46 protein-coding genes and 1 tRNA gene (1 of these 47 running past the window's edge) are annotated in these 57,671 nt (G+C 71.9%); 21 read left to right on the top strand and 26 right to left on the bottom strand.

Going from position 1 to position 57,671, the window contains the following annotated elements; genetic code table 11:
- Positions 1-895: the end of a BTAD domain-containing putative transcriptional regulator gene (locus tag I6A81_RS45630; RefSeq protein ID WP_307874741.1), read on the top strand. Its footprint begins 2,615 nt before the window's first position; only the last 895 of its 3,510 coding nucleotides appear in the window; its start codon lies beyond the left edge, outside the window; it ends in the stop codon at positions 893-895.
- Between the two features lie 60 nt (positions 896-955).
- On the opposite strand, the gene I6A81_RS18360 is transcribed toward I6A81_RS45630, so the two are convergent.
- The gene (locus tag I6A81_RS18360) at positions 956-2,377 is read right to left on the bottom strand and encodes an MFS transporter (RefSeq protein WP_307874740.1); all 1,422 of its coding nucleotides are present in this window, start codon (positions 2,375-2,377) and stop codon (positions 956-958) included.
- Between the two features lie 321 nt (positions 2,378-2,698).
- Here I6A81_RS18360 and I6A81_RS18355 point away from each other — a divergent pair, with 321 nt between their 5' ends.
- The 4 genes from I6A81_RS18355 (at position 2,699) to I6A81_RS18340 (ending at position 5,675) form a co-directional block, all read left to right on the top strand.
- Positions 2,699-4,390, top strand: a complete 1,692-nt coding sequence (locus tag I6A81_RS18355) for an acyl-CoA synthetase (protein WP_407661325.1) — start codon at positions 2,699-2,701, stop codon at positions 4,388-4,390.
- Positions 4,391-4,424: 34 nt separating this feature from the next.
- A complete protein-coding gene (locus I6A81_RS18350) occupies positions 4,425-4,703 on the top strand; it encodes a hypothetical protein (protein WP_203000222.1) in 279 nt (92 codons plus the stop codon).
- A 107-nt stretch (positions 4,704-4,810) separates the two neighbouring features.
- Positions 4,811-5,461: a metallophosphoesterase family protein gene (locus I6A81_RS18345; RefSeq protein WP_203000224.1), complete on the top strand. Its 651-nt coding sequence runs from the start codon at positions 4,811-4,813 to the stop codon at positions 5,459-5,461.
- A 141-nt stretch (positions 5,462-5,602) separates the two neighbouring features.
- A tRNA-Arg gene (locus I6A81_RS18340) sits at positions 5,603-5,675 on the top strand.
- A gap of 238 nt (positions 5,676-5,913) precedes the next feature.
- Here the strand turns inward: I6A81_RS18340 and I6A81_RS18335 are convergent.
- From I6A81_RS18335 to I6A81_RS18325, 3 genes are all read right to left on the bottom strand, one after another.
- Complete coding sequence (locus tag I6A81_RS18335; RefSeq protein WP_307874738.1) at positions 5,914-7,194, bottom strand: tyrosine-type recombinase/integrase; 1,281 nt, start codon at positions 7,192-7,194, stop codon at positions 5,914-5,916.
- Positions 7,195-7,235: 41 nt separating this feature from the next.
- Complete coding sequence (locus I6A81_RS18330; protein ID WP_203000228.1) at positions 7,236-7,499, bottom strand: hypothetical protein; 264 nt, start codon at positions 7,497-7,499, stop codon at positions 7,236-7,238.
- Between the two features lie 256 nt (positions 7,500-7,755).
- Entirely contained in the window at positions 7,756-8,058 is a 303-nt protein-coding gene (locus I6A81_RS18325) for a hypothetical protein (protein ID WP_203000230.1), read from the bottom strand.
- A 173-nt stretch (positions 8,059-8,231) separates the two neighbouring features.
- On the opposite strand from I6A81_RS18325, the gene I6A81_RS18320 reads away from it, so the two are divergent.
- Positions 8,232-8,420, top strand: coding sequence for a helix-turn-helix transcriptional regulator (locus tag I6A81_RS18320; protein ID WP_203000296.1), 189 nt, complete (start codon positions 8,232-8,234; stop codon positions 8,418-8,420).
- A gap of 45 nt (positions 8,421-8,465) precedes the next feature.
- Here I6A81_RS18320 and I6A81_RS18315 read toward each other — a convergent pair whose 3' ends face one another.
- From I6A81_RS18315 to I6A81_RS18295, 5 genes are all read right to left on the bottom strand, one after another.
- Positions 8,466-8,657: a helix-turn-helix domain-containing protein gene (locus I6A81_RS18315; protein WP_203000232.1), complete on the bottom strand. Its 192-nt coding sequence runs from the start codon at positions 8,655-8,657 to the stop codon at positions 8,466-8,468.
- Between the two features lie 39 nt (positions 8,658-8,696).
- Positions 8,697-10,430, bottom strand: a complete 1,734-nt coding sequence (locus tag I6A81_RS18310) for a replication initiator (protein WP_407661324.1) — start codon at positions 10,428-10,430, stop codon at positions 8,697-8,699.
- Entirely contained in the window at positions 10,427-12,070 is a 1,644-nt protein-coding gene (locus tag I6A81_RS18305) for an FtsK/SpoIIIE domain-containing protein (protein ID WP_203000235.1), read from the bottom strand. The genes I6A81_RS18310 and I6A81_RS18305 overlap by 4 nt, the downstream gene beginning before the upstream one ends.
- Positions 12,071-12,196: 126 nt before the next feature.
- Entirely contained in the window at positions 12,197-12,532 is a 336-nt protein-coding gene (locus tag I6A81_RS18300; RefSeq protein ID WP_203000237.1) for a hypothetical protein, read from the bottom strand.
- Between the two features lie 20 nt (positions 12,533-12,552).
- On the bottom strand, positions 12,553-12,963 hold the full coding sequence (locus I6A81_RS18295) for a plasmid replication, integration and excision activator (protein ID WP_203000239.1): 411 nt from the start codon (positions 12,961-12,963) through the stop codon (positions 12,553-12,555).
- Between the two features lie 169 nt (positions 12,964-13,132).
- Between I6A81_RS18295 and I6A81_RS18290 the strand changes: the two genes are divergently transcribed.
- Entirely contained in the window at positions 13,133-13,522 is a 390-nt protein-coding gene (locus tag I6A81_RS18290; protein ID WP_203000241.1) for a helix-turn-helix domain-containing protein, read from the top strand.
- An 80-nt stretch (positions 13,523-13,602) separates the two neighbouring features.
- On the opposite strand, the gene I6A81_RS18285 is transcribed toward I6A81_RS18290, so the two are convergent.
- Positions 13,603-14,103 (bottom strand): hypothetical protein, encoded by a 501-nt coding sequence (locus tag I6A81_RS18285; RefSeq protein ID WP_203000243.1) that lies wholly within the window; start codon positions 14,101-14,103, stop codon positions 13,603-13,605.
- Between the two features lie 201 nt (positions 14,104-14,304).
- Here I6A81_RS18285 and I6A81_RS18280 point away from each other — a divergent pair, with 201 nt between their 5' ends.
- Both I6A81_RS18280 and I6A81_RS18275 read left to right on the top strand, forming a co-directional pair.
- Positions 14,305-15,648: a helix-turn-helix domain-containing protein gene (locus I6A81_RS18280; RefSeq protein WP_203000245.1), complete on the top strand. Its 1,344-nt coding sequence runs from the start codon at positions 14,305-14,307 to the stop codon at positions 15,646-15,648.
- A gap of 25 nt (positions 15,649-15,673) precedes the next feature.
- Positions 15,674-16,351 carry a 2'-5' RNA ligase family protein gene (locus tag I6A81_RS18275; RefSeq protein ID WP_203000247.1) on the top strand — a complete coding sequence of 226 codons (678 nt, stop codon included), beginning with the start codon at positions 15,674-15,676 and terminating at the stop codon, positions 16,349-16,351.
- A 139-nt stretch (positions 16,352-16,490) separates the two neighbouring features.
- Here I6A81_RS18275 and fxsT (I6A81_RS18270) read toward each other — a convergent pair whose 3' ends face one another.
- Both fxsT (I6A81_RS18270) and I6A81_RS18265 read right to left on the bottom strand, forming a co-directional pair.
- A complete protein-coding gene (gene fxsT / locus I6A81_RS18270; protein WP_203000249.1) occupies positions 16,491-19,277 on the bottom strand; it encodes an FxSxx-COOH system tetratricopeptide repeat protein in 2,787 nt (928 codons plus the stop codon).
- Between the two features lie 1,602 nt (positions 19,278-20,879).
- Complete coding sequence (locus I6A81_RS18265; protein ID WP_203000251.1) at positions 20,880-21,548, bottom strand: DUF4365 domain-containing protein; 669 nt, start codon at positions 21,546-21,548, stop codon at positions 20,880-20,882.
- A gap of 745 nt (positions 21,549-22,293) precedes the next feature.
- On the opposite strand from I6A81_RS18265, the gene I6A81_RS18260 reads away from it, so the two are divergent.
- On the top strand, positions 22,294-22,851 hold the full coding sequence (locus I6A81_RS18260; protein WP_203000253.1) for a protein-tyrosine phosphatase family protein: 558 nt from the start codon (positions 22,294-22,296) through the stop codon (positions 22,849-22,851).
- Here the strand turns inward: I6A81_RS18260 and I6A81_RS18255 are convergent.
- On the bottom strand, positions 22,835-23,140 hold the full coding sequence (locus I6A81_RS18255; RefSeq protein WP_238428322.1) for a tyrosine-type recombinase/integrase: 306 nt from the start codon (positions 23,138-23,140) through the stop codon (positions 22,835-22,837). The two genes, I6A81_RS18260 and I6A81_RS18255, sit on opposite strands and share 17 nt — an antisense overlap.
- A gap of 185 nt (positions 23,141-23,325) precedes the next feature.
- Positions 23,326-23,916 (bottom strand): barstar family protein, encoded by a 591-nt coding sequence (locus I6A81_RS18250; protein ID WP_203000255.1) that lies wholly within the window; start codon positions 23,914-23,916, stop codon positions 23,326-23,328.
- Between the two features lie 390 nt (positions 23,917-24,306).
- On the opposite strand from I6A81_RS18250, the gene I6A81_RS18245 reads away from it, so the two are divergent.
- Positions 24,307-24,552, top strand: coding sequence for an Imm51 family immunity protein (locus tag I6A81_RS18245; protein WP_203000257.1), 246 nt, complete (start codon positions 24,307-24,309; stop codon positions 24,550-24,552).
- A gap of 271 nt (positions 24,553-24,823) precedes the next feature.
- Here the strand turns inward: I6A81_RS18245 and I6A81_RS18240 are convergent, their stop codons facing one another.
- On the bottom strand, positions 24,824-25,672 hold the full coding sequence (locus I6A81_RS18240) for a hypothetical protein (protein WP_203000259.1): 849 nt from the start codon (positions 25,670-25,672) through the stop codon (positions 24,824-24,826).
- A 245-nt stretch (positions 25,673-25,917) separates the two neighbouring features.
- Between I6A81_RS18240 and I6A81_RS18235 the strand changes: the two genes are divergently transcribed.
- The 3 genes from I6A81_RS18235 to I6A81_RS18225 all read left to right on the top strand — a co-directional run bounded on the left by I6A81_RS18235 (position 25,918) and on the right by I6A81_RS18225 (position 30,031).
- A complete protein-coding gene (locus I6A81_RS18235; protein ID WP_203000261.1) occupies positions 25,918-26,394 on the top strand; it encodes a DUF4362 domain-containing protein in 477 nt (158 codons plus the stop codon).
- Between the two features lie 963 nt (positions 26,395-27,357).
- A complete protein-coding gene (locus tag I6A81_RS18230; protein WP_203000263.1) occupies positions 27,358-28,788 on the top strand; it encodes a DEAD/DEAH box helicase in 1,431 nt (476 codons plus the stop codon).
- A 376-nt stretch (positions 28,789-29,164) separates the two neighbouring features.
- Positions 29,165-30,031 carry a nucleotidyl transferase AbiEii/AbiGii toxin family protein gene (locus tag I6A81_RS18225; protein ID WP_203000266.1) on the top strand — a complete coding sequence of 289 codons (867 nt, stop codon included), beginning with the start codon at positions 29,165-29,167 and terminating at the stop codon, positions 30,029-30,031.
- Between the two features lie 112 nt (positions 30,032-30,143).
- Here I6A81_RS18225 and I6A81_RS18220 read toward each other — a convergent pair whose 3' ends face one another.
- Positions 30,144-30,785 carry a hypothetical protein gene (locus I6A81_RS18220; protein ID WP_203000268.1) on the bottom strand — a complete coding sequence of 214 codons (642 nt, stop codon included), beginning with the start codon at positions 30,783-30,785 and terminating at the stop codon, positions 30,144-30,146.
- 425 nt (positions 30,786-31,210) lie between these two features.
- On the opposite strand from I6A81_RS18220, the gene tuf reads away from it, so the two are divergent.
- The 4 genes from tuf to I6A81_RS18200 all read left to right on the top strand — a co-directional run bounded on the left by tuf (position 31,211) and on the right by I6A81_RS18200 (position 35,500).
- Positions 31,211-32,389, top strand: coding sequence for an elongation factor Tu (tuf, locus tag I6A81_RS18215; RefSeq protein WP_203000270.1), 1,179 nt, complete (start codon positions 31,211-31,213; stop codon positions 32,387-32,389).
- A 267-nt stretch (positions 32,390-32,656) separates the two neighbouring features.
- Complete coding sequence (locus tag I6A81_RS18210) at positions 32,657-33,301, top strand: hypothetical protein (protein WP_203000272.1); 645 nt, start codon at positions 32,657-32,659, stop codon at positions 33,299-33,301.
- A 404-nt stretch (positions 33,302-33,705) separates the two neighbouring features.
- On the top strand, positions 33,706-34,320 hold the full coding sequence (locus I6A81_RS18205) for a class I SAM-dependent methyltransferase (protein WP_203000274.1): 615 nt from the start codon (positions 33,706-33,708) through the stop codon (positions 34,318-34,320).
- A gap of 145 nt (positions 34,321-34,465) precedes the next feature.
- Positions 34,466-35,500 carry an asparaginase gene (locus I6A81_RS18200; protein ID WP_203000276.1) on the top strand — a complete coding sequence of 345 codons (1,035 nt, stop codon included), beginning with the start codon at positions 34,466-34,468 and terminating at the stop codon, positions 35,498-35,500.
- 112 nt (positions 35,501-35,612) lie between these two features.
- On the opposite strand, the gene I6A81_RS18195 is transcribed toward I6A81_RS18200, so the two are convergent.
- Positions 35,613-35,990 carry a nuclear transport factor 2 family protein gene (locus I6A81_RS18195; RefSeq protein ID WP_203000278.1) on the bottom strand — a complete coding sequence of 126 codons (378 nt, stop codon included), beginning with the start codon at positions 35,988-35,990 and terminating at the stop codon, positions 35,613-35,615.
- Positions 35,991-36,359: 369 nt separating this feature from the next.
- Here I6A81_RS18195 and I6A81_RS18190 point away from each other — a divergent pair, with 369 nt between their 5' ends.
- Positions 36,360-40,517, top strand: coding sequence for an NB-ARC domain-containing protein (locus I6A81_RS18190; RefSeq protein ID WP_203000280.1), 4,158 nt, complete (start codon positions 36,360-36,362; stop codon positions 40,515-40,517).
- Between the two features lie 129 nt (positions 40,518-40,646).
- Here I6A81_RS18190 and I6A81_RS18185 read toward each other — a convergent pair whose 3' ends face one another.
- Both I6A81_RS18185 and I6A81_RS18180 read right to left on the bottom strand, forming a co-directional pair.
- A complete protein-coding gene (locus tag I6A81_RS18185; protein WP_203000281.1) occupies positions 40,647-42,473 on the bottom strand; it encodes an nSTAND1 domain-containing NTPase in 1,827 nt (608 codons plus the stop codon).
- On the bottom strand, positions 42,473-43,390 hold the full coding sequence (locus tag I6A81_RS18180; protein WP_203000282.1) for an SIR2 family NAD-dependent protein deacylase: 918 nt from the start codon (positions 43,388-43,390) through the stop codon (positions 42,473-42,475). Before I6A81_RS18180 ends, I6A81_RS18185 begins: the two co-directional genes overlap by 1 nt.
- 445 nt (positions 43,391-43,835) lie before the next feature.
- Here I6A81_RS18180 and fxsT (I6A81_RS18175) point away from each other — a divergent pair, with 445 nt between their 5' ends.
- Positions 43,836-46,388, top strand: coding sequence for an FxSxx-COOH system tetratricopeptide repeat protein (gene fxsT / locus I6A81_RS18175; RefSeq protein WP_203000283.1), 2,553 nt, complete (start codon positions 43,836-43,838; stop codon positions 46,386-46,388).
- Here fxsT (I6A81_RS18175) and I6A81_RS18170 read toward each other — a convergent pair.
- From I6A81_RS18170 to I6A81_RS18140, 7 genes are all read right to left on the bottom strand, one after another.
- Entirely contained in the window at positions 46,295-48,796 is a 2,502-nt protein-coding gene (locus I6A81_RS18170) for an HEXXH motif domain-containing protein (protein ID WP_203000284.1), read from the bottom strand. The genes fxsT (I6A81_RS18175) and I6A81_RS18170 overlap by 94 nt on opposite strands.
- Positions 48,790-49,965: an FxsB family cyclophane-forming radical SAM/SPASM peptide maturase gene (locus I6A81_RS18165; protein ID WP_307874737.1), complete on the bottom strand. Its 1,176-nt coding sequence runs from the start codon at positions 49,963-49,965 to the stop codon at positions 48,790-48,792. Before I6A81_RS18165 ends, I6A81_RS18170 begins: the two co-directional genes overlap by 7 nt.
- Before the next feature lie 136 nt (positions 49,966-50,101).
- Positions 50,102-50,290, bottom strand: a complete 189-nt coding sequence (gene fxsA / locus I6A81_RS18160; protein WP_203000286.1) for an FxSxx-COOH cyclophane-containing RiPP peptide — start codon at positions 50,288-50,290, stop codon at positions 50,102-50,104.
- Between the two features lie 738 nt (positions 50,291-51,028).
- Complete coding sequence (locus I6A81_RS18155; RefSeq protein ID WP_203000287.1) at positions 51,029-52,675, bottom strand: outer membrane protein assembly factor BamB family protein; 1,647 nt, start codon at positions 52,673-52,675, stop codon at positions 51,029-51,031.
- A 254-nt stretch (positions 52,676-52,929) separates the two neighbouring features.
- The gene (locus I6A81_RS18150; protein WP_203000289.1) at positions 52,930-54,411 is read right to left on the bottom strand and encodes an MFS transporter; all 1,482 of its coding nucleotides are present in this window, start codon (positions 54,409-54,411) and stop codon (positions 52,930-52,932) included.
- 248 nt (positions 54,412-54,659) lie between these two features.
- Positions 54,660-55,520 (bottom strand): response regulator, encoded by an 861-nt coding sequence (locus I6A81_RS44940; RefSeq protein WP_203000291.1) that lies wholly within the window; start codon positions 55,518-55,520, stop codon positions 54,660-54,662.
- A complete protein-coding gene (locus tag I6A81_RS18140) occupies positions 55,517-56,674 on the bottom strand; it encodes a sensor histidine kinase (RefSeq protein WP_203000292.1) in 1,158 nt (385 codons plus the stop codon). The genes I6A81_RS44940 and I6A81_RS18140 overlap by 4 nt, the downstream gene beginning before the upstream one ends.
- A gap of 143 nt (positions 56,675-56,817) precedes the next feature.
- On the opposite strand from I6A81_RS18140, the gene I6A81_RS18135 reads away from it, so the two are divergent.
- Complete coding sequence (locus I6A81_RS18135) at positions 56,818-57,534, top strand: hypothetical protein (protein WP_203000293.1); 717 nt, start codon at positions 56,818-56,820, stop codon at positions 57,532-57,534.
- The last annotated feature ends 137 nt before the right edge of the window (positions 57,535-57,671 follow it).

Genomic DNA, 57,671 nt, shown 5'->3' with positions numbered 1-57,671 from the left:
ACGCCCCACGGGTGGGGCCGGAGACCGGGTGGACGGCGCGGCCGGCCCCGCGGGACCGCCGGACGAGGCCGACCCAGGCGCCGTGGAGGCACGGATACTGGGCAGGCCCACGGTGAGTGCCCCCGGCCCGGTGGCCGTCGACCAGATCGAGGCCCTGACGGAGCTCGTCGTCTATCTGGCGCTGCACCCGGATGGCGTCTCGACGCGGGCGCTGGCCGCGGCCCTGTGGCCTCAGGGGATGTCCGAGCAGGGCGTCGCCGACGCGATCGGCCACGCACGCGGATGGCTCGGCGCCGACCCGACCGGCCGTCCCCGGCTGTCGGCCGACGCCGACGGGCGGCTGCGGCTCGGCCCCGATGTCGGGTGCGACTGGACGCGGTTTCACGCCCACGCCTGCCAGGCCCAGGCGGCGACGACGGGCGACGGCGACAGGCCGCCCGCCCGGGCCGCCGAGGAGCTGGCGGCGGCGCTGCGCCTGGTCACCGGCCCTGTCGCCGAGGACCTGCCGGCCGGCCGGTACGGCTGGCTGCATTCCATCGGGATCGCGACCCACGTGCGCTCAGCGGTCGTCGACGTCGCGCACCGGCTGGCCACGCTCAGCCTGCGGTCGGGCGACACGGTGACGGCCATGGCCGCGTGCCGGACCGGGTTGCGCGCTGTGCCGGCCGCCGAGGTGCTGTGGCGGGACCTGCTGCGCACCGTCGCCACCCGTGGTGACCGCAACACCCTCACCGCCGTCGCGACCGAGATGTACCGCGCGCTTCCACCCGCGACGGTGCCTCGCCCCGGTGCCCGTCCGTCCGGCCGACGTCACTCGGGTCCGGCGGCGGAGCCGGAGACGACCGCGCTCGTCCAGGCCCTCCTGCCCGGCTACCGCCACCGCGACCGCCGCTGACGAGGGCGGGGCGGCGACCCGGCCCTCGCCGGTCCCCGCCGCCCCCGGCTTCGCCCGTCCTCACCCTTCCCCAGCACGAGGCGCGTCGACGGCCGAGCCGACGCCAGACGGTTCGACGCCAGACGGCTTGACGCCAGGCGGCTTGGCGCCATGAAGCTCCGCGCCAAGAGGCTCGACAACGGGCAGCTCAGCCGGCACGGGTGCCGCCCGCTGGTCGTCTCCCGCGGCCAGGGCAGGCGCCAGCAGCACGATCACGGCCAGCAGCCCGATCACGACGATCATCGCGCCGCGCAGCCCGACCAGCTCGGACAGGCCGCCGATCAGCGCCGGCCCGCTCAGCCAGCCGACGTAGCCGAGAGTGGCGAACGCGGCGACGGACGCGCCCGTGCGCGTCCCGACCCGGACAGCGGCCGAGACGCCGACCGGGAAGACGCAGGCCGTGCCGGCCCCGAGAGCCGCGAAGCCGACGACGCCGGTGAGAGTTCCGGCCGCGGTGGCGCCGGTCGCCAGCGCCAGCGCGAACAGGCAGGCCGCCGCGCCAGCCAGGGCGCGGACCAGACGGTCCGGCCCGAAGCGCAGCGTCGCCCGGTCGCCGACGATCCGGGTCAGCAGCATGCAGCCGTTGAAGACGGCATACCCGACGCCGGAGACGCCGGCGGCGGCGCCGGTCACGTCCTCCAGGTAGAGGGCGCTCCAGTCGGCGGCGACGCCCTCGCACAGCATGGTGGCGAACGCCATCGCGCACAGCGCCACCAGCGCCCGAGGCATCCGGCCGCGCCGCGGCCGGAACCGACGAACGCGACGGCGCGCCTCCGGCAGACCCACCCGGCCCGGCCGCCGCGGCGCCGCGGGCTCGGCGGTCGCCCGTCCCCGCTGTGGGGCGACGCCACGGGCGGCCGGCTCGGGCGGAAGCATGGCCCCCGTCGCCGGGAACATCGCCACCAGGCAGAACGCGCCGACGACGCCGAACTGGGCGGCAAGCGGCACGTCGAGCCCGGCGCCGGCCGACCCGACGCCGGCCCCGGCGAGCGCCCCGGCCGCCCAGGCGGCATGGGCAGTGGTCATGATCGGCCGGCCGTACCGGCGCTCGACCGTGGCGATCTGGGCGTTCAGCCCCACGTCCAGGGCGCTGCCAGCCGCGCCCCACAGCGCGAGCACGGCGAACAGCTCCGCGACGTCACCCGCGAACGCGACCAGCACACCGACCGAGCAGGTGAGCACGAGCATGACCCGGACGACGGCCCGGCTGCCGAACCGGTCGAGAAGCATCCCGGTGAGCCACATCGTCGCGACAGCGCCGAGCGGCGCGCCCAGCAGCGCCACCCCGAGCTCGCCGTCGCTGACGCCCAGCTCCTGCTTGACCCCCGGGATCCGCGGCGCCCACGAGCCGACCAGCAGCCCGAGCAGCACCATCGAGATCATGCACGCCACCCGCGCGCGCCGCGGCGGCCCGCCCAGGTGGTCAGGCCCGGCACCGGTCACCGAGGATCCCCCTACCGTCGATCGGGCCAGTCCCACGGCGACTCCCCGCCCCCGACGGCCGCTCGGCCGTGGGCGGCGACCTTCAGCATCCGTCAACCGGCGCGGCGCCGACGGCTCGTCTCGTGGACGGATCCTGATTACCGGAGGCGGGCGTCGACCGGCGGTCGAACGGCCTGAGAAAGATCCGCGAGAAGGACCAGGTCGGTCGTCGGCGGGCCGAAAGCGGATTCCGGCACGATGGGAGCCGTGCATCCCACGACGGCATCTCACGCGGGCGGCTACCCGTCCGGTGACCCAGCTGGACTGATCGGCACCGCGGACCTGCTCGCCAGCGGTTCGAACGCCGGCGACGGCCGTCCCGCCGCGCGGGTCGGCGAGGTGGCGCTGACCAGGGGCGAGCTGTGGGCCGCCGCCGGCGCGGTCGCCGACGAGGTCGCCGGCGCCCGGGCCGTCGCCGTCCACGGCGAAGCGACCATCCAGACCGTGGTGGCCGTCGTCGGCTGCCTGCTCGCCGGCGTCCCGGTGGTGCCGATGCCGGCGGACGCCGGCCCGCGGGAGCGCGCGCACATCCTCACCGACTCGAAGGCCGAGCTGTGGCTGGGCGACCTGCCCGCGGCCCCGGCCGGAAACACGGCCCCGTCCGGAAACACGGCCCCGTCCGGAAACACGGCCCCGTCCGGAGACATTGCCCCGTCCGGAAACGCGGCGCGGGTCGGACAGCCTCCGACCGGCCACGGCGGCCACGGCGCGGCCAGGCTGAGGTTGGAGCTGGGGCTGCCCGGTGGGCCCAGGCTGCCGGTGGTGCCGGTCGATCTCGCCCGCGCGTCGTCACGGTCGCATCCCGAGCCGGACCCGACTTCCACCGCAATGATCATGTACACGTCCGGGACAACCGGTGCGCCAAAGGGCGTCGTGCTCTCACGCCGCGCCATCGCCGCCTGCCTGGACGCGCTCGCCGATGCCTGGGCATGGACCCCGGACGACGTGCTCGTCCACGGGCTGCCGCTCTTCCATGTGCATGGCCTCGTGCTCGGGGTGCTCGGCGCGCTGCGGGTCGGCAGCCCACTCGTGCACACCGGCCGGCCCCGTCCCGATGCCTACGCGGCTGCCGCCGAGCGGCACGGCGGAAGCCTGTTCTTCGGAGTGCCGACGGTCTGGTCGCGGGTGTGTGACGATCCGTCGGCCGCGGCGGCGCTCGGCGGGGCCCGGCTGCTGGTCTCCGGCAGCGCGCCGCTCCCGGTCCCGGTCGCGCGGCGCTTGGAGGGCCTCACCGGCCTCGTGCCCGTCGAACGGTACGGGATGACGGAAAGCCTGATCACCGTCGCCGTGCGGGCGGACGGCGAGCGCAGGCCCGGCTGGGTCGGTCTGGCGCTGCCCACCGTCGAGACCCGGCTGCGCCCGATCAGCGACTCCGACGACGCCGAGGCTGGAGCCAGTGCCGGGGCTGGGGCCGGCGCCGGGACCGATGCCGGCGCTGGGGCGAATGCCGGCGCCGGCGCCGGGCACCCCGAGGGCGGCCAGGACGGCGTCCACGTGCCCCGTGACGGCGAGTCGATCGGCGAGTTGCAGGTCCGCGGCGCGACCCTGTTCGACGGCTACCTGGGCCTGGCGGAGGCGACGGCGGCCAGTTGGACACCCGACGGCTGGTTCCGGACCGGTGACGCGGCGGTCATCGACGCGCACGGCTGGCACCGGATCGTCGGCCGTACCTCGGTCGACCTGATCAAGAGCGGGGGTTACCGGATCGGCGCCGGCGAGGTCGAGGCCGCGCTGCTCGCTCATCCGGCGATCGCCGAGGCCGCCGTCGTCGGGGTGGCCGACGCGGACCTGGGGCAGCGCATCGTCGCCTATGTGGTCGGTGACGGCACGGCGCCGGTCGATCCGGGTGCCGTGTCCGCGTTCGTCGCCGAACAGTTGTCCGTGCACAAGCGACCGCGTGAGGTCCGCGTCGTCGAGACACTCCCCCGCAATGCGATGGGAAAGGTTCAGAAGAAGCTGCTCGCCGGTTCCTGACCCGACGACGTCTCCGTGGGTCTACGGTAAAAATGTGATCAAGGACACCGCCGCGGCGATCCAGGTCGCGATCGAGGCGCTGGTCGCCGAGTATCGGATGGCCGAGCAGCGGTACGCAAAGGCGGAGCAGGCGGTCAGCGACGCCGCCTGGGACCGGGCCAGGATCGCCGCGTCCATGCACCGCCTCGTCGGCCGTGGCCCGGCCGCCGCGGCGCTGAGGATCAACCCGAACCGCCTCGCCAACCTCGTGACCGACGCGCGCAGGGGCGCCGCCAAGCGCGGCCTGACCGAGCCGTCGCCGCGCGTCGACTGATCGCGAGCAACGGGCCCGCGTCGCAATGGGCTCGTGCCGCAGCGGGCTCGCGCCGCATCGGGCCGGCGCCGCTGCTGGGCCGGGTAAGCGGCGCACACACTGGAGGCGTGCGTCTGCTGCTGCTCGCCGACACCCATGTGCCCGCGCGGGCCCGTGACCTGCCCCATGAGGTATGGGACGCGGTGGACGACGCCGACGTGGTGATTCACGCGGGCGACTGGATCAGTCTCGACCTGGTCGACCGTTTGTCCGCCCGAGCCGCCCGGCTGGTGGCCTGCTGGGGCAACAACGACGGCGCGCCGATCCGAGCGGCGCTCCCCGAGATCGCCCGGACGACGCTCGCCGGTCTGCGTTTCGTGGTCGTCCACGAGACCGGCCCCTCAGCGGGCCGGGACCGCCGCATGGCCGCCGCCCACCCCGACGCGGACGTCCTCGTCTTCGGCCACTCCCACATCCCCTGGGACTCGACCGTCCTCAGATCATCAACCCGCCAGGCCGCCGGTGGCGGTCGCCAGATCAGCGGCGGTCGCCAGATCAATGGCCATCGCGAGGCAGACTCCGTCCCGGCCAGCGGCGCCTTCGGACCGGACGACACTCCAACCCGTCCGCTGCGGCTGCTGAACCCCGGCTCACCCACCGACCGCCGCCGCCAGCCGACCTGCACCTACCTCACCGCGACCATCGCCGACGGGTCCCTGACCGGCGTCGAACTCCACCACCTGATGCCCCGGGCGGTACTGGGACGAATCCGGCGTTGACGGCCCGCTCAGCCGCCGATCGCGATCTCGGACGGCCGCCGGCCTGGAGCAAACACCCCGCAGATCCCGGTTCGATCGCACCCCTGTCCGTGCTGTAGGCTGCAACCTGTCAGCCGCGAGAGCGGATGACGCCAGCCAGATGCGCTCGTAGCTCAACGGATAGAGCATTTGACTACGGATCAAAAGGTTGGGGGTTCGAGTCCCTCCGAGCGCGCGCGAGGCGGATCACCTTGGTCGCTTCCCTTCGGGAAGCTCCCCCAGGCCCGCGAGTATTGCCCCGGGGCCGAGCCCCGGACCCCACGACCTGGGGTTTCGCACCACCTGGCAGTCACCTGAGGTCGCGGGTGACGCCCCACAGATGTCTGGTTGAGACAGGTTCAGGGCCCCGCAGCCGCCGACGGGTGGCGCGGGGCTCTGGGCTTTTGACAGGCAAGTTGACAGGCTAGCGGCTGTCAGCCCTCCTCCGCGCTGATGTCCGGAGCGTCCGGATCGTCATCCTGGCCGTCACTGTCGCCATCGTCCGCCGTGTCGAACCAGGCATCGAGCTTGGCTGCGGCATCACGGCTGACGTCCTCGACCATGTCCACGTAGATGTCCATCGTGGTCGAGAGCATCGTGTGGCCGAGCATGGCCTGAATCTGCTTCCAGTCCACGCCGAGCGCGTAGGCCATCGTCGCCGCGGTGTGCCGGAGCGCATGCGGGCCGAGGTGACGCAGGCCCGCCGACTTGCTCAGCTCCGTCAGGTGCGTGTTCAACGCGCGCGGTTCCTGGTGACGGCCGACGGTGTTCGGGAAAATTAGGCCGTTCTCCTTCCAGCGCTTACCGGCCGCCTGCCGTTCGGCCGCGAGATGGCGTCGGTGCGCGTTCAGGACCTCGATGCACTTCCCGGGTAGCGCGATCGTGCGTTGTCCGGCGCGGCTCTTCGTCGGGCCGACAATCAGCCCTTGGACGCCACGGACGCGAGTTACCTGGAGTTCGACGCGTAGCGTTCCGGCCGCCTGGTCGAAGTCGCGCCAGCGCAGCGCGAGGACCTCACCGCGCCGGAGGCCAACCATCGCGAGCAGGACATACACGGCGTAGAAGCGGGTCGGCTTGGCCGCCGCGAGCAGTCGGAGCCCGTCGTCGCGGTTGAGCGCCGCGACCTGACGCCGCGGTGTGCGCGCCTTGGGGACCCGGACCGTCTTCGCGACGTTGCGCGACGCCTTTTCCGTGATGACCGCTTCGTCGAGCGCCTGCGAGATGACCGTACGCAGCGTGCGCATGGTCGACGTGCTGTAGCCGGCCGCCGCCTTCGCGTTCAGGAAGCGCTGAACGTCTTCGTGCTTGAGGTCGACGACGCGGATCTTCCCGAGGCCGGGCCGGACGTGATTCTTGACCATGTCCTGGTAGTTCGACTTCGTCGATGCCGCCCGCTCGGACGGCGTGACCACCTCATCGAGCCAGTACGTCAGGAAGTCGCCGAACCGGGCGCGCCGGTCGAGGTTCGCGATCCCGTCGGCGTGAGCCTGCCGCGCCTCCCGCTGGGCTTCGATCGCTTCCTCTTGCGTCTTGAAGTAGCGCGGCACCTTCTTGCGCCGGCCGTTCACGATGCCGTAGTCGATCTCGACCACCCAGCGCTTCCGGTCCTCGCGCCAGTACACCGAGCCCTCGCCGTGCGCACGCCGGTTCCGCCGCGCCCGCCCGCTCGAGGTCTGATCAGCGCCAGTGCTGGCCGCCGCGTCCTGATCGGTCACGTCGTCGTCTCCGTCGCCGGGGCGTGCCTTCCGCGCGGCCATCACGCCACGCCCGGCAGGTTGCCGGTGGGTTCGTGCGCGACTTCGGCCAGCGCGAGCCCGCGGCGGGCGGTTGCACGGGTGTATTGGTCGACTCTGTCGCCGGCGACGGCCTCCGCGACGGCGGCCAGGACCCCGATGGCATATGCCTCGCGATAGGTGACGCGGTAGCACGCCAGTTCCGCGCGCGCCGCGTCGAGTTCGGCCGCGGTGAGGCCAGCATCGGTCTCACTGAAATAGGACGAAGTAGGGCTGTGCCCGGGCATGGTCCGGTCAACTCCTTGCCAGATGAGAACGGAACGGGGCCGCTGGGCGTGGGTGTCGTCGCCGGGCAGCGGTGGGGTTCCTGTTCTCTGGCGCGGAGAGGGTCCGTCGGGGGTCCGGCCGCCTCCAGGGCGCGCTTCGCGCGTCGCTACGCGATCGACCTTCGGCCGACCCTGGACCCGTCCGAACCCCCGACGGCGTAAGGCGCCACCAGAGAACAGGGAAAAGAAATGGGGGGGCGGGGAGTACCGCCGTGGTCTAGTTGGCCGCCGCGCCAGCCGGGACCAGCGGGGAATCCGGCGCGGGCAGGACGCCGTCGAACTCCGGCGGCCCTGCCGGGTTGTGCCGGAAGACGAGAACCACGTCGAGGTCACCGAAGTGCTCGGTAAAGATCGCGCCGGGCGGCAACGCCGCGAGGGCCGCCACCAGGTCGATGGCGTCCGCGCCAGGCCGGATCGTCAGCTCCCGGTCACCGTCGCGGCGAGTGTGGATCGTGACCAGCGCCGGGCCGGTTTCGGGGGTGCGCCACGGGGTGGCGTCGTCGAACGAGAAGATGCCCACAGGGCTTCACTCCTTGTTGCTGCAAGGGTGGGGTCTCAGGTCCCGGCTGGGTGTTGGCGCACCCGCCGGGACCGCCTATCGCTCAGGCACTTGACGGTTGCCTAGTGCCTTGGTGTCGAGTGTGGATGACGGACTAGGCAACCGTCAAGTACGGTGTCGCCGTGCATCACCTCATGGGAGCCGCCGAGATCGGGAAACGGCTCGGCGTGAGCCGGCAACGCGTCAGCCAGATCGCCAGCGGTGACCCGACGTTCCCGAAGCCGGTCGCCGACCTCGCCGCCGGCCGGATCTGGCACACGGAGGATGTAGAGCGCTGGATTGCCGAGCACCGTCCCGACCTCGGACCAGCCGACGCCGAGTAGCCACCGGCACCGGAGGCCCACGCGCCTGCTCGCACATCGCCGGATTCATGCCACCGCGCCGTTCTGCTCGCCGCGGAGCCGTTCGATGTAGGCGACGAGCGCCGCGTGTGGGATGCGCCGCGCCCGCCCGATCAGCACCGACTCCAGGTCACCAACCGCGAGAAGTTCGTAGACGGTGGAGCGGCCCAGGCCGAGCAGTTCGGCCGCCTCAGCCGGAGTGAGAAGGAGCTTGGTCACGGTCCCCTCCTTGGCGCGGGATCACGTCGGGTAGGCGGTTCAGGCGACGGACGGCAGGTCTCCAGACGGCGGTCCGACGGCGGTAGGGGCCGCGAGCTGTGCGCGCCAGCGCTGCCGATTCGCGATCGCATGCAAGATCAGGTACTCGCGGCGAGGCGCGTCCGGGTCGCCGGGCCGCACCAACTCCCAAGCCACACGCGCCGCGCCGGCCGAGTCCGGATCAGCGCCGGACGCCTGAGCCGCCGGGCTGTTCGAGTCCGGTCGCTGGCCGAGGGCTTCGAGCTGGGCGCGGACGAAGTCGACCCGGTCCGCCTTGTGGTCCCCAAGCGTCTTGCCGGACCACTTGCGGGAGACCAGGACCCGGCGCCCGCCGAAGCCAAGCGTCTCGCGTCGATGCGCCTTGCCCTTGCACCGGCCAGGCACGAGGCCAGGCCGGGGGTTCTTCGGGGTGATCCCGTGTAGAAGCCAGTTCGCGCAGGTAGGCGAGCACGGTTCGTAGCGCAGCGCCGCCGCCAACCGGTCCACGTGCGCCCGCTGGCGGTCTGTCTCGACCCCGTGGCAGCCGTCTAGGGACTTCGTGAGGTACTTGGTGAGGTAGCCGATCAGCTTGCCGACGGTCGCGTTGTTCGCGGTGACGCCGTCCGCGCGGATCTGCGGCCCGAACCGCACGACATGCGCCGGTTCGTCGTCCGGTCCGATCGCGTCGAGCGCCTCATCCCACGAGACCAGCTCCGCCCCGGTCGTCGGATCGACGTAGCCGCCGGCCTGCTCGTCCCACCCCGGCAGACCCGGACCGTCGGACGGGTAGACCGGCTGGTCGGTCGCCGGCCACCAGACCTGGTGGTAGGTCGCGGCCGCGACCTGGCGCAGGACGATGCGGGGGACGGTTCCGCGGAACGCGGCATGCAGGTGCGGCGCGAGTCGTCGCTGTGGCTCCAGGGCGGCGAAGTACTGGACCTCCCAGCCCACGGCGCGGCGCAGGTTCTGCCAGAAGCGGTCGATGAGCTTGGGGAAGTGGATCGCGTCGCGGGCCGCCCGCCGGTAGTCGTAGGCGTCCGGGTCGACCGGCGTGCCGTCGGTCAGGACCCGTCCGTACGAGTCGCAGGTGAGCGTGAGGAACATCGAGGGCCGCCAGGCCGTGCCGTCCGCCGCCACGTACGTCCGGCCAACCGTGCGCTTGTCGACCGGCAGCCGGGGCAGGTCGGGCGCATCCTGACGCCGCCGCGTCGAGCGGGTCCGTCGAGGCCGTTCCCGGTTGTCCGGCGCGGCCTTGCCTCGCACGCCGAGTTCAGCGAGGGCTTCGTCGACCTGCCCGATCAGCCCGTCTGCCTCGGCGACCCCGTCGGCGTCGCCGGCCTGTTCCGATTCGGTGCGGGCTTGTTCGAGGTCGGCGCGTAGCCGGCCGAGTTCCTTGGCTTCGTCCGAGGGCGGGTCGGGTTCGGGCAGCGGTTCGTCGTCGAGGTGCCAGCCGGCTTTGCACTGTGCCATTCGCAGTCGCCGCGCCCGCTCCGCGCACGGTGGGCACTTGCTGGCGAGCGTCGCGCCGCACGGCGCTGGAACGATGGTCGTCTCGCCGGTGGCCAGGTCGACGCGGCGCAGCGCGACCGGCCGCACGCACACGCCTTCCTCGACCGCGACCGCCTCCACGACCTGCCGGGCCAGCGGCATCCGCATCCGATCCAGCCGGGAACCGGGCCGCAGTTCCTGCTCACCGGCCACAGGTTCGACCGGGCCGAGGTCGGCGCCGCCCTGGCCCTGGTCCATGTCGGTCATCGGTGGTCCCAGGGGTTGCCGTACTCGGTGAGGTCGGGCACCCAGCCGCCCGGACGAGAACCGCGCCGCCAGGCCCACCGAGCCCGGGGCCGCGTGGTGCGCCGCCGGCGCCGAGCCGGGACAGGGAGTGCGTCGATGTGGTCGAAGCCGCGCAGCCGCAAGAGTTCGACGAGTTCCTGCGTAACGGTCGGCGCGGGCAGCGCGGGCGGGTCGCCGACCGGTTCGGCGGTGGGGATGCCGTAGCGGTCGACGGTGCGGCGGATCTCGTCGTCGTCGGGCCAGCAGGCCCGGACCCGGAGCGGTTCCGCGGCGCCGTCCTCGGTGACGTAGCCGGTTCCCTGCTGGCCGGTGGGGATGTCCTCGCAGCGGGCGCCCTTGTCGTGGGCGCCGTCGCCGAGGACGAGGTCGACCTGTTCGGCTTCCACCAGGCGCAGCGCGACCCGGACCGGGAACAGGTCCCGAAACGGGAGCGTCTCCTTGCGCGGGTCCTGCACCGCCGCGACCACGACCACCCCGGGCGCGCGGCCCTGGGAAAGCAGCAGCGGCAGCGACGCGGACAGCCGCCGCTTGAGATCCCTGTCAGTCACGTACGCGGTAAGTGCGGCGATCTCGTCGACGACCACGACAATCAGCGGTTCATCGCGGGTGGGCCGGTGTAGCCGGGCCACCCCGCGCAGCGCGTCTGCCCGTGCCCGCATCCGGCTGACGGCGTCGTCGAGCAGGTCCGCGATGGCCGGCAGGTCATAGGCGAACCGGGCAAACAGCGGCGATCCCGCGGCCAGTTCCATCCCGCCCTTGGGGTCGCACACCCACAGCTCGACGAGGCCATCCCGGACGGCCGGGCCGAGTTCACGGATCAGCGACCACAGCACCGACCCCTTACCCGACCCGGTGGCACCGGCGACCAGGACATGCGAGCCCCGCAGCGGCAGCAGCCACGGACGGCCGTCCTCGCGTCGACCGACGGCCAGGTTCTCGAGACCGCCGCCGGGGACATCCGGCCCGTCGACCGGGTATGGCGCCACCGGCTGGGCCAGCGGGTCGCGGCGGTAGAAGTCCACCCACACGAACCCGACCCGGCCCGAGCGAACCCGGCACGCCCGTGCCCGGTAGACGTGGCGCAGTGCCTCGGCCTGCTCCGCCCAGGTCTCCGGGGTGTGGCCGGGCAGGAGTTCGACCCACAGCGAGTCGAGCGTCCGCGAGGCCCGGATGGTGCGGATGCGCGGGAAGTACTCGTCGAACGTCACCTGCTCGGCGTTCGACGCCGGGATGCGGATCGCCAGGCCACAATGCACCGTCGCCGCCCGCCACCGCCGCCGATAGACGAAGGCGAGCCGGACCCGGCCCCACGCCCACCAGGCCGCCCGGTCAAACGAGCACCGATGCACCAGCCGCCACACGACCGCGACCAGCACGACCACGCCCGCCAGCAGGCCGAAGCCGAGCAGACCCGTGGACCGGTAGAACGCCGTCCCGATGACCAGCGTCGCGACAGCGAACGGGTGGCGGACGGCCAGGCGTACGAGCCGGCCGAGCAGCCGGGCCACCAGGCCCACGACCAGCACCCACAAAGGGACCTGGATCTTGTCGTACCGCGCCGGCAGCGACGGAAGACGACGATCCCCGTTGATTCTCGGCATGACAGACCACCCGTTTCACGGCACGGCAAAGCCAAGGGACAGAAAGGCTGGAAGAAAGAGCGGGCAGGTCCCGGAGCGCCAACCGCTATCCGGGCGACGCCCCGGGAAACCCGCGAGAAAACGCGCTCAGGCCGCGCGCAAGGCCCGGGAACGGCCCGCCGAACGCGGAGCCGAATCCGATGTGGACGCCGAGCCATCCGCCGTGGCGTAATCCGACGCCGAGCCGGCCGGGCCGTCCGTGGTGGTGGTGAACCTCTGGCAGTCCTCGGCGAACCGAGTGACCGCGTCCGCGAGTTCCCGCGCGAACCGCATCGCCGACGTGTCGAGGTCGGTCTTGGACATCACGATCGTGACGGTGACGTCCCCGGTGGTCAGGGTCAGGATCGGGGAACGGTCCGGGTAGGTGTAGAGGTGGACCGACGCCCCACCGCACACCGCCAGATGAGCTGACAGCCGCGTCATCTCCGTTACTGGCCGCCTGCTCACGCCGCCGCCTGGCCGCGTCGCGTGGGCAGCGCCGAGACCGGCCGCAGGCCCGAGGCCCGCAGCGCGAACATCTGCTTCGGCCGTGCCCCGTTCGAGTCCACCCACGGAATCACCTGCAAGCCGACCAGCTCCACCGGCCGAAACGGCGTGCCCGGGATCGGGTCCGGCGGGACCGGCGCGGTCTGAGCCGCGATCTTGACCTTCAGTTCCGCGGTCCGCGCGGTCGGGTCCGCGTCCATCACCCGTACCGCCCAGATCCGAAGGCCGGTCTCCTTGTCGAGCTCCTGCGGGTCCGGCGCGCCCGACCGCATCTTCTCGAAGTCGTTCGACGGCTCCACACCCAGCACGTAGGCACCGTTCGGGAACACATCCACGAACGCCACCGGAATCCTACGAGGAATCGCCATCGTTGCACCTCCACTACCCGCATCCGGGCCATCCGGACACTTCGGGGATGGGTCAACAATGCGCCGCTCGCCGAGCGCTCGCCAACCTGTTATACGCCTGTGTATGACGTCAATGTATAAACCGCGATGTTGTTTGCTTCCACGCCAAACATCGATTTTGCTTAGCAGCATGGGGACGACGGACAGCACACCAGCCCGGCCACACACCGCCCACGGACCAGCCGACGGCGAGGAGTGGCCCGCGGTCGCCGACGCGCTCAACCGGCGCATGGCCGCCCGCCGCATCGGACAGCAGGAGCTCGCCGACGTCTCTGGGGTGTCCGTATCCACCGTGCGCGCCATCCAGCGGGGCGCGACCCATCGCCGCGTCCAGAACGCCACCCTGACCGCGCTCTGCCGCGCCCTCGACTGGCCCGACGACCACCTGTTGCGCGTCTTGCTCGCCGAGCCGCCCGCCGACGCCCCCACGACGGCCGAGCTGACCGCGCAGATCCTCGCCGCCGTCCTGCGCATCGAGAGTCACGTCGAGGCCATCGCCCGCCACTTCACCCCGGCGTAGGCGACCAGAAACGCCGAAAGGCCGGACCCGCGGACGTGTGCCCGCCAGGTCCGGCCCGTCAGCCGTTCGGAGTCGGTGCCCTACGACGCCACCGGCGCGCCCTGCCAGCCGGGCCGTAGGACAGGCATCCCGGTCAGCGCGCGGCGCATCGCGGCGAGAGCGTCCGCCTGCCCGGCCGCGAACGCTGTCCGTTCCGCCGAGGTCATGAACCGCTCTCCAGGGGACAGCCCGTCAGGACCGGTCGGGCCGACGAGCATTCCGCCGTGTTCGACGACCTGGTCCACCAGCGTGCCGAGCAGCTCCCGCCGCGACGGTGCCTGTTCCGCCGGCCGGTAGACGAGCACCAGGTCCACATCGCCGAACGACTCAATGAACTCCAGCCCTGCCGGAAGCCGGGCGATCTGGTCGTACAGCTCCGCCAGGTCCGAACCCGACCCGACCACAAGTGCCCAGTCGTCGCCCGTCCATGGCGTGGCCGTGACGCCGGCCGACGAGCCCCGCCGCCCGGACTGCTCGGTGTCCTCTGCCGACGGACCGGGCCCGCCGCCCTCTGCCGCGTCGTCCGCGAGGTCCTTCCCCATCTGCCGCCCTCCGTTTTGCTCGCGCAGGTCAGACCCGCCACGTCGGGCGCCGTTGACCGCGTGACGGGGTTGGCCCAACCCTTTCCGCGATCGTCAGGCAGCGGAAAGAGCTACGGGCGTATACGAAGGGTGGCTACACTCCCGCATAGTGCCGCCACCGCTATGGCAGGGATATGCCGCCCGCACGGAAGGCCCGAGCACATGACCCCTCGCAGCTCCCACCCCGTCGCGCCCGCCGGTTTCTGGCAGCGCCCCGCCGTCGCGCAGGCCCTGGCCAGCCGAGACATCGGCGGCTTCCTCAAGCTCTACCAGCAGTGGACCGGCGCCACCCAGACCCAGATCGCCACCGCATGTGAGGTCCCCCAGTCGCACATCTCCCACATCATGCGGGGCAAGCGGCAGGTCACCAGCCTGGATATGTACGAGCGGTTCGCGCGCGGTCTGGACATTCCCCGCGCCCTGCTCGGACTCGCCGAGCCGGCCCCGACCGCTGAAACACCGGCCCTCGTCGAGCGCACCGGCCCGGACCGTCGAGCGGTTCTCGCGGTGACTGCCGCCACCGTCGTTCTCGCCGCCGATGACGAGTTGGACGAGGTCACCCGCCGCATGCAGCACTTCGCCGCGTCGAACGTCGACGACGCCGCGGTCGAGCAGCTCAACGTGAGCGTGGACCTGATCGGCTGCCGCTACGAGGGGTCCGACGCCGCGGCCGTCTACCCGACCGCGCTTCGTCAGCGCCGCTACGTGGCCGAGCTGATGAGCGGCCACCAGCACCCACGGTTCCGTGGCGAGCTGTATGTCGTTGCCGGAAAGCTGTCCGGCCTGCTCGGCTATCTCGCGTTCGACCTGGGCAACGAGGTCCTTGCCCGTGCCTACTGCAACGAGGCGATGAGCCTTGCCCAGGCCGCCGGCCACCGCGACCTTGCCGCCTGGGTGCGCGGCACCCAGAGCTTCATCGCCTACTACGCCGGCCGCTACAAGCAGGCACTCGACTACGCCCGCGACGGCCAGCGCCACGCCGCCGGAGGCCCCGCCTCCATCCGCCTGGCGATCAGCGGCGAGGCCCGCACGCTCGGCAAGCTCGGCGACCGACGCGGCGTGGACGATGCCGTGGACCGCGCCCTTGCTGCTCATGCCCAGGCCGACCACGTCGACCCGGTCGGCTACTTTCTGTCGTTCGAGCCGTTCGGCGCCGCTCGGCTTGCCGGAAACGCCGCCAGCGCCTATCTCGCTTTGGGCGCTGTCGACCGCGTCCGCGAGTTCACCGATCAGGCCATCCCGGTCTTCGCCCGGTCGAACTCCGCCGCCAGTCACGCCCTGACGTTGGTTGACGCGAGCATGACCTACCTTGTCGGCCACGACATCGAGCCCGACCGGGCCGGCGCCCTGGTTTCCGAGGCCCTGACCGTCGGCTCCAGGCTCCGATCGCAGGTCGTGGCCCGCCGCGCGCAGGACTTCGTCACCGGCGCCGCCCCGTGGGCCGCCGTCCCCGAGATCGCCGAGGTAGCTGACGCCGTCGCCGCGTGGCGTACCCCCGCCGCCTAACCGGGCCGGGTTCTAGCCTGGCGGAGTGCCGCACTCCCACGAGGACCAGGTCGACGCCGAGGACTGGGAAGCCTTCCAGCGCACGGACCGGATGGCCGACCACTGGTGGTGGCGCCCCGGCTGGCGCCCCGACCGCCACTACCTGACGTGGTACGTCGTCTTCGACGACCAGGCACTGCGCGACCACGTTGCCGAGCATCAGAAGGCGTTGGCCGAGCTGGACTACCTCGACCCGGTCCCCGCGGACGGTATCCACATGACCGTCCAAGGCGTCGCGTTCGCCGACGAGTTGGACGCCGACACCGTCACTCGCATCGGCGCCCAAGCCGACGAGCGCACGGCCGACATCGAGCCGTTCACGCTGACCGTCGGCCCGATCGCTGCCTATACCGGCGGCACCTTCCTCCGAGCGGCGCCGTGGCACCCGGTTGCCGAAGTCCGCGAGCGCCTCCGCGGAGCCATCGCCGCCGAGCTCGGCGCCGACCAGGTCCCCGCCGAACCGGCCCGCTTCAAGCCACACATCAGCGTCACCTACTGCAACGCCACCCCGGCGGCCACCGAGGTCATCCGCAGGTTGACCGAACTCCGCCAGCTCCCACCAATCGAAGTCCCGGTCACCAGCGTCAGCCTGCTCGAACTCCGCCGCGACGGCCACGCCTACCGCTGGACCACCCACCACACGGTCACGTTCACCAGCACGTAGCCGCTACGCGTTGCCGCCGCTACAAGGCTGCTGCTACAAGGCTGCTGGCTGCCGAAACCGCCGATTTAGGATCAAGGCGACCCGCGCCGCGCGGCGGCTGCGCGCGGCCCTGGCGGGCCGTGCTCGCCGGCGCGTCGCGTCACAATTCCGATCCGCCCGTGGCAGCTGCGTCGCATGCGGCGAGATTGCCCCGAATCATCTGACAGTTGGGGTGGTCGGGGCCGTAGACGGCTTCGGCGACGGCCAGCGCCCGCTGGGCCAGCGGCAGCGCCTCCCCGACCCGACCCAGGGTGCGCAGCGCCCCCGCCAGATTGTTCAGGCGGCTAGCGACCTCCGGGTGGTCGGGGCCGTAGACGGTTTCGTCGATCGCCAGCGCCCGCCGGGCCAGCGGCAGCGCCTCCGCGCCCCGGCCCAGGTCTTGCAGCACCGCCGCCAGGCTGTTCAGGCCGGCGGCGACCTCCGGGTGGTCGGGGCCGTAGACGGCTTCGTCGATCGCCAGCGCCCGCCGGAACAGCGGCAGCGCCTCCCCGGCCCGGCCCAGGTCTTTCAGCACCGCCGCCAGGTTGTTCAGGGCGGTGGCGATGACGGGATGGTCGGGGCCGTAGACGGCTTCGGCGATCGCCAGCGCCCGCTGGGCCAGCGGCAGCGCCTGCCCGACCCGACCCAGGGTGCGCAGCGCCCCCGCCAGATTGTTTAGGCCGGCGGCGACCTCCGGGTGGTCGGGGCCGTAGACGGCTTCGGCGATCGCCAGCGCCCGCTGGGCCAGCGGCAGTGCCTCTGCGGCCCGGCCCAGGTCTTGCAGCGCCACTGCCAGGTTGTTCAGGGCGGTGGCGATGACGGGATGGTCGGGGCCGTAGACGGCTTCGGCGATCGCCAGCGCCCGCCGGAACAGCGGCAGCGCCTCCCCGACCTGACCCAAGGTGCGCAGCGCCCCCGCCAGATTGTTTAGGCCGGCGGCGACCTCCGGGTGGTCGGGGCCGTAGACGGCTTCGTCGATGGCCAGCGCCCGCTGGGCCAGCGGCAGTGCCTCCCCGGCCCGACCTAGGGTGCGCAGCGCCACTGCCAGGTTGTTCAGGGCGGTGGCGATGACGGGATGGTCGGGGCCGTAGACGGCTTCGTCGATGGCCAGCGCCCGCTGGGCCAGCGGCAGCGCCTCCCCGGCCCGACCCAGGGTGCGCAGCGCCACTGCCAGGTTGTTCAGGTGGCTAGCGACCTCCGGGTGGTCGGGGCCGTAGACGGCTTCGTCGATCGCCAGCGCCCGCCGGACCAGCGGCAGCGCCTCCCCGGCCCGACCCAGATCTCGAAGCGCCCCCGCCAGATTGCTCAGGCCGGCGGTGACCTCGGGGTGGTCGGGGCCGTAAACGGCTTCGTCGATCGCCAGCGCCCGCTGGAACAGCGGCAGCGCCTCGCCCGCCTGACCGTGGACCTGGAGGTAGGTTGCCGTCCGGTCGCACAACCAGGACAGGTCACCGGCCGCTGCCGCAGGTTCCGAGCCCGCCGACGCAGCCGTACCCGCCGGGTCGTCCACGCGGGCCACCACCGCGCGGACATGCGGGAGCAGCATCCCCCACCGAGGCCAGTTTTCCGGGGTGTTTTTGATCTCTCCGGGCAGGTCGGCACGCAGCAGTCCGAGCAGGACCGCCAGTGCCTGCGCCTGTCGGGCCTGGCCGGTCCGCCGCCGGGTTGCGGCCGCCACCAGCCGATGCACCACCACCGTGGACGCATCCCGACCAGCCAGGCTGTACCCGACCAGCGCCCCCACCGCCTCCAGCCACCCGACCCGATCCCCGGCCGCCACCGACAGCGGCCCCCCACCGAGCAGATTCGCCCGGCCCTCGAACAGATCCAACGGCACCGGCTCCGGCGCGCACAACGCCAGCAGTTCCAACAGCTCCACCGCGGCCGGGGAAACCGTCGCCAGACGCTCGGTAGACAGATCCCACAACGTCGCGACCGTCTCCCCAGCCCGCTCAGCGACCTCACCCAGACCGATCACGTCATCGAGCCGCACCGCCAACAGGTCGGCAAACTCGGCCAACGGCGTCCTCGTCTGCGCGCAGAACGCCGCCGCCTGCTCCACCGCCAAAGCCAAATCCCCCAGCAGCCCCGCTACCCGATCGGCCACCTGCGGATCGACCGACACACCACGGCCCGCCAGCAGCGCCACCGACTCCGACCGCGCTAGCGTCGGAACCTCGACCGTCGCACCGAGGCCATCCCAACCCGCACGCCGCGACGTCACCAGCACCCGGCCACGACCATCCGCCGGGCGAAACGGCGCCACCGCGGCGAGTTCCTCGGCGTTGTCGAACACCAACAGCCACCGCCGTCCCCGACGCCGAAGCTCAGCCACCACCGCCGCCGGCTCCGCCCCCACCGCCAGGCCCAACGCCTCACCCAACGCGCCGAGCTGCTCGGGCACCTGGTCCACCTGCTCGGCCGACACCCACCACACCACGTCGAACGCCTCGCCATGCCGCCAGGCGTACTCCACCGCCAACGCCGTCTTCCCGACGCCACCCATCCCAGCCAGCGCCACCACCGACACCACCGAGCCCGCCGCCAACTTGCCCGCCAACTCCGACAGCTGATCCTCACGGCCCACGAACCGCGCCAGGCGTGGCGGCACGTTCCACACCGCCGGCCCCGGCCGTCCCTCGTCCTCAGCAGCAGCGGCAAAGATCGGGTTAGCGGGGAACTCCCGCCGAGCGGCTTCCAACAACAAAAGCCGGCCACTCCTGACCTTGCCCGCCGCGAGCAACCGCGAGACCTCCCACCACCAGTCGACGGCCGACAGCCCGTTCGCCCAGCCCGGCTGACTCCGCCGCCGCCAGCCGACCGAGGCCAACAGCCCACCGGCCGGCAGCGCATCCGGGTACATCTCAGCGAACGCCAACACCTCCGCGGCCGACAGACCGTCCGCCACCCGCCACCCCCCGACAGGACAAGACGACGCGCGAGACACAGGCCATCACGCTGCCGACCAGCATCCCACCAGACACCGCGAACCAGACATCACCGATCGGTCCCAACCGGTCGAGTCGTGTAGCCAACCATGTAGCCAAGCCGGCAAACTCAGGCGGACGACCACAGACAACGACGGAACGGCGGCCCGAGCCTGACCGAGGCCACAGACGAGCCCGGACCTCGGCGGACCAGCGCGACCGACTTTGCAAGGCAGGGGTTGAGCCTGGACCGGTCGATGACAAAGCATGCTGCCGCGCCGCTTCCGTTCCTCGGCGCTGGCGCGCCTGCGGTACGGGTCGACTTGCCAACGAAGATCGCTGGTTGGCTTCCGCTGTGGTAGGTGTCGCCATCCGACGGCCGCGTCCGCGGCGGTGCCGAGCGAGGCCGCCCCGTAGAGGTTAGTCCGCAGGCATAGGCGGTTCATCGTCAAACAATTCCAGCGTTGGACGTTGAATCAACTCTGCCGATGTCACGGACAACATGACATAACGTTTTCCCCGGCGAACTACACTGCCAGTTAGGACCAGACTGCTGCGATCTCGGTACGATTCAATGAATAGGCTCTCATCTAGATTCGGCGCCGCGATTCGGACGCTTACATGTCGAGGTCGATCCCCTTCTATCGCCAGAGTTCCCTGAACTTTGGCAATCAGCCGCCCATTCCCTGAACCGCTCCGCTCGAGTCCCTTCGCCTGCCCGACTAGACTCGCACGGATAGGAATAACCATATTTCGAAGCTGCTCGGCGCCATCTTGCAGAGTTCGGTGAATTCCGGGTGGCACCTCGACACTTTTACGCCGAGATCCATCAACCGGCACTGTCCGGGCGAAATCAACAGCAATTTGTTTAGGAGGCGAGCCGTCCAACCTCGGCGCGATACTAGCGAGAGCGTCCACTAGATCTGCACTAACACCATGTGGTATCGCTTCACGCCAGGCGTCCGGGCGAACTTGCATTCCTGGTGCCTGGGCGACAGTCACGGCCGTTTCGACGCCATCTAGAAGCGTCTCCGTGACTCGACGTCCATAATGATGACCGAGCTCTAGCTCAGGAACTTTCACAGGAGGGTCGACCGGACAGTCTAGCTGCACGACAAAGCTGCCAGGAACGACTCGAGCCGAGACGGTATCCAGGTACCGTTCCGCATCGATGGGATGCTCCGAACTGAAAAACGCGCTCGGTTTCAGCGCCGCGCAGGCCGAAGCCAGCATAAGGCGTCGGGCTGCGGAGAATAGCGTCGACGCATCGGGCAGTGGAGCCGAGCCAGGCTCGTTTGATTCTGACCAGACGTCGACTCGGTCGAATGCCGAAGCCGCTGTTAGAGCCCGGGAGACGGTGAGTGAATCTCGTCCCTCGAATTCCGCGAGGCGGCGCAGAACATCGGCGAGAGACGATGCGTAATCCTTCAGCCGCTCATCCAGGGGTAGCATTATTTGCCTAATGCGCCCCCGCGAATCTCGGATTTCGTACAGAGCCGTGAATCCCGTAGTTCCAACCCTATGCCATCCCGCACGATCAACATAGTCAACCAACTGATTCGGCGATGGAAGTATCTCTACACTCACAATGTCACCCCCAAGTCGGCATTGAATTCATGTGCCGCATTAACACATAGTTGAATGAGAGACTCGGGGGATATTCGATTTTTTGCGTCGATGTAGACAGTCTTTTTGGACCTGTTTTTAGTTGGCGACTCGCCCCTCAGTGAATGATAATACACTCCACCAGAAAGCTTGTCGCCCGAATCGCAGGTCGACATCCTATTTCGACGCTCTTTTGAAGTTATCACGAGGAACAAGTAGTGGGGATGCTGGAATGGCCCGACAAGTCGATTGTAGGATGTTGCGTCGAGCGGATATGCTATTCTTCCAAATTTGTCATAACCGGGCTCTGCCGTGGTCTTCACCTGCGCCGCAATCTTCGCTTCCTGTAAGCGTCCTATCTGGTGGGCGAGAGTGAAGGTGAGCTCACCGATGCTTCGCTCGACTCTCTCGAAGGCGCAGCCAAGACCTGCAATCTCGGCGAGAGTCTCAATCCAGCGCTCGCCAAACCCGCCCTTGTCGCGATGATCGTGTCCCGATCGAGCCCTGTCGCTGAGGTCGGCCAGGCGGTTCCATGGCTCGGCCTCGTCCGATGCCCGTTGCTCTGGCGGTCGGGGGACCCCCGGCGTCGGTGGCTCGGTGTATGCATCACCGAACAGTGCGTTCGAGTCCTCGCCCCCGTCGATCACGCGCAGAGCATCTCACGGAAGGCTCCAGAGCAGACACAGAACGCGCAGGACCAGCCCACCTAATCGATTCGTCCGCCGGCATACAAGATCACGCCTGACTCAACGACTTCTCCGCTCGGCTCCACCAAGCCATCACCGACGTTCTCGACCACCAGCCGCCACCGCCGCAGCGCTCCCGCCCCGACCCAGCCGAGGACCGGGCGAGTTCGGAGGCTGTAAACAGGAAACGACAGGCGCGCGTAGGCCGTCCAACTGACAGGCAACCTGACAGGCGAGCCCGCGGACGACCGTGGACCGTCGCGGACGTCGAGGGACGCCGCACCGCCCGCCACCAGGGCCAGCGGACGGCCACGGACGCCGATGGATGATCCAGATGAAACTACGGATCAAAAGGTTGGGGGTTCGAGTCCCTCCGAGCGCGCGCGAGGCGGATCACCTTGGTCGCTTCCCTTCGGGAAGCTCCCCCAGGCCCGCGAGTATTGCCCCGGGGCCGAGCCCCGGACCCCACGACCTGGGGTTTCGCACCACCTGGCAGTCACCTGAGGTCGCGGGTGACGCCCCACAGATGTCTGGTTGAGACAGGTTCAGGGCCCCGCAGCCGCCGACGGGTGGCGCGGGGCTCTGGGCTTTCCAGGGTCCATACTGCAGTTAGTACTGCAATTGGATTCGATCACGGTTCGGCGTGCGGGCGAGCCCCGCCGTTCCGTAACCCTCTGTGACATCACCCGGCAGGCGCCGCGCCCCGGTGACCCCCAGCCGGAATGTCACGACCTCGACCGATGCCGATCACCACCCATCGACCGGAGGTCCGCGCGTGCGCCCGACTCTCTACACAATCGACCATCCGGAGCCGGGCAGCGTGAGCATCATGGCGAGACCCCGCGGCTTCGACTGGATCGCCGACGAGATGGCGGCGCTGGCCGCAAGCGAAGTCGACGTCGTGGTCTGCGCGCTCACCCAACCCGAACTCGACACGCTGGGCCTCGCCGGGGAGGCCGAGGCGGCGCGCGCCGCCGGCCTGCGGCACATCGCCATGCCCATTCCAGACCGCCAGGTCCCCGAAATGGCCGCCGTCCTACCGACCCTGACGAGCCTTGCCGACGATCTCCGCGAAGGTGCGCATATCGCCACACACTGCCGCTACGGCATCGGGCGCGCGTCGTTGCTCGCGGCCGCGCTCCTCGTCCTGAACGGCACGACGCCCCAGGTCGCCTGGACACGGATCCAACATGCCCGCGGCCTGCCCGTGCCAGACACCGCGGAGCAGCGGGAATGGACGAAGCAGCTCACTCGCCGGTCGTAACCTCGCGAAGGCTTTGCAGCCGGGTCAGGATGCCGTCCATGCTGCACGCGGTCTCCCGCTTCACGTCGTCGAAGACATCCACGTAGATATCGGCGGTCGTACCGATTCGAGTGTGCCGCAGCAGCGCGCGAATCTCGTTCAGGTCGACGCCGGCGCGGAACAGCAGGGTCGCCGCCGTGTGCCGGAGGTCGTGCACGCGGACGCGCCGCACGCTGGCCTGTTCGCACACCACGTCCCACCAGCGGTTGACGTTGCGTGGATCGACCGGGCGCCCCGCCGCGGTGGTCAAGCGCCGCGCCGCGCGACGGCTGCGCGCGGCCCTGGCGGGCCGTGCTCGCCGGCGCGCCGCGGACCAAGATTCCTCGACCACATCGCCAGGACGCTACCGAAACTAATCATGGTCCACGTCTGCGAAGGCTCGGGGAGTAACTGTTGCACAAAAATATGGTGGGGGCGGTAGGTTGCGTCGGCTGACTAGAGCCCGCGCTTCCGGTCTAGCCACTCGGCGTCGTTCCACATTACCGGCATGGCGCCGACCGGCTCGAAGGTCAGCCGCGGATCGTTTGACTGGACGAGGCAGATCAACCGGTTCCCGAGCAGCATTGCGGAGCGTGCCCGATCGGCGAAAATGTCCAGCAAGATCTGGGCAGTTCGTCGATCAGCAGCCGCGAAGCGCTCGAAGTTGGTGAACGCAACAACTAGACCCGTTGCCTCTGCGCTCCAGCCGTAATCGCCCATACCGACGTCTCGCATGCAGTCGTTGAGTGCAAGGAGATTCCTGCCGAAGTACGCGGGGAAGCTGAGAGCACTCGCGATGTCGGTGAACATGTCCTCGGCCGCTGTCCAAGCGCCAGCGTCAAGGGACACGACGTCGTAACCATGATCGCGAAGCCACTGCGTTGCTTCGTCCAACAGGGAACGACGCCAGAACATCGTGACGAAGGTGTTGTGCACCAGGCGGTAGTCGACCGGGTGGGTGAATGGAGCACGTGGATCCCACGAGGCCATGGCCGGAGCATAGCGACGCGACCCGATCTTGCCCTCGGCAGCCAGGTTGGCAGCCATCCCGACGGGACGATCGTGGACGCCCGTGGCCAACAGTCAACCCGCGACCTGCGCCGGTGGACAGCCATGGACACCAAGGGTCGCGCACGCTGCGTCGCTCAGGCAGGCTCCGCAGATTCCCGTGTAGCCAATCGTGTAGCCCAGCCGGTGGACTGGCGTGGACGTCGGTGGACGCCGGTGGAATCGATCGAGACTCTGAGTCGAGCCAGCGGACGCCCACGGACGTCCACGGACACCCCGGACCGACTTTGCAAGTCAGGGGTGAGCCTCCAAGCAGCTCTGTCGCGCCACGCGACGGCTGCCGCGGCCCCCGCGCCGTGCTCGCCGACGCGGTACCGATGGGTGCGACGCCGGCCCGAACGACGTGGAAGACTCACGCGCATGGGGTCCATGCGCTTGTACGAGAACACCGCTGGGCAATTCGAGCTGGTGCTGGAGGCGGGAACCACCGACGTCGATGATCTCATCGAACAGCTCGGCCATGAACCCAACGGCTACTTCTGGGAGGGCGCAGCCCAACTCTTGGTCAGCGCTCAGGCCCCCGCCCTCGCCGACCGCCTCACTTACGATCCCGAGGGGGGCATGTTCGTCGCCTACAGTCACGATCACGCAGCGCTGGAAGAACTTAAAAACTGATGATCCCGGTGGTGACGAGCGAAGTCCATCTGCGGCGACTCATCGCCTTGGCGCAAGCGACGGACTTCACATTCGACGACTGATGCGCCGATGCGGGTGCTCCTGCTGCAACTTCCGTGGGATGCGTAGAAGCCGCAGGTCCTCTGGGACATCTCGGATGCGCTGGCAGCCCGCGTAGCGGCCGACGGCCGTGGGTGGCTCCTGGACGTGCTGGCCCACGTCGGTTGGTTCACCGCGATGGCAAGATAGAGCCGATCTTGAAACGGCGGTTTCAGGCCTCGTCGAGGTGTTTGACGGTGACCGTGCCGTCGGGTTGAACGTGCGCGTAGGCGATCTTCACGTTCGGGTGAGCCGCGTGGACGAGGGCCTCGACCTCGGCCTTCTCCTTCGACGCGGCCAACCGGGTGAAGTGCACGACGTAGCCGTGCGGCACCCCGCTGGCAGCGAGACCGGCGAGGTCTTGGGCGAGATGGCTACGCCCATAGTCGAGGCCCAGTTCGACGGCTACCGGTGGGACGATCCGGCCCTGCCGGAACTGCTCAAGACTGGCGACGGCCAGTTGACCAGGCGTGAGCAGCGCCAGGTCGAACAACCCACGACGTTCACCGTCGTCGGCCGGCATGGGCCACTCCTTGTGGATCAGGCCCGTCCGAGGTCCCGACGCGCCGATCGGGGCGAGCGCGTCGAGCTCGGCGTTCGCGACGAGTTCGTGGAACAGCTGAAGGTGCAGGGAGTGCTCAACTCGATGCCGGTACGGATGCCTGACGAAGTCGTCGACCAGTCCGTCAATCGCCCGCTCCACCATGCCGACCGCCGCCGCGAGCCACGGACCCACGGCCGCCGTTGCCGGCACATTCGGCATCGAGACCGGGACACCCGACGGACCGAGCAACTGGGCGCTGCGCGTGCTGAGAAGCCAGTCCCCCAGCGCCATCAGGCTCGCGAGCTCGGGCAGGTCGGCGCCGGTAATCCGCGCCGCGGCTGGAAGGCGGTACCGGGCGTCGTAGGCACCGCGCCGGTTCTCCGACGTGCACACGTTGACGGTCTGCGTCTTCGAACCCGTGCTGACGAAGACCCTCCGGCCAGCGACGTCAAAACTGAACAAGGGTGATGTGATCACGTCGATCACCGTAGACCCGGCTACCGCCTCGGGTGCCGCCTGTGGCCGATGTGACCGAACATGTTAGAGATCAGTAGCGGTAGCCGTCGCCCCGATTCGAAGTCCCTCCTCAGTAGGGCGCGGGTCTCGTTCAGGTCCACGCTGGGTTACGCCGGAGCAGGTACCACGTCCGTCAGCGAACTGCGACCGGCGTGCCTGGACGCGGTGACGGGAACCAGATCGCGAGACCGCGCATCCAACGCATCATGGCACCTCCGCATCTCGCCCGATTCTTCCTGCTTGCCGCGGCTCTGATCGGCTGCCTGACGTTGACTGCCTGTGGTGGCAACCCACCGTCGGAACCGCCGGCCACGGACAAGCAGTCGTCCACGGCAGTAATCGCGCTGTATTGCGGCAGCGAGCGGATCGATCCCGGGAACCTGGCAGCCGGAGACGCCCGGCGGTGTTTCGTCGAGGCGGTCGCGGCTGGCCAGGCCGCGACGCTGACGAGCACCGCGACCACCACCGAGGGCGACCCGATCGTCTACTCCCTCAGCAGCGACCCGAACGGCACCATCACGGTCATCCAAGACACCAGCCAGGACCGCTTCCGCGGCGTCGGCACCCCAGACCGGGTGCGCTACGTCTGCACCTCGATCGACGACACCCGCGAGACGCGGCCCCACAGGGCCGATGTCATCACCGCTCGCCTCCACGGCTGCACCACACCCGAACCGCTCTGACACAGTCAAGGAGATCGCCGACCAGTTCGGACGGAGTTCGGACGGAGTTCTGTCGGAGCCCGTCGGCATGATCGGCATGATCGGCATGTGGCTGACGAAGGTGCGGTCGGTGACGCCGCGGACGAGAATGAGCTCCTCCAGATGACATGGGAGAGACTCGATAAGTACAGGCGCGATCGCGACGCCGCCAACCCGGCCACGCAGCATCGCGCCGACCTGCTGCTGGCAGCCGAGGCTGGCCATCCCAACCAACTTCGGACGCGACCTGCGTCAGGACCTGCTCCGGGTGGCCGACGCACCCGAGGACATGCATTTCGACAACTGGGGCACCCAGGCGAGTGGACACTGGACGCGGCTCGTGAGGCGATCACCGCGGACGTTTCGCTCCTGATCCCGCTACTCGACGACGCCGACGCGGCGGTGCGGTCGAACGCGGTGTACGCACTGGCCACCGCGCTGGCGGCGCCACCGGCAGTGCGCTCGCCGCGCAGCGCGCGTTCCTCGGCCTCGACCGCCGCCTCGCGTCGACGGACCACCGCCGACGCGCCCTCTTTGAGATTTTTGTCGCCTCCGCGGCCGGCCACGAGCTCGACGATGATGATCCACTGGCTAGTTGGCGGCCGACAGCGCGAACGAGCAGGGGCCTTGGGGCGTCGTCTCGGCCGGTGACCACGTCACCGGCATCGCCGGTGGGGCCCACTGCCCGCGCGGCCACCAGCGACGGCCTGCTGCCCGCCGACGACCTCACCGCACTGGTCAGCACCGATGCGGCGCACGGACCAGCTATGCTGGCTGTATCAGCTCGTCGAGCTCCTGCCGCGAGTTGTCCGCGCGTCGTAGCACCCGCTGCTCAGCATCGGCCTCCGCTCCGCGCGTAACCGGTTGAGATCCTCGGATCCCCGGTTGTCGGCGGGACACCCGCACAGATAGCGACTTTTCTTGCCTTCGTTCACCGATCTGGGCGTGCCCACGCGCCTGACCGACGTTCTCACCCGTCTCGACATCAAGATCCCCACCCCCATCCAGCGGGCGACGCTGCCGGACGCGCTCGCTGGACGTGACGTCCTCGGCCGGGGCCGCACGGGGTCCGGCAAGACGCTCGCGTTCCTCCTGCCCGTGGTCGCGCGACTGTCCGGTGGTCCCCGGGCCCGGGCCGGGGCTCCGCGCGCGCTGATTCTGGCGCCCACCCGCGAGCTCGTCGCGCAGATCGACACGGCTCTGCGGCCGCTCGCCGCCGCGGCCGGCCTCACCTCGTGCACCGTGTTCGGCGGCGTCGGCCAGAACCCGCAGGTGGCCGCGATCCGGCGGGGCACCGACATCGTCGTGGCCTGCCCCGGCCGGCTCGAGGATCTCCTCGCGCAGGGGCACTGCTCGCTGGCACAGGTAAAGATCACCGTGCTGGACGAGGCCGACCACATGGCCGACCTGGGGTTCCTTCCCGCCGTACGGCGGCTGCTCGGCCAGACCCCGACCGGCGGGCAGCGGATGCTGTTCTCGGCCACCCTGGACAAGGCCATCGACACCCTGGTGCGCCAGTACCTCAGCAAACCCGCGGTACACGAGGCCGACTCCGCCCAGTCCCCGGTGGGCACCATGGCGCACCATCTGCTGCACGTCGAGCGGGACAGCCGGCTCCCCGTGCTCGTTGACCTGTCCAGCGCACCGGGCCGCACCGTCGTGTTCACCCGCACGAAGCACGGCGCCAAGGCTCTGGCCCGCCACCTCAACCGCGCCGGCGTGCCCACGGTCGAGCTGCACGGCAACCTGAGCCAGAACGCCCGTACCCGCAACCTCGACGACTTCCACACCGGCCGGGCTTCGGCGCTGGTCGCCACGGACATCGCCGCCCGCGGCATCCATGTCGACAACGTGGCCCTCGTGATCCACGCCGACCCACCGGCCGACCACAAGGCATACCTGCACCGTTCCGGGCGCACCGCGCGCGCCGGCAACAGCGGCACCGTCATCACCCTGGCGACCACGGAGCAGATCCGTGAGGTCACGCAGCTGGCCCGCGCCGCCGGCATCAGGGCGACGACCACGCGGGTCGCATCCGCCGATCACCCGATACTCGCCACGCTCGCCCCCGGCGCTCGGTCGCTCACCAGCCCCGCGGTCGCGGTCCAGGCGGAGACCAGAACCAGTCCAGCCCAACGCGTGCCGGCTGGCGCGAACCGCGACACCGAGCCGACACCTCGAACGGGCAGACGGCGTGGACGCCGCCCCGCCGGCAACCACAGCCACCGCTCCGGGCGGTCCACGGCGTCTCGACCGCCCATGGCCACGGCTAGTACCAGCTCACCCGATCACGAGGCCGGCCCGTCGCCCACGGAGCGACCCAGATCGCGACCGACCCACAGCGCCGCGATGTTCAGCGCACGCCGCGCCCGCTGACCAGACTCGGTCTGACCGGTCGCCTTCGTCGTCGCCGTCCCAGCTGAACTCGACGATCCGCCACCGCCCGGTCAGACCCGCCATCCGATCCTCCGCACATACCGCGTCAATCCGTCGCGCCGGCACGGGGCAACCACCGTCCCACCTGCCCAGGCCGGCCAGGCAGGCTCCAGCTGTCGCCGGAGGCGGCCTCCGCAGCTCGCGGAGGGTCCTGTGGACCCAGCGGCGATATCCACAGCGAGTGCGTCGGCCTGGCAGGGGCGCCGCCCCCGTCTGGGTCTGCCGAGACGGCGCGGTCGGTGGGACAGGCCGGCAGCCAGTGGGCGATCTCGGCCTGTGTAACGGTGCCAATCCGAACATATGGTCTAATCGCGCCGTGGTGGTGACCGGCGGACCGATCGCGCGCCGCGCGGCGGTCGTGCACGCCTTGCGGGTCCTGTCGGCGTCTGGCTGGGCCGAGTATCTGGTGCTTCGGGGCAGCGTGGTGCTGAAGGCCTGGCTGGGTGAGCTCGCGCGTGAGCCCGCGGACATCGACTTCGTCGTAACCGGCGGTCTCGGCGCGGATGGGCTACCTACGTGGGAGGTCGACGAGGGGGCCCTGGTGGCTGGCGTCGTGGCGGCGCTCACCGACGACCCGGTGCCAGGTCTGCGCGCGGACCAGATCGAGGTCGACGACATCAACGGCTACTACGGCTACTACGGCTACTACGGCTATCCGTCCGGCGTGCCACCGCGACGGTCGGGCACGCGGATATCGGCGCCACTGCCCCATGGTTTCCAGGAGGAGCGTCCGGAGCAGCAGTCGGGAGCGCGGCGTCAGCCGCCGGTGACGCGCTTGCTTTTTCCCTACGGCGTGGGCGACGAGCGGGACGTACTCCAGGTCGACCTGGCGTTCGGGGAGCGGATGCTCGAGGCGCCGGTCGTCGTGGAGATCCCGCCGCTGGGTACCCGGATGCTGGCCGCGACCCCGGTGCTCTCCCTGGCGTGGAAGGTGCATTGGCTGCTCAACGACGTCCCTGCGCGCGGTAAAGACCTTTACGACGCGGTTCTGCTCGCCGAACACATGCCAGTGCCCCTTGCTCGTCTTTGCGACCTGCTCGTGCGTTTGGACGATCTAGAAGTGGTCAGGATGCTGCGGCCCAACCAGGTGGATTGGGATCGTTTCCGCGCTCAGCACCCCCACATCGAGGGCGACGCCCGATCCTGGCTGAACCGCCTGGGCGCGGCGCTCGCCGATAATTGATCTTCCTGTTCCACGCGGGAGACCTGCTTCGGGCTGGAGGCCTGGGGCGGCATGCGTCCACGGGCCCGCCCGGAAATCCAGTCGCGATGGCGGGGCCGTCGCTCATGTGGCCCTACTGCCACCAGGCCGAGCCGCGGGCTGGCTCGCGTTCAAGCCATCCGGTGTCGAGGTGTGCCGCGTCGTCATGCACGACATATTCCTGCTGGACCTCCAGCACCTCGAACCCGCCGATCCGGACCGCCGTCAGAAGGGCGTCGAGCCGGCCAGTGGCGGTACGTCGGCCGACCCCGTGGCAGCGCTGGGTGACAAACCTGTCTTCCCAGTCCTCGGTGTGGACCCGACGGGCGTTCCGTGACGGGCGGGCTCCGTGGTCCCGCACCGCCGACGTCAGCTCGCCCAGCACACGTTCGTCGCCGGGCGGCAGCCGGACCTTGACGTGATGCTCGAAGTACAGGCCAGCCCGGGCATGCTCGTCGAGCTCGGGAACGCCATCATTCCAGAGCGCCGCCTCGATCTTCGCCCGAAGCACCCGCAGCCCGGCAGCCTCAAGACCAGCGCGCCAGTGGGCCGCCAGCCGTTGGATCTCCGTCCACGTCCCGCTACCGAACACCGTCAGCATGGGCTGCGAGGGGGCCACCCCCTGGTCGAGTTCGATGTGGCTGAACTTGGCGCCATGCTGCTCGGCGAACCTCGCCAGCGCCACCGCCTTCCTCGCCGGGCAGGTCAGATGGACCTCGAAGTCGCCAGACCACACGTTCGAATCATCCCGCGTCCCCGCCGCACCCGGACCGGCGGGGATCCATCGTCGGGGCGCCCCAACCCGCCCACGATCAGGGCCTCAGCATCACCGTCGGCATCGAGGCGACCGACGTTGGGGCGAACGCGACAGCTTACTGACCCACGACCGAGGGACGATCCAGTTCCATCGGGGCGCCGGCCGGCGCGGAAATGCATTTGCCGGTTTTGCGTTCGCCGGTCACGATGAACGCCATGTTCCGGCACGACGCCTTCTGGCCCGCCTCGGTCGCGGGTGCCGTCGTGCTGCCTTTCTCGGCGCTGGTCGCCGTCGTGCTGCCCGGCGGCGCGCGACGCTGACCCTTCCCGGACCGTCCGGAGCCCCAGAGGGGAAGGGTCGGTAGGGCGCAGGGGCTCACGGGCATCGAGCACCGAGGAAAAACGATGGCCAAGCAGGCCTACGTCCGCACCAAGCCGCACCTCAACATAGGCACGATGGGTCACGTCGACCACGGGAAGACGACGCTCACCGCCGCGATCACCAAGGTTCTCGCCGACGGCGGCTCTGGCGCGTTCGTCCCGTTCGACTGGATCGACCGCGCTCCGGAGGAGATCTCGCGCGGTATCACCATCAACATCGCGCACGTCGAGTACGAGACCGCCAGTCGGCACTACGCCCACGTGGATATGCCGGGCCACGCCGACTACGTGAAGAATATGATCACGGGTGCGGCTCAGCTCGACGGCGCCATCTTGGTGGTGTCCGCGCTGGACGGCGTCATGCCGCAGACGGCCGAGCATGTGCTCCTGGCTCGGCACGTCGGGGTCCGGCACGTGGTGGTCGCGCTGAACAAGGCGGACGCGGCCGACCCGGAGATCGCCGACCTGGTGGAGCTGGAGATCCGCGAGCTGCTGGCGGCGCACGGCTACCCGGGTGACCAGGTTCCGGTGATCCGGGTGTCCGGCCTGCGCGCCCTGGCGGGAGACCCGGAGTGGATGGCCTCGATCCGGGTGCTGCTCGACGCCGTCGACAGCCACGTCCCGGTTCCCGACCGGTACACCACCGCGCCGTTCCTCCTTCCGGTCGAGAACGTCCTGACCATCACCGGCCGTGGGACGGTGGTGACCGGGGCCATCGAGCGGGGTACCGTCCGCGCGGGCGACCGGGTGGAGGTGCGGGGCCTCGGCACGCAGCTGGCGACAGTGGTCACCGGGCTGGAGACATTCGGCAAGCCGATGGAGTCCGCCCAGGCGGGGGACAACGTCGCGTTGCTGCTGCGCGGCGTGCACCGCGACCAGGTGCGGCGCGGCACCATCGTCGCGGCGCCGGGGACCGTGACGGTCCACCAGCGGTTCGTCGCGCGGGTTCACCTGCTCGCGGCGGCCGAGGGCGGCCGGCGCACCGCCGTCGCGTCCGGCTACCGACCGCAGTTCTACCTGCGGACCACGGACGTGGTCGGCGAGGTCGACCTCGGTGAGGGCGGCGTCGCGCTGCCGGGCGACACGGCCGAGATGACGGTGTGGCTCGGCAAGCCGGTACCGCTGGAGAGCGGGCTCGGCTTCGCCATCCGCGAGGGCGGCCGAACCGTCGGTGCCGGCACGGTCATCTCCGTCCTCGACTGACAAGGCGGCCCACGGCAACAGCCCGCGACAACCGAGTCCGCGACAACCCGTCCGGGTGGGTGCGTCCAGCCATCCGCCCACCCGGACGGCGCGCGCCAGCGCCCTCTTCGACGCGTCGCGGCGGCCGGCCTGCTGCCGGGCCTCCGGACCGCCGAGTTCGATCAGGAGGACGACTCGGCTCCCCCGCGAGGGAGATAAGATCATGAACGCGGTCATTCGCCTGTGGGACGAGGACTCGGCTGGACGTCATACGAGGAGGTCACCGGCGTGACTGATGATCGCGGGCCGGTCATCCCGCTGCCGAGCGGGCCAGACCACGGGTCCGGCCCGCTCGGCCGGGTCGCGGATGCGTTCCTGACGGCGCAGCAGGGCACCGACGCGCACCCCGAGATCGTGATGATCTACAACATCCTGGCGGACGCACCCGGCCAGGCCGGCTACGCCGTACTGCGCCTCGAGGACAAGATGTGGTCCCTCGCGCCGTCGGTGGCCGACACGTTCGACCTGCTCGTCCACCTGGCCACCAACGCCGAGCTATGGGAGCCCACGGAGGTCTGCCGGTCCGCCCGCCATCGCCCCGACGGCATCGCCATGACCTACCGCGCGCTGATGGTCGACACCTCGACTGACGCGGGCCGCGCCATCTTCGCCAACCACGAGGAGGGCTACTACCGCCACGGTGACGTCGCGGCCGCGCCCGCCGCCCGCTCCGTCTGCTTCGCCACGGCCGTCGATCGCGCCGGAGGGTCCGCGAGCCTGGTGAGGCTCGACGCTGGCGGACCGGTCGAGGACCTGCGCGGCGCGTTCGGCCTCCCCAAGGCCACACGGCTCAAGTCGACGGGCGTGACGGACACCGGCCTGGTCGACCTGCTCGCCGCGATGCACGCCCGATGGCGGCGGCTCCTGACCTAATGGGAGCGCTCGCCTGGCAACGGTCCGCTCACCTGGCAGCGGTCCGCGGCGACCGTCCCGTGGACGACGCCGCCCGTCGCCCTCCGCGTGCGCGGGGGTCAGCCGGGTCGGGCCACCGGCGCGACTGGGCACACCGAGGCGGACGCCGAGCGGCGCGACATCACACGAAGCCGAGGCCCTGAACGAGCAGGGCTTCTACGGTGCCGGCGAGCCGAGCACCCCCGAAACCGTGCCCACCAGTTTCCGCCGGTGGTGCGAGGACGTGTTCAGGCCGGCCGTCCTGGGATAGGACGTTCCGTGACGGGCGGGGCCGCGCGGCCGGTCGTGAGGCCGGCCGGCCGCGGGCTGGTGGCGCGTGCTCCGCGTGGACGACGGCCCCAGCCCGTCGGACGTGAAGAGAGACCATGGGCTTCTACGACGACCGGGTGCTGCCCCGGCTCATTGACGTCGTCCTCGGCCGGCCCGTGGAGGGCGTGCGGGCGCGGGTCGCCGCCAACCTGTCCGGGGAGGTTCTGGAAATCGGGTTCGGCTCGGGCCGCAACGTGCCCCACCTCCCGCCGGCGGTCGACCGCCTGATGGCGGTGGAGCCCGCGGCCGTGGGCCGCGGACTGGCCGCCAAGCGCATTGCCGAGGCGGCGGTACCCGTCGATTTCGTCGGTGACGACGGACAACGGCTCGCCCTGCCTGACGAATCCGTCGACAATGTGCTGGTCACCTGGACGCTGTGCACCATCCCCGACGTGGCGCGGGCACTGGCGGAGGTACGCCGGGTACTGCGGCCCGGCGGCAGCCTGCATTTCGTCGAGCACGGCCGTTCGCCCAACCCCCGCGTCGCCCGGCGGCAGGACAGGCTCGACCCGTACTGGGGAAAGATCGCCGGTGGCTGCCATCTCAACCGGCCCATCGCCGAGCTCGTCGAGAGGTCCGGCCTCACCCTGGCGACCGTCACGACCTACCGGCTGGGCTGGCCGGAGCTGACGACCTTCGCCTACGAGGGCGTCGCGTCGAAACGGGCGTAAGCAGGTCTGATCGCCGGTGAACCCGGCCGGCGGGCCGTACCGACGCTCACCGGATCAGTGTTCCCGGTGACAGGAAAAGGCGGGCGGGCGCCCGCGGCGGACAGACTCGACATCGTGGCGGCACGGAACGTAGTGGATCTTACGGATGCCGATCGTCGTATGTCTGCCCGGACCAGCCGGCGGCGTGTGCATGGGTAGCGGCGCGGCTCCGGTCCTGCTCACGGCGACGCGGTCGGGGACTGTCGAGTCCTGGCATCGTGGCTCGCTCGTCCTTCTCGGCGCCGACGGCGCGGTCGAGGTCGCTCTCGGCACCCCGGACCGGCCCGTCTTCGCCCGCTCCTGCCTCAAACCGCTGCAGGTGGCCGCCATGGTCGACGCCGGCTACCCGGGACGACACGAGCAGTTGGCCCTCGCGGCCGCCAGTCATGACGGCGAACCCGTGCACCGCCAGACGGTCCGAGCGATCCTCGCCGCGGCGGGCCTGGACGAGGAGGCGCTACGCTGCCCGCCGGCCTGGCCCGGCGACGAGGAGGCACGTCTCCAGTGGGTCAGGCAGGGCGGCGAGCCGGCGAGGATCTGCCACAACTGCTCCGGCAAGCACGCCGCGATGCTCGCGACGGGCCGCGCGGCCGGGTGGGACACGAGCACCTACCTACTGCCGGCGCATCCGCTGCAGGTTCTCATCCGGGAGACGGTCGCGCGGTACGCCGGGGAGCCGGTCGCCGCGACCGCGGTCGACGGTTGCGGCGCTCCCGCGCACGCGATCAGCCTGGTCGGGCTGGCGCGGTCCTTCGCCGCGCTGAGCCGGGCGGCGGACGGACCAGCCAGGCTCGTGACGTCGGCGATGCAGGACCATCCCCGTCATATCGGGGGAACCCGGCGGTCGATCACGCACCTCGTCGCCGACGTGCCGGGTCTGCTGGCCAAGGACGGCGCCGAGGCGGTGATCGCCGCCTCGCTGCCCGACGGGCGCTCGTTCGCGGCCAAGCTCGACGACGGCGCGGCGCGCGGGCTGGCGCCGCTGCTCGCCGCCGCGCTGAGCTACTGGGGTTTCGGGGCCAGGCCGTCCGTGCGACGGTGGCGCGCCGTCCCGGTCACCGGCGGCGGCGAGCAGGTCGGCGAGCTCGGCTGGTCGGCGGACCTGCGCGCCAGGGTCGGGCCCCGCGCCTCCCGCGGGTAGCCATCACGGTCATCGGAGACCCTGCCACGGCCCCGCCGTCCTCGACTCGGCGCGCCTCCGAGCGCGCGCGGGTCGGGTGACGGCGCGGGCGGGGTGACGGCGCCTTGGGCCGTCACACCGAGCTGACGTGTGCCGCCAGCAGCCGCCAGCCGTGCTCGTCGGTGTGCACCCAGGTCCGCGTATAGCGGACCCGCGCGGTGAAGGCCGAACCCTTCAGGACCCCGGCCAGGGTGCCCAGGAACCAGGTGACGCCCAGGCGTCCCTCGACCAGGACGGCGAGTTCCTCCTCGCTGACCTCGGTGAGGGCCTGCGCACCGGAACGCTGGATCTCGAGGTCGTCCTGCTTCGAGTAGAGGAGGCCGTCGGGACCGGTGAACACCAGCCGGTCGTCGAGCAACCGTTCCAGTTCGTCCGCGTCAGCCGCGAGCTGCGCGGCCTGCAGCCGACGCTCGGCCTCTCGCAGCTCGTCCGCGCGGCCGTCCTCCGCCATGGCCCAGCCTCCATCCTCCCGTCGCGACCGCCTGACGATATGCGCGGCCTGATCGAGGGCCGAACGCGCTTCACCCACCCGCAACAGGCAGTAACGAAGCCAATCGCTGGCGTGTAGTTCCCGCGGATTCGCCGAATTCCGTCAGAAGCGGGAAAGCCGCGGCGACTGGTGCCTGACTCTCGTCACTGCCAGGAGTCCGCTGTCACGGCTCCTCTGTCACGACTCACCGGCCCGGCCTGGACCCGCCGGCGGACCCGCGTGGCGCGCCGCCCGCGCGCAATCGCCCCGATGCGTACCGCCTGTGCGGGTTGAGCGCGGTTGGCGCCCGATACAGGTAGCGTAGTGCGACAAGTCACCAAGGAGTGCGCGATGGATCTCTTCGGGGGAGATCAAGGTGCGGCGGGTGGCTCCGGGCCGAAGCCGCCGTGGCGAATCTTCATCAGCCACACCAGCGAACTTACCCAGCACCCCGCGCGGCTGCCGTTCCTCGCGGCCGCGAAACGAGCGATCGTGGATTCGGGGCACGTCCCGGTCGACATGTCCGGTTTCGAGTCAGAGGACGTCGACCCGGCCGAGATGTGCCGGCGTCGGGTCGGTGACTGCGACATCTACCTGGGCCTCATCGGCTTCCGGTACGGCTCCCCCGTGCGCGGGCGCGACGACGTCTCCTATACGGAGCTGGAGTTCGACACCGCGACCGGGCTCGGCCGGGAACGCCTGGTGTTCCTTCTCGACGCCAAGCGCACCCTGGGCACCCATGAGTGGCTCGCCGACGTGCGGTACGGCGCCCGCCAGATCGCCTTCCGCACCCGGATCATGGACGAGGCGAACCTGGTCGTGACGTTGGTCGGGTCTCCCGAGGAGCTCGAAACCAAGATCACCCGGGCGCTCGTGAGCCTGCAGGAGCGCCGGGCGCGGGCCGAGCGCCAGGCGGCGGCCGTCCTGCCTCGCCCTCCCGCCCCGCCGCCGCGGTCACGCCCGGCGGTCGAGCACGTCGTGGACCGGCCCGAGCTCACCGGGCGGCTGATCACGGCGCTCACCTCGGACGACCCGGCGCCCGTGGCGGTACGCGGCGGCGGGGGGTTCGGGAAGTCGACGCTGGCCGCGGTGATCGCCGACCGGCCCGAGATCCTGGCCCGGTTTCCCGACGGGCACCTCTGGATCGACATCGGTCCCGACCTCGCCGGCGCCCGGCTCGCCGCGAAGATCAACGAATGCGCGACCGCGCTCGGGGCGGTCGGGCCCGGGCCGGCGGATCCCCAGCAGGCCGGCGCGCGCCTCGGTGACCTGCTCGGCGAGCGCCGGATCCTGCTGATCATCGACGACGTGTGGCGCGCGGAGCAGCTACGGCCGTTCCGGGAGGGCGGGCGGCACTGCCGCCGGCTGGTCACCACCCGGGATCGGGCCCTCCTGCCGATGGACTGCGTGCTGGTCGACGTCGACGTCATGGCGCCCGAGCAGGCGGCGCGGCTGCTCACCGACGCGGTACCGGAACTCGACGACGACCGCGCGGGGCCGCTGGCCCGGCGCTGCGGCTACTGGCCGGTGCTGCTGCGGCTGGTCGCCGGGCACCTGCACGGCATGCTGCTCGACGGCCGACCGCTCGCCGGGGCGCTCACCGAGGTCACCGAGGGCCTCGACGAGGAGGGCCTCGCGGCCTTCGACGACAGCACCCGCCGGGAGCGGGCGGTCGCGGCGACCGTCGAGGCGAGCCTGCGCCTGCTCGGCGAGATGGACGCGTTCGGGGACGGGGCGCTCGAACGCTTCGTGGACCTGGCCGCGTTCCCGAGGGGCGCGACGATCCCGCGGGATCTGCTGGGTGTGCTCTGGCGGCACACCGCCGGGTGGGGCCGGCTGCAGACCAGCCGGTTCTGCCTGCGGCTGACCGAGTTGTCGCTGGTCCTGGCCGTGCCGGGCGAGGACGGCGGGCTGCGACTGCACGACGTCATGCACGAGTACCTCCAGGGGCGGCTCGGCGCGCGGCTGCCCGAGGTGCACGCCCGGCTGCTCGCCGCGCGTGCCCGCGACCTGCCCGCCGAGGAAGGGCAGCCGGCATGGTGGCGGTTGCCGGAAAAGGAGCGGTACCTCTGGGAGCACCTGGCCGTGCACCTGGCCGAGGCCGGGGAGCACGACAGGCTCGCCGCGCTGGTCCAGGACCTGCGCTGGGTGGCCGCCAAGATCCGGACGGTGGGGCCCGCCAGCGTGGAGGCCGACCTGGCCCTGCTCGGCGCGCACCCGGTGGCGCTCGCGCTGGCCCGGCTCGTCCGGCAGACGGCGAACCTGCGGGACACCGGCGACCAGCCACAGGCCGTCGTCGCGACGCTCGCCGCCTACGCCGCCGGCATCGAGGTGCTCGCGCCGGCCGCGCGGCGCACGCTGCGCCGCCTGCCCGGCCCGGCGCTGCGGCCGGTCGTGCCGCCGTTGCCCGACCAGCCCGACCCGGCGCTGCTGCGGACCCTGACCGGGCCGATCGGCCACATCACCGGGCTGGCGGTGGCCGAGGACGAGTCGTGGCTCGCCGTGGGCGGAGGCGCGGACGCCGGCGACGGGGAGGGCACCGTGGTGATCTGGCACCTCCCCAACGGGGGAGACCGGGTCCTGAGGGCCGGCCACAGCGGTCCCGTCTCGGCGCTGGCCGCCTCCCGGGACGGGTCGTGGCTGGCGTCGGCCGACCGGGACGGGACGGTGCGGATCTGGGACGTCGAGACCGGCCGGCCGCGGCACACGCTGACCGGGCACAGCGGTCGGGTCGCGCAGCTGGTGGCCGGGCCGGACGGGTCATGGCTGGCCTCCGGGGGCGCGGGCGACGGCACCGTGCGCATCTGGGGCACGAAGGACGGCGCGGTCCGGCAGGTGCTGACCGGGACCGGTGCCTGGGTCTCCGCGATGGTGGTCGGGCCGGATGGCCGGTGGCTCGCCGTCGGCGCCGGCGACGGCTCGCTGCGGGTGTGGGACCTGGCCACCGGTGTGTGCGCCGCGTCGATGCAGGCGCATGCCGGCTGGGTGTCGGCGCTGGCGGTCGAGCCGGGCGGGTCCTGGCTCGCGTCCGGCGGCGGCGACGGCACCGTCCGGCTGTGGGATCCGGCCGCCCTGCTCGCGCAGGGATCCGGCCCGCCGCCGCCACCGCCGCCGCTGCCGGCGCGGCCCAGCGGCGCCGGCGGTCCCGCCGGCCCGGTGACGCTCGTCGCGGCCCCGGACGGCTCCTGGCTGGCCTCCGGCGGCGGCGACGGCCGGGTGCGGCTGTGGGATCCGGTCCGCGGGGTCGAGCGGCGGGTGCTCGCCGGGCACGCCGGCGACGTGACCGCGCTCGTCGTCGCGCCCGGCGGGTCGTGGCTGGCGTCCGCCGCCGGGGACGGGACGATCCAGGTCGCCGACCCGCGGGCCGTGAGCAACCGCGTGCTGGTGCCCGGGCACGCGCGGCCCGCGCACGCGCTGGTCGCCGCGCCGAGCGGGTCGTGGCTCGCGTCCGCCGGGGGCGACGGAACGGTACGGATGTGGGACCCGGCCGCGGTCGGCGCGGAACGGGCCGAGCCGGTGGGCCGGATCCGCGGCGTGAGCGCGCTCGAGGCGGCCGGTCCCGACGGCTGGCTGGCGGTCGGCGCGGGCGACGGGGTGCTGCGGCTGTGGGACGCCGGCGCCGGCGAGGAACGCGCGGCGCTCACCGGGCACCCGACCTCCGTGCGAGCGCTGGCCGCTCCGCCCGGTGGGCAGTGGCTCGCCTCGCTCGACGACGACAACGTGGCGCGGCTGTGGAGGCCGCGCGAGGGCACGCACACCGTGCTCGCGTCGGCCGGGCGGGCGGCGCCGGTCTCGGCGCTGCTCGCGGACCCGCGCGGATCGTGGCTGGCCACCGGTGGGCCGGACGCGGTGGTCCGGCTGTGGGACCCGGCCTCCGGCGCGCAACGCGCCGTGCTCACCGGACACGGCCAGGGGGTGCTGGCGCTGGCCGCGCCCGCCGACGGGTCGTGGCTCGCCTCGGCCGGCGGGGACGCGACCGTCCGCGTGTGGGACCCGGCGGGCGGGCCGGGTTCGGCACCGCTGCACGTCTTCGACGGCCACACCAGCCGGGTGCCGTGGCTCGCGGCGGCGCCGGACGGGTCCTGGCTCGCCTCGGCCGGCATCGACGGGACCATCCGGATCTGGGACGTCGCCGCGGGGGCCTGGCGCCTCGTCCTCGGCGGCGACCTTCACGACGTCTGGGCGCTGGCCGCGGCGCCGGACGGGTCCTGGCTCGCCTCGGGCGGGGCGGACGCCTGTGTGCGGATCTGGGACCCAGCCGGCGGAGTGGAACGGCATGTGCTGTCCGGGCACCGCGACGGCGTCGTCGCGCTCGCGGTCTCCCCTGACGGCGCCTGGATCGCGTCGGTGAGCAGCCGGGACCGCACCGCCCGGATCTGGTCCCCGGACGGGGCGGCTGCGACCATGATCCGGCTGGACGGGGCGCTGCACTGCTGCCGGTGGACCGGCCCCACCCGGCTGGCCGTCGGCGGCGCCCGCGGGCTGTACCTGTTCGACCTGGCGGGCTGATCCCGAGGGGAGGGAGACCGGTCGGTCTCGGGGCGATGCCCGCCGCGGTCGGGCCGACCGCCCGCTACCGCGACGCCGCCCGTACTTCGACGGCGCTGGTACTTCGATGGCGCTGGTACTTCGACGGCGCTAGGGGCGGGGCTGGCCGGTCTCCCCCGGCTCCCGTAGCGCCCGGTCGCGCGCCGCCGCCACGTCGGGCCGCCGCGCCGTCTGGGGTGACAGCCGCTCGACCATCTCCAGGTCACGCAGCGCCGCCGCGGCCGATCCGCTCTCGGCGTGCAGGATCCCGCGCAGCGCCAGCGCCTCGACGTTGCCGAGCTCGACAGCCAGGGCGCTGTTGAGCACGCCGATCGCGGCGTGGCGCAGGCCGGCCCTGGCGAGCGCCAGGGCGTGGTCGGTGCGCAGCTCGATGTCGCCGGGCAGCCGCGCCGAGGCGGAGGCGAGCTCGTCCACGGCGCCCGCGACCTGTCCCTGCAGCAACAGCAGCCGGCCCAGGGAGGCGAGCGCCCCGCCGCCCGCCGGCAGGTCCCCGAGCGCGTCGAACGCCGCCGCCGCGGTGCGGTACCGCTCGGCGGCCTCGTCCGGCCGGTTGCGTCCGGCCGAGATGTGCGCGAGCAGCGCCTCCACCTCCGCGCGGAACCGGCCGTCGCCCGGATCGGTGCTGAAGCGGACCGCCTCGGTGGCGTACTGCTCGGCCAGGGCCAGGTCTCCGTCGGCGAGCGCGCTCTCGGCGGTGCGCAGCAGCAGCGCGTTGCGGGAATGGGTCGGCTCCTCGTCGACGCCCGACCAGGACCGCGCGCCCGCGCGGATCGGCTCGATGAGCCGGTCGTGGAGCAGCTCGTACCAGCGGGACCCGGCCCGGTCGTCCGCCCTCAGCAGGAACAGCCGGGCCAGCTCGCGGGGGACCGAGTTCGCCATTCCGGCGGTCGAGCTGATCCCCTCGTAGACCGTGCTGCGGGTGCCCAGCTCGGTGATGAACTGGGCCTTCACCCATCGCCACAGCTCGGCGGCCGCCAGGCCGTGCCGCGCGGCCACCTCGGCGATCGCGCGCGAGCAGGCGTTGCCGAGCATGCGGTCGATGTCGGCGTGGTCCTGCAGGTGCTGGAAGGAGATCAGCTCCACGTCCTCCGGCAGGGCGTCCCACAGCGCGGCGCAGACCATCTGCAGGTGGCTGGGCTCGACCGTGTCGGTCTCGACGGTGCGGCGCTCCCCGAGCGTGTTGGTGAACGTGACGGTGCGCAGGTCCTGTACCAGCCGTTCGGCGACGCCCGCGGCGAAGGCGCGGCCGGTGCCGACGAGGGGGCCCGTCACCGCCGCGAGCGCGGCGTCGGGCCGCAGCGACAGCATCGGATATCGGCAGACGCCCGACGGCACGATGTCCTGCTCGTAGGGCAGCAGGCGGGCGAGGGCGTCCTCACGGATCGAGACGAGCAGCCGCAGCCGCGGCACCGCCGCCGTGGCCTCCCGCAGGTCCGCGATGAAGTCCTCCCGGTAGCCGATCCGGTGCGGCAGGTCCGAGAACAGCTCCTCGAACTGGTCGATCGCGCCGTAGAGCGGGACCGGGTCGCCGAAGCGGTCCCGCTGGTCCTCCAGGCCGCGCAGGAACGCGGTGATCGTCATGCCGGTGAGCTGGGCCGGGGACGTCGCCCGGGACCACGTCGACAGCAGCGAGTAGGTGTAGGGGTTCAGGTTCGGCATGCCGGCCGTCGGGAAGGCGGTGCCCTGCGAGACGCGGCCGAGCGGCAGCACCTCGGCGGCCTCGCCGACGAGCCGGGGCAGGATGCCCGCCCGCAGCAGCGACGTCTTGCCGACGCCGGACTGGCCGAACAGCACCACCAGCCGGTTCGACTCCCACAGCGCCCGGACGTTCTCGGTCTCCTGCTCGCGGCCGTGGAAGAGATGCCGGTCGTCGGCGTCGTAGGAACGCAGCCCGAGGTATGGGCGTACCGGCGGCATCAGGCCCACCCCAGTCGGGCGCCGAGCGCCGCGCAGAACTCAGCGAGGTCTCCCCAGAAGACCGCGATGTTCCAGCGCTGGAAGTAGCCCGTCAGATAGCGCTGCGCCTCCGCGACACGGTCCGGCTGGTCCGCGGGCCCCGGTGGGGAGAGCTGCAGGACGGCGCGCCGTCGCGGCTCCATCGCGGCGACCGTGCGCAGCAGTCCATGAAAAAGAAACCGGAACGTCCAGTCTTCGATGTCGTATCCGAGGAAGAGGAGAGGGCGGGTGGTGAGCGCCGGGCGAAGCTGTGTCGGTATCAACTGCCGGCCGTCGCCGCGGTCGGCCGCGAGACCGAGCAGGAACTCCAGGTGGTCCTCTTCTGTGACCACCATCGAGCGCGGGTGACGGGCGCTTCCATGGAGATGGTAGACGACCGGCTCGCGGGAGTTCGGGAACCGCAGCAGCGCTTCTTCCGCCGCGCGGGAACCGACCGCCTCCGCGCCGATATTCCACGGGCAGATGGCGGAACGTGGATTCTTTCCCCGCCGGCGGAGCGCCTGCGTGAGGAATCCGTCGTAGTTGGTGGTGAGATACACCGGCAGCGGCAGCCCGGCGAGCAGCGCGTGCGGCTCGGTCGGCACCTCGAAGTCCGGCGCGGGGACGGCCATGACCTCGTCGGCGACCTGCTGGCGGACGAACGCCGGCTCCCGCCGGTGGATCGGGTCGACCGGCCCGGCGCGCGCGTCGTCTCCCTCGGCCCTCGCGGCGCCGACCAGCCAGTCGAACCCGTCCAGCAGGCTCGGTGGCCCGGCACGGATGACTCCGCCCGGCCCGGCGGCACGCTCGTCACGCGGCATCGCGCCGGCCCCGAGCAGCGGCGTGCACGCCCCGTTCTTGAGCTGGTCGACGAGTCGGCTCCAGTCCTTGTCGTCCAACGATGGCCCCGCCGATCTCGCCCGTGGCCAGTAGCCGTGGCCATGCCCGTCGCCGCCTGTACGCCCGCGTCGACGACCGCGTCGGCCGAAGGCTCACCGCATTTCTGTATACCCGACGGCGGCCGATGACCGTGGGCGAATTCGACAGGCCGGCCGTCGTTCGTTTACCGGTAACCCGGTGGTCGGCCGCCCCGCGGCGCCGGCCGGCCCTCCCGCCGACCCGGTCGCGGCGCCGCGTGCCGCGTGAATACGTGACAGATCGCCGAATGCCGCGCGGGAAACGCCCCGCGCGGACCCGGCCGGATGCGATGATGAGACCACGGCTCTTCGTCTCGGCGTGTGCCGACCGGGCGTCGCGCCGGGCTTCGTTCGTCGCGGCAAAGCTCGGCCGGCGGCCCGCGTCGACGTCGGGCGGGCTTCGCTGGAACCTTTGCTAGGGGGAGACATGGCGGTCGTCGGGCCCCGGGACCTGCCGGCGCGCGCGGTTCCCGTCGTCTGGGGAAACGTTCCGCAGCGGAACAAGAACTTCACCGGCCGGGTAACCCTGCTGGAAAAGCTGCGCGCGAACATGACGGCCGAGGGCATGGCCCTGCTGCCGCACGCGCTGCAGGGGCTGGGCGGCGTGGGGAAGACGCAGCTCGCGGTTGAATACGCGTACAAGTTCTCGCACGACTACCAGGTCGTGTGGTGGATTCCGGCGGACCAGGTCGCGCTGGCCCGGGCATCGCTCGCGGCCCTCGCGCCCCGGCTCGGCATCACGGGCGCGACCCGGATCGAGGACGCGGTGTCCGCGGTGCTGGACACCCTGCGCCGCGGAGATCCATACCCGCACTGGCTATTGATCTTCGACAACGCGGACCAGCCGGAGACGATCCGCGAGCTGATGCCGCACGGCCCCGGGCACGTGCTCGTGACCTCCCGCAACCATCGCTGGCACAGCATGGTCGACACGGTCGAGGTCAATGTGTTCAGCCGCGCGGAGAGCCTGGAGTTCCTCGGCCGCCGGGTACCGGGCATCAGCGAGGCCGACGCGGAGCGGCTCGCCCAGGAGCTCGGCAACCTGCCGCTCGCGCTGGAACAGGCCGGCGCCCTGCAGGCCGAGACCGGGATGTCCGTGGACGACTACCTGGACCTGCTCGGCCGGGCCACGACGCAGGTGCTGCAGGAGAACCCGCCGTCGGACTACCCCGTCCCCGTCGCCGCCGCCTGGAGCCTGTCGATGGCCCGGCTGCGCGACCAGATGCCGTTCGCGCTCGAGATCCTGCGCCGGTGCGCCTTCTTCGGCGCGGAGCCGATCTCCCGGGAGCTGCTGGTCCTCGGCCGTTACGTGCTCGACGCGCCGCTGCGGGACCTGGTCGCCGACCCGATCATGATGAGCCGGGCCACCCGCGAGCTGGGCCGGTACGCGCTCGCCCGGATCGACAACCATCGGCGCACCCTGCAGGTGCACCGACTGATCCAGCGCCTCATCCAGGACGAGTTGGACCACGAGGTGGCGGCCAGCATCCGCGACGAGGTGCACGCGATGCTCGCCGCTGCCACGCCGGAGGAGACCGACACGGAGGAGCGCTGGCCCGAGTTCGAGCTGGTGCTGCCGCACGTCGGACCGTCCGGAACGATCACCAGCCGCCAGCCGAACGTGCGCCGGCTCGTCAGCAACGTCGTCCGCTACCTCTACAACGTCGGCGACACCGAGGGAAGCCTGGCACTCGCGGACGAGGCGCTGACCCAGTGGGTCTCCGACGACGGCATCGAGAACCGGGCCGTCCTCGAGCTCAACCGGCGCAAGGCGGACGGGCTGTGGGCGCTCGGGCGCTACCAGGAGGCGTACGAGCTGCGGCGCACCACGCTCGACGTGATGCGGCGCGTGCTCGGGGAGGACGACGAGGAGACCCTGCGCATCACCAACGGGCACGGCGCCGACCTGCGTGCCCGGGGAGAGTTCGCGACGGCCCGGACGCTCGACGAGGACTCGTTGGCCCGCCATCGCCGGGTGTTCGGGGACGACCACCCCGAGACCTTCCAGGCCGCGAACAACCTCGCCGTCGACCTGGAGCTGACCAGCGACTACCGGGCCGCCTACGAGACGGACGAGAAGACCCGGCAGGACCGGCTCGACCTCTACGGCCGCGACGACAACATCCTCGTCATCTTCTCGATGAACGCGGTCGCCCGCGACCTGCGCCAGCTCGGCCTGTACCTCCAGGCTCGGGAGCTCGCCGAGCAGGCCTACATCCTGTTCCAGGACGTGGTCGCGCGCAACGTGCTGCGCGAGAACCACGCCTGGGTGCTCCTGCAGGCCAAGGACCTGTCCGTGGCCCGCCGCATGGCCGGCGACTTCGCGGCCGCCCTCGAGCTCGCCCGCGACGTCCACGAGCGCTACGTCCGCGACTTCACGGCGATCCACCCGGACACCCTCGCGGCGGCGATCAACCTCGGCAACGCGCTGCGGCGGACCGGAGACCTGGACAGCGCGGCGAAACTGATCGAGCAGACGGTGCGGGGCTACCAGCAGGCACTCGGTGAGGGGCATCCCTTCACCCACGCCAGCATTCTCAATCTGGCGATCATCCAACGGCAGATCGCCAACCGGACCGGCGACCATGGCCGGATCGAGGCGGCCAGGTCCCAGCTCCAGGACGCACTGGACAACCTCACCGCGACCGTCGGCCCGGACCATCACTACACCCTGACGTGCGCCTCCAGCCTCGCGACGGCCCATGCCGACCTGGGTGAGGTCGACGCGTCGCGGGCACTCGGCGAGCGGGTGCTGCCGAGGCTGCGCGCGGTGCTCGGGGAGGACCACCCGCACACCCTGATGTGCGCGGCGAACCTCGCCCTCGACCTTCGCGCGCAGGGGCACGAGGACGACGCCGACGAGCTGCTCGAGGACACCCTGCGCCGCTACCGGCGAGTGCTCCGCGAGGACCATCCGGATGTCCGGGAGGTCGCGGACGGCGTCCGCGTCGACTTCGTGTTCGAGCCGTCGCCGCTGTGACCGGTCGCCAGCACGCCCCCCACCGCCACGCTCCCCGCCACGCCACCCACCGCCACGCCGCCCTCCACCGCGGTGGGAGGCGTGGCGCCCACCGCCGGTCCGGGGCGCGAGGTCACCGCGCCGGCGGCCAGCCAGTCGGCGAGCTCGGCCGGCGACGGCGCGGCGCCGGCGGCCCGCAGGTGCCGGTACAGGGCCAGGGCGACCTCGGGTCTGCGGACCAGCGGGTCGCCGCCGCCGCGCGCCGCCCTGCGGGACAGCGCGAACCCGGCCCACAGGTCGATCCCGTCGGGCCGCGCGGCGATCAGGTCCTGGTACAGCGCGGACGCGGCGGCCGCCTGTCCCGTGAGCAGCAGCAGGTCCGCGGGGCAGGCGGCCGGAACCGCGGCGCCCAGCCGGGACGGCTCCCGGGCGAGCTCCGCGAACCGCTCCGGCTCCCGTAGCCGCAGGTAGCTGAGGCTGAGCCGGCCGTGGGTGACGAACCTCGGCGCACTGGGCGCGAGGGCATCCGGCGCGGCGGGGTCGGAGACGGCGGCCCGGGCGGCACCCGCGGAGACCGCGGTCGCCGGAACCGCGGTCGCGGGCAGCGGCGGGCAGGCGTGACCGGTTCGCCAGGCGTAGCCGAGCGTGTCGATGAACGCGGCGCGAGGGTGCACGTTGCGCAGCCGCCAGGTGATCCAGTGCTCGGCGTTGGCGAGGTCCGCCAGCGCCGCGGCCTCCTCGGGCACCTCGCCGTCGGCGATCGCCGCGAGCCCGCGCCGCATGCCGCCCACGAACCGTTCCCCAAGACCGGTCAGCACGCCCGAGCCCATCAGGATGTCCAGCACTCCGGGGAGCTCGGCGCGCCATCGCGCGTACTCGAACTGGGCCAGCCGCCCGCCGGCGCCGCCTGCCGCCAACCGGTGGTCGTTCCAGAAATCGGTGAGCGCCAGGAACGCGAACGCCCCCTGGGTCAGCCCCGGCACCGGACGCGGGTCGCGCCGCCAGGGTGAGAAATAGACCGCTCGCCGGTCCGGCTCGAACAGGGGGACGAGGTCGAGCAACGCCGACAGCCGGCTGTGGGCAAGTTCGTGGATGAGCGAGCCGGCCAGTGCCAGTCCGCTGTGCGGAAGGGTGAGGGCCACGGCTCCACAGGCGTCCGCGGACGAGGCGCTCAACTCCTCGGCATCCCGGGGCGCGCGCAGCGGGATGAGCGACGCGAGCGCGGACGCGACGGTCGTCGCGCGGCCGGGATGGTGACGTACCAGCAGTGCCCACGCCTCGTCGAGCCGAAGACGCCAGACCACCAGTTCCTCGTCGCTCAGGCGGGGCGTCGGTGGGACATGGTGGAAGGAACGGAACGGGTCGACGTCGTCGAGGTCGACCACCAGGCGGCGGCCGTCGACCTCGCTGACCAGCGCCCGCAGGGGCTGCCAGGCCGGGGCGTCGGAACCGCCGGCGGCGTCGCGCGGGCCGGTGTCTCGTGTGCCGGTGGCGTCGTGTCGTGTGCCGGTGGCGTCCCAGACGGTCACGCCGACCGCCCGGTCGACGACCCCCGAGCGGACGGCCGTCGGGTCGAGGGCGCCGAAGGCTCGCGGGTCGAAACCGGTCCGGGCGTCGGGACAGGCGTCCAGCTCGACGTCGAACCGGGCCAGGACAGCTTGCGGCTCGCCGGGCGACAGCACGGACAGCGAGACCGCCCGCGTGCCGGGGCGCGGCGCCGCCGGGGGGCGCCCGCCCGCGGGGAGGCCTACGCGGATCCGCGCCCAGCCGGACAGCCCGGGCACCGTCGCCCGTCCCAGCGTCGGGAACATCAACCCGCCGTCCAGCGCGTGCGCGACGACGTCGCATTCCCGGCCGACGAGCATCGCCGCGGTGGCGGCCAGCGTGCCGAAACAGCCGATCTGGGCGGCGAGGGTACCGGAGTCGGCGCCGTCCAGGCGCGGCGGCGCCGCCTCCAGGTTCACACCGACTTTCTGGTTCACACCGGCTTTCTGGTCACCGGCCGCCTTGCGGTCACCGGCCGCGGCGTGGCCGAACAGCAGCCGCAGGCAGCGCATGCCCCACACCCCGACCTGCGGATGCAGCAGCAGACGGTCCACCTCGGCCCGGCCCGCGCGGTGCGCCGCGCGCAGCACGGCCAACGACGCGTCGAGGTCGGCCAGCTCGGCGAGGTCGGGACGGTGTTCGGCGACGGCGCCGACGAGCGCCTGGACGAGCAGCATGCGCCGGCTGAGCTGGCCGGCTCGCAGGGTCGCGAGATCGCCGTGCCCGGAGGCGATCGCGTCGAACTCGTCGAGGGCGAGGCGATACCGGGTCAGGCTCGGGTGACTCGGCTGGCTCGGCGGCGCGGCGGGCGCGGCGGGCGCGGCGGGCGCCTCGCCTGGGGGGTTGGCGGTGCCTCCGGTGGGCGCCGGACATCTGGTCAGCACTGGGGCACCCTCCGTGGGCTGGTGAGATCCGCGCGGACGCGGCTCTCGATGTGCCGAACCAGCCGGAAGAGGTCCGGGCAATAGACGGACGGGTTTCTGAAGCCGGAACCCGCCCGATAACGATGTGGATAGTAGCCGCCGCCGCAGATCCGACCCGCCGGGCAGGCCAGACAGCTCTCGCCGAGCGCCTCGACGCCGATCTGTCGCGCGACGATCGCCGGTGAGTCGAGCGCGTCGTCGAGGCTGTGCGTAAAGACGTCGAGCCCGGTCGCCGCCGCCTGGTCATAGGCGGACTTCAGGGTGTCCACCTGCTCCAGTGAGCCGTCGGTCTCCACCACCACCAGGCCGACCGGTGACAGTCCCACGGCCTCCGACCGGCTGGCGCCGCCGAGAACGAGCTGAATTATCTCGGAAAACAACCGTATGTTGGTTTCCTGTCGTGGAGCTGAATACCAGCGATCGAAAAGGGGAATCAACCACTCCGCATACGGAGTGTCGTTATTGGGAAATCGCCCGGGCGGTGGAGTGGTCCAGTTGCCGTGCGGCAGGATCACGTCGACCGCGGGCGGCGCCCAGCCGAGGATCTCGTCGTAGAGCTCGAAGGGGTCGGTGGCGAGGTCGACGACCGCCAACAGGCCGGAGAAGACCCGTCGGTAACGCTCGGACGTGAGAAGCTCCAAGGCCCGCCGCACCTGCGCGTGGCTGCCGCGCCCGTCCGCGAACCGGCGATGCCGGTCATGCGCCCGGGCCGGGCCGTCCAGGCTCACGCACACGTCGATGCCCCGCTCGGCGAGCACGTCCAGCATCCCGGCGCGCAGCGCGACCCCGTTCGTCTGCGCGACGATCCGCAGCCGGACGCCCGGGGCGATCCGCCGGCGCAGCTCGTCGGCCAGCCACCCGACGAAATCCGCGCCGGCCAGCAGCGGCTCGCCACCGTGCAGCACGACCTCGGCCTCGCCGAGGTCGTGCCTCGCGATGTGCTCGGCGATCCGCCGGACCGCCTGTTCCGCCGTGCGGCGGCTCATCCTGGGCGGCTGCCTGCGCCACCCGGTGTCGGCGGCCGAGTAGACATAGCAGTAGTCACAGGCGAGATTGCACCGACTGTGAATTTTCAGGACAAACTGGCGGAAGGGCCGCGGCCGCCAGCCGCGCCCGCGCAGCGCGGCCACGTCGAGATGGTCGCCCGGCCACTCGGGGGGCCCTGTCGGGGTTCGAGCGGCATGGTCGGGCGGCCTCGTGGTGAACGGCACGGGCTGCACGGTCGGCGGCGATCGACGTTGATCGGCGGCGCGGTCCCCGACGAGCTCAGATGCTCGACTGGAAGCCGGCCAGTGTCTCCTCCGGATGACTCGCGTCACGCAGCAGGCGCCGCAGGGACTCGGTGAGGACGTCGGCTTCGAGGCCCTCCAGGTCAGCCAGGTCGAGGCGCAGCAGGTCCACCATCGTGGTCTCCACCCCCGTGCCGCCCGCCATCCCAGCGGATCCTGTGTCCATCGGCGCTCTCCTTCACCCCTGGGCGCCGACCTCCGCGGTTCCCGGCCCGGGAGCCATGAGCGGAATGGCGATCATCCTGGGATGACCGTCACGCGACCAGGCCCCCGTGCCGATGGCCTGGTCATGGCGCCCGGCCCGTCTCGGACGTACTTCTCCCCGCAGCCGAGCCCCGCCGGTCGTGACGGCCGACGGCGGCCCGGTCCGAACACCCAGTTTCTGACTGGACTAGCTAATTTTTAGCAAATGCTCTGTTGGCTCCGGCAGGGAGCCCTGGCCAAGCTTAAGCCCAGGCAGAGTCACCCCGCTCCGCGCCCACGCGTAGGGCACCTGTGGCGCGCGGTCGCCGCCCGTGGCGCGCGCTTTGGGCGACGGTTTCCCCGGCAGTCGGCCCGGGACCAGGATGAATTTCGCCCAGGTGACGGCGACCGGAGCGGAGTGGCACACTCCGCTCTGGTCACACCGGACGCGGATGTGGGATGTGCCACCAAAATTTCCCGCTTGTCCAGGGCCCGTTACCGGAGTCAAGTTACACCGCTGTATCACCAATCCGCGAACCGCCTCAACGCTCACCGGGCCGGGTTCACCCAATAGCCGACAGCCTGCTTTCCAGCAAGATCGAGAGACACGCGGGTGACGGCCTCGGCGCCGAAGCCGCGGTGACCTGGAGCCACGGTGACCGGGAGGCCGCGGGCGCGCGGACCTCGGGGCGGCCTTGGCCACGCGCGCCGTCGGCCCTGGTCAGCGGGCGATGGCGCCGCCATGGACCCGGCCGCCCTTGTCCAGCCAGACGTAGTGATCACCCACGAGCGCGCCACCAGGCTCGGCGGGAGCCGGCGGCGCCGCGTCCGACTGGTCGAGGGCGCAGGGATACGGCCATTTGATGTACCCCGGGTTGTAGGACGTACACCATCCCGTCGCCGGCGGTTCGCCGGAGACCAGCCCGCGGGCCAGATCCAGCACGACCGTCTCCCCCCGCAGGCGCAGGGCGTAGTGGGTGTCACCCACCCGCTGGACGGCGTCGCCGGCCTGCCCCAGGCCCACCAGACGCGTCTCGCTCATCCCCAGGAGAACCAGGGCGTTCCCGGCGTCCCAGGACCACGTGGCCCGCCCGGTCTCCAGGTCGAAACCCTCCAGCGTGACGCCGTAGTCCGCCGGCCCCTCGAGGCCTACCTCCCCGCGGTAGGCCCCACGGAACACGCAGCGCACCGGATGGTCGGGGTCGAAGGGAATGCCCACGCACCCGAGGGTCGCGCCCGGCCGGGTCCAGAGCCGCTCACCCGTTGCCGCGCTGAGACCGACCATGATGTTCCTGTCCGCCTCGTCGATCCGCCTCGACGGGTCGCGCTCCAGGTAGATCCCCCCGAAAGCGTGGTGGGCGACGGCCACATACACGTCATCCTGGCGAGTCGTCTCGAAGTTGAAGAGCATCAGGCCGCCGGCCGTCTCGCCGAACGTCTCGGTCGTTGGCTTCGTCCAGCGCTCCGTCCCGTCGTCGGCGACGGCGGTCAGCCGGGAGACGACGTCCGGACGAGAGCCCTCCCTGGACCAGAACAGGTTCTCACCGATCTCCTCGAAGTAGGGCCCGTCCCGGAACTGGGTCTCGACGCGTACCTCTCCCGTCCCGAGGTCGAGAACGGTCCTGGTGGAAGGGCCCGTCCCGTCTCCGCTGACGAGGCAGATCGCGGACTCCTCCTGACACAGCAGCGGCGGGGAGGACACCCTGATCCTTTGCCCGTAGCTCCACCGCTGTTCGCCGGTGTCGGCGTCAGCGGCGACCACCGACATCCCGTTCGCGTCATCCGCCGACAACGGCCTCACCCACACGACCGTCGCGCCGTCCTCGGCCACCAGCGGATAGAACGGTTCGGCGGTGGATGCCGAGAAGACCCTCGCCGGCTCCGACCAGCGCTCCCGCCCGGTGGCCGGGTCCAGCGCCGCGATCCTCGTGATCGGCGTCCCGCGGTCGTCCTCACCCGTCCGCAGAAGGACGATCGCGGACCCGCCAGCCGCGGCGGGGGCCATGAAGGAGACCAGCTCACCCGACCAGACCGGCCCGACGGCCATCGGCCCGCGGTCGCGGGCGGAGAGGACGACACCGACGGCCACCATCGCCAGAAGCACCGCCAGCGCCGCGGCCCAGAGCACCACCAGCCACGCCGGCAACCGCCGCGCCGGCCCGCCGCCCGCGCCGGGGCTCCACCGGCCAGCCCCCGGTATGCCAGGTACTCCGGCCACGGCGCCGGGCAACCCGGCCACCCCGTCGGACGGCCCGACCGCGGGTGGCGGCCCCGCCGGACGACCGGCGGCTGGCTCCGCGACCCAGGGTTCGGCCCACGGCTGGTACTCGGCGGATGTCGCGCCACCCGCCGAGGTCTCGTCGTCCACTGCCGCTCCCGTCGTCACGTCCGACGGTCGGACGGAGCGCCATCATCCAGGCATTCCGGCCCGGGCGCGAAGGCGGGGCTGGCCATCGGTGTCGCAGGCCGGCGGCACGCGCCTTCGAAGGCGGGCGATCAGCTCGCTGACGGTGTCGGGCAGGGTTAACCCGACCGAGTAACCGAGCCGGCGGTGGTGCAGTCACTGAACGAAGGGCATGGGTGCCGCCGACCGGGTCGGCGCGGACCAGCCCGGCGCGAGGCTCAGGCGGTGGCCTCGGGGGCGGAGCGGCGGCCGCGTGGGATGGCCAGCGCGGCGACGGCCGCCGCGATGCCGGCTCCGGCGCAGAGCGCGAACAGTTCCCGGTAGCCGGTGAGCGAGGGCAGCTCGGCCGAGCCGACCGACATCGTCTGGGCGACCAGGATGCTGCCGCCGATGGCGCTGGCCAGCGAGCTGCCGATGGCCCGGAACAGGGTGTTCATCCCGTTCGCCGCGGCGATCTCCGTCGGTGGGGTGAAGGCGTTGATGAGGGAGGGCATGGCGGCGTAGCCGACGCCGGTGCCGACCCCGACGATCGTCGTGCCGAGGATGATCTGCCACAGGGAGCCGGTGAAGACGATGCGCATGCCCCATCCGGCGGCGACGATGACCGCGCCGAGGGCGAGGGTCCGTCCGGCACCGAGAATCGTGACCAGTCGGGCGGAGACCGGGGCGAGCACCAGCATGCACAGGCCGCTGGGCAGCAGCGCGAGGCCACCGACGATCATCGATGAGCCGAAGCCGTACCCGGTCGCCTCGGGGGCCTGGACGTAGGACGCCGTCCCGATCATGGACGCGAACAGCGCGAACCCGAACAGCAGCGAGGCGAGGTTCGTCAGGACGAGTGGCCGGCGGCGCAGGGTGGCGATGTCGACGAGGGGCTCCCGGATCCGGCGCTCGACGACGACCAGCGTCGTCAGCAGCACGACGGCGAGCGCGAGCAGGCCGAGCACCCGGGCGGAGCCCCAGCCCCAGTTGGCGGTCTCGGCCAGTGGCAGGAGCAGCGCCACCAGGCCGGCGCTCAGCAGGGCGGTTCCCACCAGGTCGACGCGGCCGCCGCCGCGGCCCGGGCCTTCGGGCACGAGGGCGAGCATGCCGGCGAACGCGACCACGCCGCCGACGCAGGTGATCCAGAACAGCACGTGGAAGTCCGCGTGCTCGCCGATCACGCCGGCCAGCGGCAGGCTGAGCGCGGCACCGACGCCGAGCATCGCGCTGATCAGCGCGATGGCCGAACCGACCCGCTCTCGGGGCAGCAGGGACATGAGCAGGCTGATTCCGAGCGGAATAGCCGCTGTCGACACGCCCTGCAGGGCGCGTCCGGTGATCATCAGGCCGACGTTGTCGGTCAGCGCGCAGATCAGTGACCCGACCGCGAGCGCGGCGAGCGCGACCAGCAGCATCAGGCGCTTGCCGAACATGTCACCGAGCCGGCCGAGCAGCGGCACGGCGACCGCGGCGACGAGCAGCGTCGAGGTCAGCAGCCACTCCGCGTTGGTGTGGCTGGTGTTGAGCTCGGCCGGCAGGATCGGCAGCACCGGCACCAGGAGCCCCTGCGACATCGACACCATGAGCGCCGCGAAGCCGACCACGAGCAGTTCGAGGCGCGCGCGGCCGGGCGACATGCGCGAGCGGGTCCCCGCCTCCGGCGAGCGGGCCGCCGCCCGCGTGGGGCGGCCCACCGGCCGTTCGGACAGCTCGGTCATGCGTCTCCTTCGAGCCAGGATCACAGAGAGTGGACCGAGCCCGACCAGCCCGACCAGCCCGCCTACCGGAAGAACTTCCTCCGCTTACGCTAACACAAGCGGACGATGCCCTTCCGCTTGATGGGTGCCGGGTCACTGCCCGCCGCACCCCGCCGCCCGGCCGTCGAGCCCCCTGGCGGGCTCCTCACGGGGTGTGGCCCCAGGCGGGTCGGCCGGCCCCGGAACTGCCCGAGGTACGCGCGGCCGGGTCAGAGCAGGTCGTGGTCCCGGGCGTAGATGGCCGCCTGGGTGCGGTCGCGCAGGCCCAGGCGGTCGAGGATGCGGGAGACGTGGTTCTTCACGGTCCCCTCGCTCAGGTAGAGCCGGGCGGCGATCTCCCGGTTGTTCAGCCCGGCCGCGACCAGGCGCAGGACGTCGATCTCCCGTGGGGTCAGGCCCCCGGGCGTGGGCGTGTCGACCGGCCAGCCGGCCTCGGTTGGCTCGGCGGTGGCGGGTGGCCGGTCGGTGGCATGTGGCTGGTCGGTGGGGTGCCGCTCGCCGGCGGGGTACGGCTCGACGGCTGGCGGAGCCATGACCGCGCCGGTGGGAGTGAGACCGGCGAAGGGAACGGCCCGGTCCAGGACGGTGGCGAGGCGAGCCGCGGCGGCCGGGTCGAACTGGACCACGCCGGCCCGGGCCAGCCGGACGGCGGCGGCGAGCTCGGCGGCCGGGCGGTCCTTGAGCAGATAGCCGGCCGCGCCCGCCCGCAGCGCGCGCACCACGTAGTCCTCGTCGTCGAACGTCGTGAGCATCACCACCCGGCAGGCCGGCGCGCGGGCGGCCAGCTCGGCCGCCGCCGCGACGCCGTCCAGCACCGGCATCCGCACGTCCATGAGCACCACGTGCGGGCCGAGGGCCAGCGCGCGGGCGACCGCCTCCCGACCGTCGGCCGCCGTGCCGACGACCTCGATGCCCGGCTGGATGTCGAGCAGGGCGGCGATGCTCTCCCGGATCAGCCGCTGGTCGTCGACGACCAGCACCCGCACGGGCGACGGCGCGGGCGGCACGGGCGGGCCCGACGCGGCCCCCGGAGCGGGGATGCCGGCGGCGTCGGCGGGGGTGTCGGTCAAGGGGCCGGCTCGGGCTGGCGCGGGATCGCGACGGCCAGGCGGGTGCCCCGGCCCGGCCCGCTGTCGAGGGTGACCGAGCCGCCGACGAGCGCCACCCGCTCACGCATGCCGCGCAGGCCGAACCCTTCCCGGCCTGGCTCGAACCCGTGGCCGTCGTCGGTGACGACGAGCCTGGCCTCGGTCGGCGCGCAGTGGACGGTCACCAGGGCACGGGTGGCGTGCGCGTGCCGGCGGACATTGGTGATGCCCTCCTGCGCCGCCCGGTAGAGGGTCATCAGCACCGCCGGCCGGTGATGGCGTTCGTCGCCGGACCAGTCCACCGTCACGGCCAGCCGGCCGTCGTCGGTCCGCCTGGCCTGCCTCGCGAGCTCGTCCAGCGCGGTGGAAAGCCGGAACGGGGCCTCGCGCAGCGCGCCGACCGAGCGGCGGACGTCGTCGAGCGCGAGCCGCGCCGACCGGTGCGCGTCCTCGACCGCGGCGTCCGCCGCCGCCGGGTCACGGTCGCGGAAGGCGGCGGCCTTCTCGAGCAGGACCGAGATGGCGGTCAGATGATGGCCAAGCCCGTCGTGGATGTCGCGGGCGACCCGATTGCGTTCCGCGGCGGCGGACAGCTCGGCCACCCGCTCCGACGACGCCCGCAGCCGCTCGTTCGCGTCCTGGGCGCGGGTCCTGGCCCGCCGCTCCTCGGCCGCGACCGCGGCCATCGTGATCGTCAGTACCAGCCCGAGGACGAACATCAGCAGGTCCGAGACGTGTTCCGGCGAGCGGTACCAGCGGGGCTCGGTCAGCTGGAAGGCCACGGCGAGGGCCGCGACGCAGCCGGCGCCGACGCCGACGCTCACCGCGCGGCCGAACGCGAAGTACGCGGTGAACGGCAGCAGCAGGAACAGCACCCGGGCGAGCCCTGCCCCGTCGCCGGCGGCGACGAGGACGAACGACGCGGCGCGCGCGGCGAGCAGCCCGACGGCCGCGGGCCGCGGGGCGCCCGCTCCGAACCACCTTCGCTCGGCGAGGTCCAGCGCCGCCGCCGCCGCCAGCCCGCCGACGAACGGCAACGGCCGGGTGTCACCCAGGCCGGCGAGGCCGGCGTACCCGCCGGCGAGCAGCACCCCGGTATAGAGGACGGGCGCGACCCATGGAACCGGCGGCGACACGGCGTCAGGGTACGCCGGCCGGCCCGCTCGCCGGTATATCCGAAAAGGCATGTGCCAGAAGGCATGGTCACGCGCCCCGTGCCGAAGGGCACGCGGCCGGCGGGCACTTCCGGCGCGGTTCGCCCCTTCCTACGGTCCCGGGCATGTTCTTTCTTCTGCGTTTCGGAGCTGTCAGCGGCCTGCTGGCCGGCCTCTTCATCGCGGTGCCCGGCCTGATCGAGGCGTTCACCGGCGAGACCCTCGCCACCAGCCTGGTGCTCGCCGTCTCGCCGGCGCTGGCGGTTCCACTGCTGCCGGCGCTGCGCCTCGGCCTGCTGGCGGCGGGTGGCCAGCGCCGCGCGGTCCGGCCAGGTGGGCCGGGCGCCGCCGACCCGTTCGCCCGGGCGGGCGGAGACGACCGAGCGGGGGTCTTCGCCGACGCCGCGTTCGCGGTCAATCTGATCGGGCTCGGGCTGTTCGGCGGGGCCGCCTACGCCCTGAACGTCGTCGTCTACCCGCTCGGCGACGACACCGACCTCGCCGCGGCGAGCCGCGCCGCGCTGCTGGTCAGCGCCAGCGTCTTCGTCGTCGGCGTGGTGATGTTCGGGATCGCCCTGCTGCGCGCCGGCGCCTACCCTCGCACGCCGGTCTGGCTCTACCTGCTGGGGTTCCCGCCGTTCGCGATCGCCGCGCGGCTGCCGGACAGCCCGGTGACCAGCGCGCTGCATGTGCTCGTCGGGGGCGCGGTCGCCTGGCTCGCCCTGTCCTGCTGGCGGATCGGCCGCGCGAGCCAGGCGGCCCCGGCGCTGGGGGACCCCTCGGCCGGCGTGACGGCGGCCCGATCCGCCGCCCCGCGACCGTTGCCGGCCGGACCGGCCTGATCCGTCCCGGCGGGCAGCGGTCGCCGGGCGTCCGCGCCGCTCCGCGCGGCCCGCTGACCGTGGCTGGGTGGTGGCCCCCCCGCCCGCCCCCCCCCCCCGCCGGGGCCCCCCCGGGCCGCGCCGGGGGCGGCCCGGCG

The sequence above is a fragment of the Frankia nepalensis genome (assembly GCF_016786325.1).
Classification (GTDB): domain Bacteria; phylum Actinomycetota; class Actinomycetes; order Frankiales; family Frankiaceae; genus Pseudofrankia; species Pseudofrankia nepalensis.
Note: the sequence above shows the minus strand (reverse complement) of the source record. Positions and strands in the feature narration are given on the sequence as shown.

What these genes read in the sequence shown, in the direction of transcription:
- I6A81_RS18330 (WP_203000228.1), bottom strand. Translation starts at nt 7,499, where the DNA reads ATGCCCGGGCACAGCCCTACTTCGTCCTATTTCAGTGAGACCGATGCT.
- I6A81_RS18320 (WP_203000296.1), top strand. Translation starts at nt 8,232, where the DNA reads ATGGGAGCCGCCGAGATCGGGAAACGGCTCGGCGTGAGCCGGCAACGC.
- I6A81_RS18310 (WP_407661324.1), bottom strand. Translation starts at nt 10,430, where the DNA reads ATGACCGACATGGACCAGGGCCAGGGCGGCGCCGACCTCGGCCCGGTC.
- I6A81_RS18305 (WP_203000235.1), bottom strand. Translation starts at nt 12,070, where the DNA reads ATGCCGAGAATCAACGGGGATCGTCGTCTTCCGTCGCTGCCGGCGCGG.
- I6A81_RS18300 (WP_203000237.1), bottom strand. Translation starts at nt 12,532, where the DNA reads ATGACGCGGCTGTCAGCTCATCTGGCGGTGTGCGGTGGGGCGTCGGTC.
- I6A81_RS18295 (WP_203000239.1), bottom strand. Translation starts at nt 12,963, where the DNA reads ATGGCGATTCCTCGTAGGATTCCGGTGGCGTTCGTGGATGTGTTCCCG.
- I6A81_RS18290 (WP_203000241.1), top strand. Translation starts at nt 13,133, where the DNA reads ATGGGGACGACGGACAGCACACCAGCCCGGCCACACACCGCCCACGGA.
- I6A81_RS18285 (WP_203000243.1), bottom strand. Translation starts at nt 14,103, where the DNA reads ATGGGGAAGGACCTCGCGGACGACGCGGCAGAGGGCGGCGGGCCCGGT.
- I6A81_RS18280 (WP_203000245.1), top strand. Translation starts at nt 14,305, where the DNA reads ATGACCCCTCGCAGCTCCCACCCCGTCGCGCCCGCCGGTTTCTGGCAG.
- I6A81_RS18250 (WP_203000255.1), bottom strand. Translation starts at nt 23,916, where the DNA reads ATGGCTGCCAACCTGGCTGCCGAGGGCAAGATCGGGTCGCGTCGCTAT.
- I6A81_RS18245 (WP_203000257.1), top strand. Translation starts at nt 24,307, where the DNA reads ATGCGCTTGTACGAGAACACCGCTGGGCAATTCGAGCTGGTGCTGGAG.
- I6A81_RS18235 (WP_203000261.1), top strand. Translation starts at nt 25,918, where the DNA reads ATGGCACCTCCGCATCTCGCCCGATTCTTCCTGCTTGCCGCGGCTCTG.
- tuf (WP_203000270.1), top strand. Translation starts at nt 31,211, where the DNA reads ATGGCCAAGCAGGCCTACGTCCGCACCAAGCCGCACCTCAACATAGGC.
- I6A81_RS18205 (WP_203000274.1), top strand. Translation starts at nt 33,706, where the DNA reads ATGGGCTTCTACGACGACCGGGTGCTGCCCCGGCTCATTGACGTCGTC.
- I6A81_RS18200 (WP_203000276.1), top strand. Translation starts at nt 34,466, where the DNA reads ATGCCGATCGTCGTATGTCTGCCCGGACCAGCCGGCGGCGTGTGCATG.
- I6A81_RS18195 (WP_203000278.1), bottom strand. Translation starts at nt 35,990, where the DNA reads ATGGCGGAGGACGGCCGCGCGGACGAGCTGCGAGAGGCCGAGCGTCGG.
- I6A81_RS18190 (WP_203000280.1), top strand. Translation starts at nt 36,360, where the DNA reads ATGGATCTCTTCGGGGGAGATCAAGGTGCGGCGGGTGGCTCCGGGCCG.
- I6A81_RS18185 (WP_203000281.1), bottom strand. Translation starts at nt 42,473, where the DNA reads ATGCCGCCGGTACGCCCATACCTCGGGCTGCGTTCCTACGACGCCGAC.
- fxsT (WP_203000283.1), top strand. Translation starts at nt 43,836, where the DNA reads ATGGCGGTCGTCGGGCCCCGGGACCTGCCGGCGCGCGCGGTTCCCGTC.
- fxsA (WP_203000286.1), bottom strand. Translation starts at nt 50,290, where the DNA reads ATGGACACAGGATCCGCTGGGATGGCGGGCGGCACGGGGGTGGAGACC.
- I6A81_RS18150 (WP_203000289.1), bottom strand. Translation starts at nt 54,411, where the DNA reads ATGACCGAGCTGTCCGAACGGCCGGTGGGCCGCCCCACGCGGGCGGCG.
- I6A81_RS18135 (WP_203000293.1), top strand. Translation starts at nt 56,818, where the DNA reads ATGTTCTTTCTTCTGCGTTTCGGAGCTGTCAGCGGCCTGCTGGCCGGC.